Below are 57,671 nucleotides of genomic sequence, written 5' to 3' on the forward strand. Positions count from 1 at the left end.
GATCACAGACATTCATGCCTCCTTCCAAGAAGCCGTACAGATTTCCGCCTATGCGTTCTACGAAGGATATGGAAAGGTTTATGATGCGGATCAGATGGACGTGCCTCAGTCCCATTCACTCCCTAAATATACGCCGCCTAATGGCTGGGTAACCAGGTTTGTACATGCTGTGAAACTTAGCGATGATGCTGCGCTTCGTGCTTTGATTGATGAATTGTTCGGACATTTGCAAATGCATAAGCAGAAATGTTCGCCGTATGTGTTGAGAAAGGGCTTAACCTCACTCTTCACAGAAGTGGAGATGAAATTGGAAATCAATTATGCTTCAGATTTGAAAGAGGCAACTAAGAGCTTTGTCCTTCCCTACTTTGCTTTGTCAGATCTCAAGGATGTGCTCCTTACGATTCTGCTCCAGTTCCAGCCAGGCGATAACGCCTCGGGAAATCGAAAAAGATTTATCGAGCTTGCTGTCGACTATATGGAGAAGCACTATACAGAACCGCTTACGATGAACCGGGTTGCCGAGCATTTGTTTTTGAACCCCTCTTATTTTAGCAAAATATTTCATGAAAAAACGGGGGAGACGTTCAGTAAATACTTAATTCGTCTTCGGGTCAACAGAGCTAAGGAACTGCTCAAGGTTTCGACGCTTAAAATTTATGAGGTGGCGGAGCAGGTGGGTTACCAGGATTTCAGGCATTTTGTGAAACTGTTTAAAGAGCAGGAGGGCATGACACCAGCTCAGTATCGCGATATTGGCGTCTAATGCCTAATTTGGAGGGGACAATAGCTTGAAGCTTCTTGCGCATCTCAAATGGCGTTCCGTAGGCTATAAATTATTCATTTTATTTTTTGCAAGCATCACGATCTCCATCATGCTCATGGGGTATTTATCCTATCATAAAGCAAATGAAATTATCAGCTCCAAAGTCTCGCAAGTAGCTTGGCAAACGATTCAGCAAGCGAATAGACGGCTTGAGCTTATTATGAACGAATATGATAACAGGTCTTTATTGATATTTGGCAATAAGGAAATTCAGAAAGGCATTCTGGGTGAATACCGGGACAGCTACGATCAAAGCTATAACAACCAACAGATCGGCAAATTTTTATCCAATTTGGTAAATGTCAAAAATGATACGTTGAACATTTATATTTTGGGTGAGCGCAGTGCTTCCTACCGGTTCACGAACACGGGTTTCACAGAACTACCGATGGTAAGCAAGGTAGAGAAAGAGCAGGATTGGTACAAGCAGATTAAAGCGGCTAACGGTCAGGTGGTTTGGTATGGCATCCGATCCCCCCTTGTTAAATCAACGATTGATCAAGACAATAAACCGGTTTTTGTGATGGGGCGCTCGCTCAAGAACTTCGATAATCTGGATCAAACGCTTGGCGTGCTCATCATGGAATTTAATCCGGAGTTGATCCAGCAATTTTTGTCAGAGGTTGATTTCCAAGCGCAAGGTACGACGTATATTGTGAATCAGGACGATACGGTTGTTGCCGATTCGGACGGCTCATTAAGCATGCGTCCAGCAGGCTTGAACCTTCCCCCGAATCCAAGCGGGTATTTAACCGACAGGGTCGATGGCAAAGATCTCATGGTCGTTTATGATCAATTGAAAATTAATGATTGGAAGCTTGTCGGCATGGCTCCGATTCAAAATTTGGTCAGCGATTCAAGAAAAATCGCCTACTACACAGTCTATCTCGTCATTGGTTTTAGCGTCGTGGCAATCGCTTTAGCGTTTTTATTTGCCAAGCAAATGCATAAGCCGGTCAGAATGCTGCTGTGGTCCATGCGCAGGGCAAGAGAAGGCGATTTCGATGTGCAAATTATGGATGAACGCAAGGATGAATTCGGCATGCTGTATCACGGTTTTAACACGATGGTGACGCGCATTAAGGATTTAATAGATGAAGTGTACATTCAAAAACTGCTTAAAAAAGAAACGCAATTGAAAATGATGGCCTCGCAGATTAACGCCCACTTTTTATACAACACATTGGATTCCATTCATTGGATTTCCCGCATTTATAAGGTCGATGAGATCAGTACAATGATTTTCGGTTTATCGAAATATCTCCGGATCAGCTTAAGTGAAGGAAATGATTTTGTAACCGTCAAAGAAAGCGTTGAGCTGCTAGAGAGTTATTTATCGATTCAAAAAGTAAGATATCAGGACAAATTTACGGTGAATATGAACATAGATTCCGCCATGCTGAACCATAAAGTGCTGAAATTCGTTTTTCAGCCTCTTGTTGAGAATGCGATTTATCATGGTCTTGAGAATAAGCGTGGCAAAGGCCGGCTGGATATCCGTTGGAAAATGGACGGTCAGATTTTACACTTCGAGGTAGAGGACGACGGAATTGGAATTCAACCGAATAAAATGGCGGAGCTTACGGCTATGATGGCCAGTGATGAGTGGGAGGGAGAGCATAATTTTGCTTTAAGAAACATTCATTCACAAATTCAGCTAACTTATGGCAAAGAATATGGTCTATCGATTGAAAGTACGCCGGGGTCAGGAACAACAGTGAAGCTCGTACTACCACTTCGATTATGACGAAATCCGTGAATGAACAAAAATAATACACTAAAAACAAAAATACCCACGTTTAAAGGAGACCTTGAAAGCGCCTACAATAAAGGTGAGCTCATCAGCGAGTGAGAAACTTAAAGGAGGATCAATATGAATAATAGAAAAAAACGTATCGATTGGCAAAGTAAAAAGTTGATTGCACTCCCCCTCTCAGCAGCACTGGCAATTACTCTGACAGCGGCCGGCTGCAGTTCCACGAACACCGCATCGAGCAGTCCAAGTACCAAAGGAACAGACACAAAGAGCACAGACGCTAGCACACCTAAAGCAGCTACAAGTTCAGGAGATCCAGTTACCATTGATTTTTGGTTTCCGTGGGGCGGAGACTATCAGAAGGATTTTAAAGCTACGGTAGTAGACGTATTTGAGAAGCAGCATCCTAACATAAAAGTGAAAATGACCTTCGTGGAGACAACAGGCCAAACACAAGCCTCCGATAAATTGCTGACGGCTATTGCCGGCGGAAATCCGCCAGATGTCGCTTTGTTCGACCGATTCTTGATCGGTTCTTGGGCGGCGAAAGGTTCACTGACAGATTTATCGGGTTATGTGAAGAGCAGTGGAATATCTCCAGATGACTATTATAAAGGGCTATGGGCCGAAACGGTGTATAAAGACAAAGTTTATGCGTTACCATGGGGTACTGATAATCGCGGGATGTTCTACAACAAAACGCTGATGAAAGAAGCGGGACTTGATCCGAATAAGCCACCTACAACGATCGCAGAGTTAGATCAAATGGCGGAGAAAATTTTCAAAAAGGGCAGTAACGGCAAATATTCGCAAATCGGATTTATCCCCTGGATGAATCAAGGCTACTTATTCACGCATGCATGGAACTTTGGCGGGAAGTGGGAAGATAGCAGCCATAATTTGACGCCAAACGATCCGCAGAACGTTAAAGCGCTTGCATGGATGGCTGACTATGCGAAAAAGTATGACATCGGGAACTTGACCAGTTTTTCCGATGCCATGGGGCAAACCGGTATGAATCCATTCTGGACAGGTAAGGTTGGTTTCGAATTTGATGGCAACTGGATTTTGAATGATTTGGCGAAATACAAATTAAACTTCGATTGGGGCGTTGCTCCAATGCCTGTAGCAGATGGCGCCAAACCGACGACTTGGGCAGGTGGTTGGTCCTACGTTATTCCGAAGGGCTCCAAGCATGAGAAGGAAGCATGGGAATTCGTCAAGTTCGTCGCGCACAAGGAAGGTACGCTGCTCTACGCCAAACGTCCGAAAGCCGGAAATGATATTACGGCAATGCCGCAAGTGAATGAAGAGTTGAAGCTGTCTGATAACCCGAACTTAAAGGTATTTCTGGACTTAATGCCAAATGCATACACAAGACCGGTATCCCCTGTAGGCGCCTTCTTGTGGAATGAATCCATCAGGGTGCAAGATTTGGCGATTCATGGCAAAGGCGATGCCAAAACGCTGCTTGATGAAGTGAAAAAGAATGTGGACACGGAATTAGCTAAAGTTGGTAATTAGATTCTAGAAAATAGGAGGCAGGGCATTCTGCATGGCCCTGCCTCTGATACTTGAAAAGGAGGGGAACGGATTGAAATTGGCTGAGACTGAAACTTCCATCAATAAACTGTCAGCTTCCGCAAGTGTTGTAAAGACGAAGAAAACGCGCTTCGAAAGAAAGATTTCCTTATTCGGATTGATCTTCGCAATGCCTTGGATTATCGGTTTGCTTCTCTTTCACGCCTATCCGCTTATTATGTCAGCTTACTACAGCCTAACCACCTACAGCATTCTTGAACCCGGAGAATTCGTAGGTTTCGATAATTATGCAAATCTTTTCAAAGACCAGGTATTCTGGATCAGTATTTATAATACCTTGTACTATACGGTGATTTTCGTTCCGCTCAGTATTGCGTTTGGGGTATGTCTGGCGCTGCTGCTGAATTTGAAAATACGCGGTCAAGGTTTTTACCGAACGTTGTTTTTCATTCCTAGCTTAGTCCCTCCAGTCGCGACTACAATCATCTGGTTGTGGCTGCTCAACCCGCAATTCGGTCTCGTGAATTTTTGGTTGGAAAAAATCGGGATTTCCGGCCCGCCGTGGATCGGAAGTGAGGCCTGGTCGAAGCCGTCCTTAATTCTTATGAGCTTGTGGGGCACGGGGCAAGCGGTTGTAATTTACTTGGCAGGCTTGCAGGATATTCCCCAAGATTATTACGATGCCGCCAGCGTGGATGGAGCCAGTGCTTGGCAGCGAACGAAAACGATTACGTTACCGCTTTTGACACCTGTTATCTTTTTCAATCTAATTATGGGCACCATCGGCGCTTTACAGAATTTTGTTCTCCCCTATACCCTCACAAATGGTCAGGGAACGCCGGCTAATTCCATGATGTTCTATGTCATGTATTTGTACACGAACGGTTTCGGTTACTTGAAAATGGGTTATGCTTCCGCGATGGCCTGGATTCTGTTCTTGATTGTGGTCGGTTTAACGGCGTTGATCTTCGCGTCACAGAAGCGCTGGGTCCATTATCAAGGAAAAGAATAGGGAGGAGAGATTATTATGGGAAGCACAGAACTTGGAACTGTTCGAAAAATCTTTTCACATCTCTTGTTAATTCTCGTTGGCGCCTTTTTCCTTTCGCCATTTCTATGGATGGTGTCTACTTCACTCAAAGCAAATGACGAATTGTTCATATGGCCTCCAGTATGGATTCCACATGTCATGGAGTGGAGCAACTATCCTGCAGCGTTAGATTATATTCCATTTTTCAAATATTTGAAGAACACGCTTACAATTGCTGGCCTGGCAACATTCGCGGTGCTGTTATCCTGCCCGCTTGTTGCGTATAGCTTGGCTAGAATTCCTTGGAGGGGGGCGAAGCCGCTTTTTGCCGTGACGCTCATCGTGATGATGCTGCCTTATCAGGTCACGATGATTCCCATTTTTATCGCCTTCAAAAATTTCGGCTGGGTCGGGACCAGCATCCCGCTTTGGCTTCCTGCTTTTTTCGGAGCACCGTTCTTCATTTTCTTGCTGCGCCAATTCTTTATGGGTTTGCCCAAAGAACTGGAAGATGCTGCGCGCATTGACGGCGCTTCAGAGCTTCGCATTTATTGGCAAATCATTCTTCCATTGTGCCGTCCTGCTTTGCTGACAATTGCATTGTTCCAGTTCATGGGCAGCTGGACGGATTATCAGGGGCCGCTCATTTATTTGTCCGACGATAGCCAATACACGTTGATGCTTGGCATGCAGTCGTTCAAATCGCAGCACGGCGCCGAGTGGCAGATGATGATGGCTACGCTGGTTATGATTACGCTGCCTATTATTTTGCTTTACTTTTTTGTACAAAGAGCATTTATTCGAGGAATTACTTTCTCAGGTATTAAATAGGAGGCTGCAACCCAATGAGCAAAATTCGTATTGGTATGATTGGAACGGGAGGAATCTCCCAAGTACATGGCCGTCAACTGCTGGAATTAGAGGAAGCGGACATTATAGCGCTTTGTGATACGAGCACGGAGAACCGAGAAAAGTTTGCAGCCAAGTTTGCGCTTGAAGGTGTAAAGCATTATACAGACTATAAAGTGATGCTGGATGAGATCGAATTGGATGCTGTCGTGATCTGCTCACCGCATACGCTGCACTTCCAGCAAGCGACCGATGCGCTGAGCAGAGGGCTGCATGTCCTCATTGAGAAGCCTATGACTTGTTCATCAGAGGAAGCGGAGCTTTTGATTGCAACAGCAGAGAAGGCTGGGAAAGTCATGCAGGTCTCCTACCAACGGCATTTCCAGCCGGAATTCCTGTTCATTCGCGATGCGATTGCAAACGGTGAGATTGGGAAGCTGACGTCGATTACGGCATCTTTGTATCAGGAATGGAAACAGTTCACGACCGGCTTGTGGAGACAAGTTCCTGAGCTGTCTGGCGGCGGTATGCTGATGGATTCCGGCAGTCACATCGTCGATGTGCTCCTATGGACGACGGGGCTTACACCGGCTGAAGTGAAGACGAACCTGCACACCCAAGGAGCACCAGTGGAGATCGATTCTTTTACCTCCATCCGGTTCGAGGAAGGCGCTGTGGCTGGGCTAAACATTATCGGATTTGCGCCATGCTGGCATGAAACTTATGTGTTTTGCGGGGAAGATGGAGGTATTTTTTACGATAATGGTAAAATTACGATCCAGCGCTTTGGAGAAAAGCCGGTTGTTCCTGAACTGCCTAAACAAACGACGAATCAGGATAAAAGCTTTATCGACGCCATTCTAGGACGGCATGAGGTTAAGGTGCCAGGCACATTTGCGCTGAAAGTCGTTAAGTTTACCGAGATGATCTATCAAGCTGGGGGCTATAAACCTTATTAAGGCTAAGTTGGCATAAGGAGAGTAATGCTATGAAATTACAAATAGGAATGCGCATCCCGCCTAAAATCGGTGCTGAAGGTTTGGAGTTAACGGCAGCATGGGCCGTTCAAGCAGGTTTGGATGTCCTCGATGTCCCTCATTTGAATCCTGAAGTCAAACAAATATGTGACGTAGCGGGAATCGGAATTGGTTCCGTCGATGCGGTGCAAATGGGTGGCACACTTCTAAGCGAAGAGGATGCTCGCAGAGAAAATGCGGCCGAAGCCGTCAAGAAGCAGATAACGGAAGTGGCTGCGCTAGGTGCGAAGGTCATGTTCATGTGTCTCGTGCCGGAAGATCATACGCAATCGCGTCAGGAGAGCTTCGCGATATGGAAGGATACATTCCCGGAGATTGTCGGCCATGCGGAACGCGAAGGCGTCTACATCGCCATTGAGGGTTGGCCAGGGCCTGCTCCTCATTATCCGACGATTGGCTGTACTCCGGAAATGTGGCGCGCCATGTTTGAAGCCCTCCCGTCCAAGCATTTTGGCTTGAATTATGATCCGTCTCATATGGTGCGGCTGGGTATCGATTATTTGCGCACATTGACAGAGTTCGGCGAAAGAATCAATCATTGCCATGGCAAAGATACCGAAATTCTGCATGATGAGTTGTATGAATGCGGCATCTTGCCGGCAACTTTTGGTGCGAAATATGGCTTCTCGGAAGGCTCTTGGCGTTACACGATACCAGGTCAAGGGGATGTTGAGTGGAGTAAGGTCGCTGTGCGATTAGACCGCCTTGGCTACAAGGGCGCGATTTCCATTGAGCTGGAGGATCACCGGTTCTGGGGCACACTGGAGAAGGAACGGGAAGGTATCGTGAAAGCGGCGGCGCATTTAAGGAATTATTTTTAATGTAGGCTTCAAAAACCTTATCTATTCAGCATGCTGCTGTTTAGGTGAGGTTTTTTTGACTCAGGAAAATATATCCAAGGTGTGGCGAATATGATAAGATAATGTCGAATTCATATCCTGCGAAATTAGATGTATTTTTGCAAGGGGGAGCCCAATGCACGCACGTAGCTCGAGTCAAGCAGTCAAACAACCAGCACAAGGAGGGAATTCAAGAAGGGCAAGTACACAGCAGAATCTGTCGAATCATCCTTATTCATATCTCTTACAATTACAACGAACTATTGGAAATAAAGCTGTCCAGCAGATGATGGTCGGGACGCCTCTGATACAAGCCATGAGATGGCCTGCTGCCAAGCAGCAAACCAAACTAATTAGCCAAATCGATGAATATTGGAGCGACTTGGATAATTCGGATGTTAAGGAATTCTATGAGTGGTGCACTTCGGATAAACAATTTGAGATTATTCCCAAGGAACTTAGCCACTCGGAATGGAAAACGTTAAGGAGTAAATGCACAGGGGCTCAAATGGATGAACAAGGTTTTTCGGGCGATCCTAGTGAGGGGAATGTAAGGGCTATTTTTACCTTCCTTACAGCGAAGAAAGTGGTTCCCTTCAAAAGTTTCGATATGGGAACTTATGTGGAATCCAATGATCTGTTAGCTGCTGATATCGCAAGCAAGCAAACCCAAGGGACGTTCAACCTCGATCGAATTATTGAATTGGATAAATCATTCGCTTTTGATCTCGTAGAGGCGGACAAAGAACGGCACGCAGCGCTATGGGAAAAGGAGAACAATGCGGATCTCGAAAGAGAAAAAATATTGACGCTTAATCAAAGAATTAAAGCGGCAAAAGAAAAAATACAGCTTGCCCTAACATCATTGGTTCATGTCCATGAGATCAGGATCGCTGAGGAGAAAGAAGCGGCCAAAAAGAAAGCGAAGATCGACGGTGCTATCTTAGCGGCAGAGCAGTCGTATGCAATTACTGGCAGTAGTCAATTGACACAAGCGATATGGGCCAGCACGAAAGCAAATGCCGGGGCAACAGGTTATTTGGAGATTGGCGGATCATATTCGGCCCAGGAATTGCAGACCGCACATGATGAATGGCGTGCTTTTGGTATCGCCTATGACAGTTCGGTCGGCAAAGTCGATTTTCTGGATAATATACACAGCCCAGGGAATGGAACTGCGCAGGATAAAACAGGCCATGCTAACTTTGAGAGCCGCTCCTGCTCGAGACAAGTCGATTTCATTTCCACGTGGGGTGGAAGCCGTACGGTTATGCATGTGGGTTTACAGGGAACGGAGAAGTAAGATTGATGCTGAAAAAAAGCAATTGCGAACCGCGCTTAGCGCGGTTTTTTCGATAAAAGGTTACTTCCCTATTACTTGTATGATACAATGAGTTTAGAATTTGACAGAAGATGGCATGCTACATACAACAAACATGTGTTGAGGTGAAAGGATTTGAATGACAAAGTTGTGCTGCCGGTTTGGACGGTCGGCTTATTTATCGTTATCATGAATACAACGATGTTTAATGTTTCTATCCCCAGTATTATTGGTGATCTCCAAATATCTGCGGATCTCGGGGCGTGGGTCATCTCCAGCTATTCCATCGGATATGCGTTATCCACGGTTATTTACAGCAGGTTAACGGATATTGTGCCGTTAAGAAAGTTGCTGACAATAGGGCTGCTTGTGCTTGGCCTTTCTTCCGTTTACGGGATCTTTGCACACAGTTTTGGTGCTTTACTAACCGCTCGCATCCTTCAATCCGCAGGTGCCGGCGTCATGGCTGGACTAGGTTTGGTGCTGGCGAGCCGATACGTGCCCATAGAAAGACGCGGTTCTGCCATTGCCATGATCTCAGCTGGAAGTGCGATGGCATTTGGATTAGGCCCGATTGTAGGAGGGCTTATCAGTGAATATTTTGGCTGGAACGGGCTGTTTGCGATCACTTGCCTCGTCTTGGTCATCCTGCCAGTACTGTTTCGTTTGCTTCCGAAGGAGGACCCTCAGCCTTTCCGCTTCGATCTCATCGGAGCCATCTTAACGGTTATCAATGCTGCTACCATCCTATTAGCAGTAACGCAATTATCTATGATTTGGATTTTGGTCAGCGTTGTATCCTTCTTGCTGCATGCGTGGCATTTGAGGCGGGGGAAAGAAACGTTCATCAACCCGGATTTATTGAGGAATCATGATTTTCGCAAATTGGTCGTCATAGGGTTTTGTGTGTTGGTTTTAAATCTCGGAAATCTGTTTCTGATGCCGCTAGTCCTGGCAAACCTGTTTCATCGCTCGGCGATGGAAATCGGCTTGACGATTGCGCCAGGCGCCATTTTATCGGCATTCTTGACTCGCTTCGTCGGTCGTTGGATTGACACCTATGGGAATCTGCGTTTTCTGCTGATCGGGCACATCGTGCTTTCTATGGTTATGCTGCTTTTTTACGCTGTCGTAGGGACTTCTTCCATCGTTGTGCTTGTCGGGTATATTTGCTTTTCGCCCGCATTCTCAGCAACGCTGTCCTCTTTAAACAACGAGACTTCGCGCATTCTACCGAAAACGCTCATCGGTTCAGGCATGGGACTGATGCAGTTGATTCAGTTCTGCGGCGGATCGATCTCCGTTGCTGTGTGCGGCATTTTGCTTGAGGTTCAAACTCATACGAGTCTTGCTCTGTCCTATCAGCATGTGTATGGTTTATTGCTGCTAATTGGTTTGGTCTCAATCGGGATGTTATTGTGGTACCAGTCTTCGGGAAAAAGAGTACGACAGGCTGAAACTTGATGTTTGCAAAAATCAATGACTTGTAAAAAAAGTGAAGGTCAGCTATTATGGATATTGCAGGTCCATAAAGATGCTGACCAAATTTTATTCGCTGGAAGGTGTTACTCATGCAATTCTCCAAAAGCACTGGCCACGCTCTGCACGCCATCCTTCATTTAGCTCGCGCTGAAAGAGGCCAGCATGTAGGCATTAAGGAATTAGCTGCGCTTCTGGGAGTCTCCGAGAGCTATCTGTCCAAGATCATGTCGAAGCTGCGGCAAGATGGCATCGTGCGTGCAATGACAGGTGCAAGTGGGGGCTACGAGCTGGCTAAATCAGCCGAACTGATTACATTTCTTGATGTCATTCAGGTTGTGGAAGGGCGCCAGAAGATGTATGAATGCTTCAATCTGGATTCACAGCAGCATCAATTATTTTTTGAATCAGAAGCTCAGGATTCACAGCAACATTCCGGTCATCATGAAGGCAACGGTTGTTTGGTTAAAAAAGTGATGGACGGCGCTGAACAGCAAATGGTTCATTATTTACAGCAGCACACGATTCAAGGTGTACTTGATTCAGCGGCAACTACAAGTACAAAGTAAGCAGTAAACAAGGAGCTATTAGCTTCTTCTAGTTATATTATGGACATTAGAGATCCAGGAGGATGGTAAAGATGCAACAGTTTATGGATGTAGGGATTATTGGCGGCGGACCGGCTGGATTGAACGCAGCGCTTGTGCTTGGGAGGGCCAGAAAACATGTCGTGATCATCGACGAAGGAAGGCCTCGAAATCGAGTAACACGGCACACGCATGGTTTTCTCACGAGGGATGGCATTACCCCGGCGGAATTTCGGCGGATTGCGAGAGAAGAGATTCAAGCGTATCCAACCGTTCAGTTTGCTGATGAGACTGTGGCAACGATAACAGGCGCGGATGGTGACTTTCAGATCACGACCGCACAAGGCAGCACGTATCGGGTGAAAAAACTGCTGTTCGCCGTAGGGATGAAAGACCTGCCGGTCAATATTGAGGGTTTGGCTGAAGTGTATGGCAAAAGCGCATTCGTTTGTCCCTACTGCGACGGATGGGAGCTGCGAGACCAACCGCTTGTCGTTATTACAAAAGGCGCGAAAGCGATGCATATGGCCAAATTGCTGGCAGGCTGGACCTCGGACTATGTTATTTGCACAAATGGGCCCGATGAGTTAACGGATGAACAACGTGCAGAACTCAAGCAGCATCAAGTATCTGTGTACGAATCAGCGATCCTGCGTATTGAATCAGACAATGGCATGGTGCAGCAGGTGCTACTGGAAGAAGGCAGGATTCTTCCCTGCACGGGTATATTCTTCGCACCGAAGCTGGCTGCCGGATCTGATCTCCCGCCAACCCTGGGTTGCCAGATGACGGAAGCTGGGGCTATTGTCGTAGATGCTTTCGGGAAAACGAACGTTCCGGGTATTTATGGTGCTGGTGACGCCTCTTCAGAAATGTATCAAGCGATTGCAGCCGCCTCATCAGGTGCTTTAACGGGCGCTGGAATTAATAATGAGCTGCTTATAGAAGCATGGGATCGCCAGGGCTAGATGAAAGCTGAGAGCTTAATGTTAAAGTAACATGTGGCAAATTCGTCTTCTTATTATCATGCAACAAATTATAATCCAGTATCGGTTGTAAAAAAAACCAGCTTCCCGTCAATTTCACGAGGAGCTGGTTTTGATTTTTGCAAGACATAAATCAGAAAGTTAATGCAAGTGTGCGAGCTTCTTGAACGGCCTTTTCTTTAATTGTTTGAGCTTGATCCGCAGCAGCGGCCATGCCTTCTACAAAAATTGCGTCAAAGCTTGGCACGCCTAAGAATTTCATGATGGTGTCCAAGTGGCGATGACTCATTTCGAAATCAGCGTAAGCCGATCCAGGAGAGAGGACGCTGCCGCTAGCTTGAATATGAAGGGCTTTTTTATCAGTTAATTGCCCAACAGGACCTACACCAGCTACGTACTTGAAGGTTTTGCCTGCGACACAGATCGCGTCGATATAATCTTTGAGCACTGGTGGATAGGAGAAATTCCACACCGGATTGACGAATACGAACTTGTCAGCTGCAACGAATTGATCAACAAGCTCGGATAGACGGCTAACTTTCTTTTGCTCGGAAGCAGTTAATTGATCAAATGCAGTGCCAGTACCTAATTTTCCCCAAGCAGTGAGTACTTCGGCGTCGATACGAGGGATGTCCAATTGAAAGAGGTCAAGATAAATAACCTCATCATGCGGGTTAGCCTCGCGGTAAGCTTGAATAAATTGGTTCCCGACAGTTGTGCTATAGGATGCTTCACCTTGCACAGGGTGAGCAGAGATATAAAGTACAGTTGACATTATAAATTCCTTCTTTCTATGACTATTAAAATAGTAACTTATTCTCAATGACTAACATTTAGTATGTTACTACGAAAATGTAGTCTATGTCCATTGACATATAGTGGTAGAACATGCAAACACAAAAAAGGCTGCCCAGCAGGGCTAGCCTTTTTGTGTTAAGCAAAGATCCTGTTAAATTTACTCAGGAGCTCACCGAACTTTTGCTGATCATCCGCAGGCCAATCTCGCAGCAGTTCCGCAACGCGTTCATAGCGAGCTTGCTTATTGGAGGCCAGCTCCGCGGCGCCGCTTTCCGTGATTTGCAGCGAGTAGGCGCGTCCATCTTGAGGATCGGGAATTCGGTAGACGTAGCCTTTTTGCTCCAGTGAAGCGGTCTGTCGGCTGATTGTCGAGATATCCAGCTGGAACTCCTCCGCCAAAGCTTTCACGCCGGACGAGCCGTTCGAAGAGATCTGATGGAGCAATAGATAAGCGGAACGGTCTAACGTGCCGATTTTTTTATTAGTCGTTGCAGCAAGGAATCGACGCATGAGGATGGCGAGTTCGAGCTCAATCGTTTCAGCGGGATGATCGATCTTTTCGGACATGGAGTACCTCGTTTATAATTTAGTAGATATGACTATGAATTCATCGTAACATACAAGGTTCATTTTGAATATGTTTCAGAATAGGGTACGAATTACAATTGAAGTTCCATGTATATAGTTGTATAATACAAATATATAGTTGCATTATACATCTAGATACATCAGAAGGCAAATGATATGGGGGGGATCGTCATGAAAGCAAAAGAGATCATGGTTCGCCAAGTTTACAAAGTCAAAGAAAACGACCCTGTTAGCGATGTGATTGAGAAGTTTATCAAATACAGAATCAGCGGGCTTCCTGTTGTCAACGAACGGAATGAAGTGGTTGCGTATATTAGTGATGGAGATATTATGCGCTACATCGGCAAGCATGATGATCATGTATTCGGATCTTATATGTACACAGCTGTGGTCAAAGGGGATGACGAAGAGTTTGATGAAAGAGTTCGCAGCTTGCTTCCAATGTGTGTCATGAGAATTGCTCAAAAGAAAGTGATTGCCGTAGATGCGGAAGAAGATATCGAGCAAATCGCAGCCATTTTGGGTAAAAAACGAATTAAAAAACTGCCGGTGGTTCATCGCGGCGTATTAGTAGGCATCATTAGCAGGGGAGACGTTATCCGGCATTCATTTCAAACCTTATTGTAAGCGTATACGTAAATTGGAAAAAAGAAAAAAGGATGTCCTGGCAGCCTCGAGAGGTTGGGGGCATCCTTTTTTTACGATATTAATAAGCTAGAGCGGACAGACCATTGATATGGGACAAGTAACGGATATTACTTGCTTCTTTCATCAAGGAAGCCGGTAAGCCTTTCAGCTGTGTGTTGTTTCCGCCGATTGTTCCGATCCCGTCTTTGCGGCCTAAGCTGCCAAGTGTTCCGGAGAATACTGGAACGAATTTGTCCATTGCTCCACCTTTGACTTGAACGGAAAGGTTGTAACCAACCGTTTCGCCCATCTGCCATGCAAGCTGTGCAGTAGGAGGGTATGGTCTTTCGCCACCTTCAGGGAATACAACCGCGCAGTCGCCTGCAAGGAAGACATCCGAGTGGGAAGTGGATTGAAGTGTGGAAGTGACAGTCGCACGACCGCGGTCTTCTGCGATTCCGCAGCTGCCGACAACCGGGTTACCTTTCACACCACCGGTCCAAATAATCGTGTTCGACTCAATGGTTTGTCCACTTTTCAGTGATACCGTGTTTTTGGTAGCTTCAGTAATTGCAACGCCAGTCAAGAATGTGACGCCACGTTTCTCAAGGCTTGCCACCGCGCGCTCGATCAGCACTTTAGGGAATACTGGCAGAATAGCAGGACCTGCTTCTACGCAATAGATGGAGACATCGCTGAAATCGATGCCTTTGCTGCGGCAAACTTCAGGCAGTTTATCCGCGAATTCGCCAACAAGCTCAACGCCTGTCAAACCGCCGCCGCCAACAACGATGGTTGCGTCAGCTTTGTTGCCGGATGCTTTGTAAGCATCCAGACGCGCTTCAACGTGCTCGCGAATACGGTTAGCATCGGAAGCTGATTTGAGAACCATGCTGTTCTCTTCCAGTCCAGGAATGCCGAAGTAGTTCGTTTCGCTTCCAAGAGCAACGACCAGCGCATCGTAAGTATGTACTGCGCCACTAGTTGTAATGACTTTTTTATCATCTGGTTTAATTTCTTTAATCGTATCAACCACGATGTTTACTTGTTTGTTGCCGAGTAGTCTTTGCAAAGGAAGGGCAACGGCTTGCTCTTTAATCGTTCCGCCAGCAAGACGGTGTAATTCCGTAATAATTTGATGCGTAGGAAAACGGTTGATGATTGTTATGTTTGCTTCTGAAGCTGTCAGATGTTTGCGCGCTGTTAATGCGGTCAAAAGGCCGCCATAACCGCCGCCAAGAATAAGTATTTGTTTAGCCATCGTTATCATCCCTAGTCCGTATTAGTTTTTACGTTCAGCAAGTACGTTCAAGAATGCTTGTGCAAAACGAAGTGTTTTTTGCACTTCTGGGTCTTTCAGCATTTTTAGTATTCCAAATAGACCGATTGTTGCTCCTGCATCAGCTTGTGAGCGTTCGCCAGCTTCAATAGCCGCAGATGCAATGTCTTTTGCCTTTTCTTGTACCGGTTTAACAAACTCGCCAATACCATGGGCAAAATCGTTGATTAATACTTTGTCTGTAGCTACACTTTGCGCAAAATCATAAGCTTTGGTTAACACAGTCACCATTTCTGCCAATTTAGGCAGATTATCGACCAGAACAGTCAGAGATTGTTGCACCTCAGGCTTAAGCAATTGGTCGAGTACGTCTAACGATTTTGGTTCCGCAGCAGCCGTTGCTGCTACTTCTTGAACAGCAGATGTCTGTGACATATGAAAATCCTCCTTTGCGATGAAAAAAAATCGGGTACTGTCACAATGTGTACGGGTGAAACAATCGTTTCCCACATGGTTGTAACATTTTTCACATAAGAAAATGTCAAGCAACATCGCACAATTGGATATAAACCGTATTTAGGTATTGTACACCTAATGGACACAAAATTATAATTGAAAATATTTCAAATTTGTGAACATTGGATGAAAATGAGGCACAAAACTACTGGACGTAATTGATGAGAATGATTATCATTGAGATTAGAATGAGAAGGACGAAAGGGAAGTTCAAATCACGATGATTAATGAGAATTTATGGAACCAAATGGGAGATGTCAGCTTCAATTTGCACCAACTACTGCGTAAGCGATATCCAGCGGGTAAACGTGTTAGACGCAGGTTCACTACACACTATAACCTCTTGCAGATTGAGGAGGGCCGCGGCACTTTATGGATAAATGGCACGGAATATGAGTTGGTTCCCGGCTCGTTATTTTTGCTGCATCCCAAGAGTCTGGTGGAAGCCGTTGTAGGTGAGAAGCAGTCCCTTCGATTTATGATGCAATCTTTTACATACAAATGGAAAAACGCTGCGGGTACCGAGATTTTCACGGAGGAAGGTTTAATCGCCTTCAACGACTCAGCTATGGTATCGCGCGGTTTTGAACAGCTCCACGAGCTAAGTGAAGGGCCAAATCCATTGCTGCCTTGGAAGCGGCAAATCGTTTTTCAAGAGCTGTTATACACGATCGTTGCCGATCAACAAAGGGACAAGCAGCAGGGTGGTACCCGGTTTGCCATTGAGAAGGCGAAAGACTTCCTGGATGCCTACTATCACGAGGACATTTCACTTAGCCTATTGGCCCAGCGTCATGCCATCAGTCCGAGCAATTTTGCCGGCATTTTCAAAAAGCATATCGGTGTACGCCCGATCGAATATTTGACACGTCTGCGCATGGAACACGCCAAAGTCTGGTTGAGATCACAGCAAAGCGTCAAAACGGTAGCCTCTAAAGTAGGATTTCATGATGAGCTCTATTTTAGCCGGACATTTAAAAAAGTTATAGGCGTTTCACCGACCATCTATATGAAGAATCATGTCAATGCAAGAATTATGACGGTGTTTCCGCTGTTAAATGATTACTTGCTAGCGATCGAGCTTAAGCCCTTCGCAACGCTCTCGTATGCAGGCAACGATCAAATCCGCGGGCTGCTGCCGCATATCGCAGATGAGCTGGTGGAGACCAAGATTGTCGGCCGCTGGGATCGCCCCGATCGGGAGTCTGTGCTTCGTGCAGATCCAGAGCTGATTCTTGGCGTCAATTGGGCAAGCTTGACCATAGACAGCTACCGGAATGTCGCTCCGACGATCACGCTCTTTAATAAGGATAATTGGCGTGATACCTTGCTTGAATTGGCCAACCTATTCGGGAAAAAAGAGCAATATGCGGCATGGTTGAAACAATATGACCTTAAAGCGGCGCAAGCCAGGTCACATTTAAGAGCCTCTTTTGGCCAAGAACAAACGGTCATGGTGCTAGTTGATGCAGGCAAGGAATGGCGCGTGTATGGGGGGAAACGGCAGCTTGGAGATATTTTGTACAAAGATTTGAAGCTGAATCCGCCTACAGGCATCAAGCCGCTCAGTCACTACACGGTGATCTCAGAGGCCGACTTGGAACGAATGAATCCCGATCATATTTTCCTTACCACTTGTAACTCGAATTCCGATGCTCGATTAACGGAGCAGTTAAAGAGCAGCTCAACATGGAAAGCCCTGCATGCTGTCCAAAATGGCCGATTGCTTGAGCTGCCAAGCTGGTTCAACAGTCATGCTCCGATCCAGCATAGTTTAGCAATTGATATGGCGGTTAATTCTTTGCTGTCGTCCTAGCGAAGTGGTGGAGAATGAAATTTGTCCATACGTTTAAAAGATTTTGTCCATTGAACGGGATAGTGGTTTCGCTTACGATTACCTTAATGATAATGATTATCAATTACATGATTTAGAGGTGGTCAGTAATGAAACAGCCGTATATAAGAGAAGAGGCAGGTCCAGGCACTGTTGCATGGACGGTTCGTTCGCGAAGGACGATACGGGCTTTTACGGATGAACCCGTCACTGAAGAGTTGGTTATGGCTCTTTTGAACGATGCCGTTTGGGCTCCAAATCACGGTCTCCGGGAACCGTGGCGATTTCTTTTTGTCCCATCGGAGCAGAAGGAAGCCTTCATCGAGCATTTGATGCCTGGGTTTGCCGTAGACCAGCATGAGAAAATGCGGAAGTATCTCCATGCGCAAGGGTCAGCTTTCTTAATCGTCATCATGCCGGAAGATCCGCGTCCGAAACAATGGGAAGAAGATCTGATGGCGTCAGCGGCACTCATTCAAAATTTCCAGCTGCTTGCTTGGGAACGCAATCTTGGTGTCGTTTGGAAAACGAATGACCATAACTGGAATCCAGCCGTTAGGAACCTGTTAGGCGTGCAGCCGGGTGAGAAAATAACGGGCATGCTGCACCTTGGATTTTTTGAGGAAGATCAAATCCCTGAACCGAAGAAACCGCGTACGCTTGCCGAACAGAAAACGCAAATATTTGGAAAGACAACTAGAGAGGGAAGCGTGAAATGATGAAACAACTGGTGCGCAAATCCACGCCTATATTAGCTTTGATGCTTACTGCTACTTTACTTATGACCGCTTGCGGCAAGCCGCAATCACCAACAACCGGCAGTCCTGCTGCCACACCGGCACAAGAATCTGTAAAATCACGTACGATCAAACATTTTGCTGGCGAGACCGTGATTACTGGAAAGCCTCAAAAAATAGCTGCACTTAACCCATGGTTGATCGATCTCATGTTGGCTCTTGGTGTGAAGCCGAGTTCCGCCGTTCCTGCTGGGCCGGATACGAAAGATTTCTCGTGGTATTTGAAAGATAAGATGGCGGGCGTAACGAATATCGGCTGGCAATCGGAAACGAATTTTGAGTCGATTTTATCAGCTGCTCCTGATCTTATTCTTGCGAATGACGGGATGGGAAAAGGATTCGATCAATTAAGCAAAATTGCGCCTACCGTTGTTTTGAAACCGGAGGAAACAGACGGAGCCAAGGATTGGCGTAAAACGTTTACCGTCTTAGCCGGGGTGCTCGAAAAAGACGAAGAAGCGAAAAAGGCCATAGCCGCTTATGATGAAAAAGCGAAGCAAGCCAAAGAGAAGATTGCCTCCGTTATAGGAAACGAGTCCGTTATGTTTCTCCGTGTAACTTCAAAGGAACTTCGTTATTATGGGGCAAAAAATTATGATATCCTTTACAAGGATCTCGGTCTGAAAGCGCCGCCGTTGTTCCCGGATAACAAGGCGACTTTCGCCCCTCTTTCCATGGAAAAGCTGCCTGAAATTAATCCAGACCACATTCTGATCCTCAACGAGAGCAATGAAAAACTCGATGAACTGAAGAAAACAGCGATATGGAGCCAGTTAAAAGCCGTAAAGAAAAACCAAGTGCATCCCGTCGATTACGACTTATGGTTCCAGGGCTTTGGACCGACGGCCTATTCCCTTATGATTGATGAAACTGTGAAAATGCTGACAACGAAACAATAAAGGCATACCTGTATAAAAACGGCATTCGGTCCTTTGGATCGGATGTCGTTTTTTGCTCATCTTGGGAAGGATTCTTTAAGAAAAATATTGAAATACTACACAAGTACACCACAAAAGTAGCAGCAGTGGTATTCGTATATACATAGCACTTAGCGGGGAAGGAGACATAAACTTGCATGTTTTTATTATCATTCTGAGCTTATTGGTTCTAATTGGCGTATCCAATGTCGTGAACCGCTTTGTTCCATTTATTCCGGTGCCCTTGATTCAAATTGCTTTGGGAGCCGTTCTGGTGATCTTACCGATAGGTATTCACCTGGAGCTGGAACCGGAATTGTTTTTTCTGTTGTTCATTGCTCCGTTGTTGTATCACGATGGCAAGCATACGCCAAGAGACGAGCTGTGGAAATTGCGCGCGCCGATCCTGCTTCTCGCGGTGGGCCTTGTTTTCATAACGGTATGTGTCGTAGGCTATGTTGTACATTGGCTAATTCCTTCCATTCCTCTGGCAGCGGCATTCGGATTAGCGGCGATTCTCTCGCCTACGGATGCTGTAGCCGTCAGTGCTTTAGCCGGCCGCATTCATTTGCCAAGAAGCTTAATGCGGCTCCTTGAAGGAGAAGCCTTGATGAACGATGCATCCGGCCTCGTCGCCTTCAAGTTCGCTATCGCCGCGGCGGTTACCGGTGTGTTTTCGTTCCCCAAAGCAAGTCTTAGTTTTATCGTTATCTCCATTGGAGGCCTGGTGGTTGGAGCGCTAGTCGCCTTTTTAATTATCGGACTTCGCAAGCTGCTGCGCCGTGCAGGTCTTGAAGATGAGACGATGCATATGCTGCTGCAAATATTGACGCCTTTTATGCTCTATTTAATTGCCGAGGAGTTAGGTGTATCGGGCATTCTGGCAGCAGTAGCAGGCGGTTTGGTGCATGCAATCGAGAATGAGCGATTGGCATTTACGATGCCGAATCTTCGAACGGTTTCTAACTCAACATGGTCTGTTATTTTGTTTGTACTGAACGGCTTGGTGTTTGTTCTTCTGGGCTTGCAAATCCCAGGTGTATCCAGGACGATTCTCAAAGATCCTCATTTCGATAATTTCAAAGTGATTGGTTATGCCTTACTCATCTTTGTTTTACTGTTGGTCCTGCGTTTTGTTTGGACGTTTATTTTTGCAAGAGGAGGGCGCTGGTTCGGGAATAAGAATCAAGAGGTGCCAAGCTTGCGGATGCTGACGTTAACGGCGATTTCGGGTGTACGTGGGGCGATCACATTGGCAGGTGCTTTCTCCATACCGCTTATTCTGCAAAATGGCGATCCGTTTCCGGAAAGGGACCTTATCATCTTCCTTGCCTCTTCGATCATTTTGTTCTCTCTCCTGACCGCAAGCATTGTGTTGCCGCTGATCGCGAAGAAGAAAAATACGGACGGCAATGCGGAACAGGAAAGATTGGAGCGTGAGTGGCAGCTGGAGGTTATGGCTGCGGCCATTCGAGCACTGCAGAATACTAGCAACGAGAAAAATGAGGTTGCTGTAGGTACCGTGATTGGCGATTATAAATTAATGATGCAGCAGATTGGTCAAAAAGACGGAAATTTGAAACGTCTGCCGCGTTTCCAACAGGAAGAAGCCGAGATGCGGCTGCTTGCGCTGGATATTGAACGCAAGGTTGTGAATGAGCGTCTCGAAAGCGGACAAGTGAGCCGTGAACAGGCTAATTATTATTTGAACATGCTGGAACAAATAGAAATGATTTTAGCCAATAAACTCGATTTAGGCAAAGTGCTGGTTAAGAACATCTGGCGCCGCTTCAAACTTCTATTTACGTTCATCGCGCGGCCGCGCCTTGCTTCTAATATCGTAGAGCCTGATATGGCAGAGATTCGGACATTGAAAATGCAATGCAGCCAAGCTGTCGTCGAGGAATTCTCCAAACGCTGCGCCTATCAAAGCGATGATGCAACAGAGGGCGTGCTGGATTATTATCAGCAGATGGTGGACAGACTCCGCAGGTTTGCATTCGGCTCAAGGCGCAAAGATTCTTCTTTCATCGATAGCCGTCGTGAGCTGCATTGGATCGCTATACAGGCGGAGCGCGATGCCGTGCAATGGTACTATGAGCGGGGAGATATCACACGCGATATGGCCTCCTTGCTGCGACGAATCATTCGGAACAGAGAAGCATCGCTGTATGAGCTTGAAGGAATTGGCTAAATTCAGCGATTTTATTTTTACTTTTTGAATGAAAATAGGTTATTATGTTAAATGAGATAAAAACAGAAAGTGGGAACAAACGTGGGCCGTAAGTGGAATAACATTAAAGAAAAGAAAGCCTCAAAAGACGCTAACACAAGTAGAATTTATGCGAAATTCGGACTTGAAATTTATGTAGCTGCACGCAAGGGAGAACCCGATCCTGAAGCGAATCGCGCATTGAAAGTTGTCCTCGAGCGGGCCAAAACGTACAATGTACCGAAAGCGATTATCGATCGTGCTATTGATAAAGCAAAAGGCAGCTCGGATGAAATTTATGAAGAGCTTCGCTATGAAGGTTTTGGGCCAAATGGGTCGATGATCATTGTGGACGCGCTCACGAATAACGTGAACCGCACGGCGCCAGCGGTTCGTTCGGCTTTTAATAAAAATGGCGGGAATATGGGCGTAAGCGGTTCTGTCGCTTACATGTTTGACGCAACAGCGGTTATCGGTCTGGAAGGCAAAAGCATGGATGAAGTCATGGAAGTTTTGCTTGAGGCGGATGTTGATGTTCGCGACATCGTGGAAGAAGATGAAATGGTCATGGTCTATGCAGACCCTGAGCAGTTCCACGCTGTTCAAGAAGCGTTCAAACAAGCTGGCATCAGCGAGTTTGCTATTGCTGAGTTGACGATGCTGGCTCAAAACAATGTCACGTTGTCGGATGAAGGACAAGTCCAATTCGATAAATTGATCGAAGCTTTAGAAGATCTAGAAGATGTTCAGCAAGTTTATCATAACGTGGAATAATTCATATAGGATTAGACTTAAGGATCCGCGCGATTAGCGCGGGTCTTTTTTTGCACGCCATTTTCATAATATTAAGGATTTGGGAAATTATAGTGGTAGAACGTTGGAAAGGATTGCATCCAGATGAGCACCCAGTCGAACTTGGCCACTCCGAAGTCCGAGCAGCAGCCCGGCATGAGTACAAATCTTCAAATGAACTTATCCCGATTGACCGAGGAGCTGGGGCATACAGACGATCTGAACATTCGGATGATTGAAATGGATGATCCCGTTCTATTGAGCGCTGCTATTGTCTATTTCACGGGGATGACGGAAATTCAGCATGTGAACAACATTATTCTGCGAGCGCTGGATTACAAATCCATGCTGCCAGGGAAACCGGATGTGTTGAGCTTCCTTGAGGAGATTGTCACAACTACATGTAGTTCCAGCATTCAAGACCAATGGGATCCAATGATGAGTGCCTTATTGATGGGCAGTGCCATCCTGTTCATAGATGATTGCCATAAAGCCATTATTTGTTCCATTCAATCGTTGGAAGGGCGTCCGGTATCGGAGCCGACGACACAGGCCGTCATTCGGGGGCCAAAGGATTCGTTTGTCGAAGTGATGGAGACTAACATTTCACTTGTGCGGCGTCGTATTACGCATACAGGGTTACGTGTTCATAATTTGCATGTTGGTAAAATATCCGGGACAAAAATAGCGCTTATCTATATGGACCGCGTAGCAAAACCTGAACATGTAGCTGACATACAGAGCAAACTTGCTTCGATTGCGATTGATTCCGTACTGGATTCCGGTTATATAGAAGAGTTTTTTCAAAAAAACAAGTATTCCTTATTCCCAACTGTGTTTAATACAGAGCGGCCCGACACGGTGACAGCGGGCATTCTGGAAGGGAAAATAGCCGTTTTTGTGGATGGAAGCCCCTTTGCCTTACTATTACCAACGACCTTTTCCCAATTTATGATTTCCCCAGAGGACTATTATCAAAGATTTCAATTCGGCTCGTTCACACGGGTGCTGCGTTACATTGCCTTTCTTATTTCAATCTTCAGTTCCTCTTTATATATTGCTTTCACTACGTTTCATAAGGAGATGATCCCGACACCGCTCTTAATCAGCTTGGCAGCACAGCGCGAAGGAATCCCTTTTCCCGCTTTTTTTGAAGCGTTAGTCATGGAAATTATTTTTGAATTCTTACGGGAAGCTGGAGTACGCATGCCACGCGTGATGGGGCAAGCCGTATCCATTGTGGGTGCGCTTGTTTTGGGTGAGGCGGCAGTAGCAGCAGGTTTGGTTTCATCCGCTATGGTCATTATTGTTTCAATTACGGCTATTTGTAATTTCACAACTCCTTCCAATACGCTTTCAGTATCGACCCGACTTATTCGATTTATATTTATGATCATTGCTGCTACGTTTGGTTTATACGGCATTGTTTTAGGTTTTATCATCATGATTGCTCATCTAGTCAGTCTGGAATCCCTGGGAATGCCCTATATGTCGCCATTCGCCCCTGCTAACTTACAAAAATTGAAGGATGCTATTATCCGCTTCCCGCTAAGCATGTTTCAAAGAAATCAACAAGTGAAGAATGGACCAGGTGAGAGGAATTGACACGGATTATAGCGATCTGTTTGCAAATGTGTCTTGTTGTGCTTCTGGTCGGTTGTTGGAATCGGGAAGAGCTGAACGAGGTAGCGATCGTGACGGGCATCGGGGTTGACAAAAGCAAGCCGGAAGAAGGGTTTGTTCTAACCTATCAGGTGGTCGAGCCGAAAAGAGCAGCGACTACGAAAGAAGGTTCCAGCGGCAAAGATCCTGTTGTCTTATATAGAGGGACTGGGAAAACGTTATTTGAAGCAACTCGCCGAACCGCCCCCAAACTGCCGAGGAGACTCTTTTTCTCACATTCTCGGCTATTCGTCGTCTCGGAGAAGGTGGCGAAAGAAGGGATCGGAGAACTATTGGATTTCATCGAACGAAACGATGAGTTCCGACCTACGATGCAATTGTTTATTGCAAGAAATACAGAAGCTTATAAGCTCATGCAGGGTTCAACCCCTCTTGATAAAATCTCATCCAATTCCATTGTAGATGAAACGAGAATAAGTGAAAAAATTTGGGGTAATAATTTGAAAGTTACTTTAGGCGAATATTTAAGAGATCCGAAATCTCCAGCTGTCATTCCCGGGTTGCAGTTAGTTGATTCGGATGTTCAAGTTTCCGGCATGGCGGTGTTCAATGAACAAAAACTGGCTGACTGGATCGAAGAACCGGAGGCGAGAGGCTTACTGTGGATCAAAAATAAGATTCAGAGCTCCGTCATTTCATTGAGCTGTAAACCGAAACAGAATGGCGTCGGATTGGTCATCTCAGGGGCGGACACGAAGGTGAAAGCCAAAGTTGTAAACAAGCAGCCGACCATCCTGATCCAGGTAACGGCAGAGGCTTCCATCGGAGAAGACGATTGCTCCATTGACTTAACGAAGCCCGGAGAATTTACGAAGCTTGAGAAGAAGTTATCGGATCAAATTAAAAGCGAGATCGATGGCGTCATTCAGCAGGAGCAGCGTAAAAACCTTGACGTATTCGGCTTTGGAGGATATGTCATGCGAACGGATAAGCGATATTGGCATGAGATCAAGAACGAATGGAAGGACATGTTTTCACAGGTTGAGGTTCATGTAGAAGTGGCTTCGGCGATTCGTCGAACAGGCATGAGGAGCAAATCGTTCAGCAGCTCATAAGGGGAGGAAGAATGATCAGGATGGAAAATTTAAAGTTAAAAACATCACAATTGTTCTTGATTATGCTGCTCTTCGAACTTGGAACTCCCGTTGTATTTAATCCCGGTTTGTCTGCGAAGAAGGACGCCTGGATGGTTCCATTATTGTCGTTGCTCATTGCCTCGGTCTTGTATTACATCTATATCCGCATGTTCAAACAAAAAATGGATGCTACACTAATCGGGTACATGAAACTCGTACTTGGCAAGCAGGCTGGCTCGTTCCTTGGATTTGTTTATGTCGTGTACTTTCTATACTTGGCGTCAAGAAATATTAGGGATTACTCCGAGCTTCTGGAAGATACGATCCTGGACAATACACCGCTTTTTATCATCAGTTCGTTAATGTTAATGACGATCAGCTATGTGATGTGGCTCGGCGGATTAACACTGGCTAGAATGGCACAAATATTTATCGTGCTTAATTTATTTATGCTTGCATTAATGGCGCTTTTTATCGTTTTTTCGGGTATTATTCAAATGGAAAATATATTTCCCGTTCTTGAAGATGGTTGGGGGCCGGTGCTTTCCGCCATCCCTTCCGCATACAACTTTCCATTCGCTGAAATGATCGTATTTACGATGTTTTTTCCTTATTTGACGAATCCTCAAAGCGCTCTGAAGATTGGCCTGATTGCGATTTGGACCACGGGCATCATTCTCAGCATTATTTTATTATTCGATATATGGGTGCTTGGGGCAAATATGGCCGGAAGAACCAACTTTCCACTATTAACGGTTGTGAGGATGATCAACATTGCCAATTTTATTCAACGATTGGATCCTTTGCTGATCTTGACCTTAATCATTGGAGTTTTCTTCAAAGTTTCCATCTATTTCTACGCTGGAATGAGAGGAGCTGCTGAATTGTTTCAAGTCAGTAATCACCGGCAACTAGTCGTACCGATTGCTGTAGTCATTTTATATTCCTCATTAATTGTTTCGGAGAACATGGCGGATCATTTGAAAGAAGGCCTAAAAATACTGCCCGTTGATGTTCATCCTGTCCTGCGTATCGTCATTCCGCTCTTGCTTTTGGCTGTTGGTTTTTTCCGTCATCTATCGCTTCAACGTAAAGGCGAGCGTAATAATGAGCAGTAAGTAGGTGGCAGCTAGCATCGTTTCTACTGGCTTAAAGAGGACATACGTTTGTTTCATAGAGGTAAAAAAGGATGCGACACCGATCCCTGCCAGAAGATCAATACCTATGGCACTTAAAGTAATTGAAATGACTAGAAGTATAAAAATGAAAATGATTTTCATAAATGAGTAGACCCCTTCTTGATAATTCATTTACATTGTTTGCCAAACATGAATGACGTATGCATGACTCGCAAACTAGACATATGCTTAGCCAAATAGAATACGTTTAGATTATGGATTTCTATATCAACGGTTCTACTAGGAGGGGAAAAAGTGTCTCAACATCCGGAAAGATGGCGTTTGCTAGATGATGGTATCCAATGGAACATTCCGCAAGACCATGCAGATGCTCACGAAGATCATCTTGAAATGAGCGGCAAGAAAGTGTCCGTTATTGTCAGCTACGGTGTGAACCAAGAAGGAAAACTGATGCTGTCCCGCAAAGTAGTCTGGCCTAACCTTAGGACAATTCCAAATGATACGCACGGCAGCTTGATCCATGATTTTGAGCTGGAATCGATGCCGGCTATATGGATAAATGGGAATCCGAACGTGAATGAACGGCCTATTTGCTTTCAATTCAATGGATTGCTGTATATCCGAAGTAAAGCGGATGGGGGGATATGGATAGAGAGAACCCTTTTTCCTTCAACGAGTTCGAAAAGTGTTTATGAGAAATTCGTGATGACGAATACATCTGATCAAGCTGTTTCTATTAAAATAAGTTCCTCTTTGTCGCGGAAATCCGTAAAAGGCGTATCCGGCATTTATTTGATTGAAGTTTCGCACGATGCTGCCAGTGAGTACCGGCTCGGTCCGCAGGAATCTTGTCAATTCAGTTTTCGTATAAGCGCAAGGCATTTGCAAGAAAAGGAGATAAGGAAGGATGTTCGTCAGGAACAGGAACTGAGATCCAATTTGATCAGGCAAATGAATCAAAATTTACGCTTAGAAACGCCGGATCCGGTTCTCAATCAAATGTTTGCATTTGCGAAATTAAGAGCCGCGGAAAGCATTTTTGAGACGAAAAATGGACCCATGCATGGACCTGGCGGCGGACGTTATTATGCGGCGATCTGGACCAATGACCAAGTGGAATATGCCGGGCCCTTTTTCCCTTATTTGGGATATGTGCTTGGAAATGAAGCAACACGTAATGCGCTGCGGTTATATACGGCTTTCATGGGACCGGACTATCAACCGATTCCAAGCTCCATCATTGCGGAAGGCAGTGATATTTGGGAAGGAGCGGGAGACCGGGGCGATGCGGCGATGTATGCTTACGGAGCGGCGCTTTTTGCGCTTAGCTCAGGAGATCGGGCTGTCGCAGCTGAACTATGGCCAGCTATTATTTGGTGTTTAACCTATTGTGAAAAGCAAAGAAATAAGGATGGCGTTATTGCATCGGACTCCGACGAGTTGGAGGGGCGCTTTCCAAGTGGTTCTGCGAATCTATCGACCTCTTGTTTGGTGTATGCCGCGTATGTTTACGCTTCGCGTTTAGCTCTAGAACTTGGCAATGGGATAATTGCCAAACAATATGTTTCCTCCGCTCAAGCACTGTATGAGGCTATTGAACGATATTTCGGTGCTGTAGTGGAAGGTTATGACACGTACCGATATTACGACGGGAATGATCTCTTACGTTCATGGATTTGTTCGCCGTTAGTTATGGGCATAGAGGAGCGGAAATCCGGAACGATTCAGGCTTTGTTATCCCCACGGCTATGGTCAGAAGACGGTTTAGTCACGCAAGCGGGAGACACCACATTTTGGGACCGATCCACGCTATATGCCTTACGGGGGTTATTTGTCGTAGGGGCAACGGAAGAGGTGATCTCCTATTTGCTTTCCTATTCGCGGCGGAGACTATTAGGAAATCATGTCCCTTATGCGGTTGAGGCTTATCCGGAAGGCAATCAGAGGCATCTATCCGCGGAAAGCGCGTTATATGGCCGCATTATTACCGAGGGCATGTTTGGGCTTCAGCCTACAGGGTTAAGCAGCTTTATTTGTAAGCCCAGATTGCCCGATGTTTGGGACCATATGGCGCTTCGGTCTGTTCATCTATGTGGGCGAGAGATGGATTTGATTGTGACTCGACAGGGTGGAGGAATAGAGCTGATTGTCTCGGATCAGGATGGTTTCGTTAAATTTGAAGGGGCGGTAGGGACAGCATTTGAAGTTAAAAAATAGGATGTATGTGAAGGATGATCACAGTTTCGCTCCTTTCGTTCAAGGATTAAAAAGCCGTCTCCAAAGTCGCACGGACGACTTTGGAGACGGCTTTTTAGTGTCTTAAAGGATGGAATCGGCGGCGCCGAACGAACAATTTTGTTAAAGCTTTTAAGAATAAAAGGGATATTGACTTTTTCTTTGGTGAGGGGTGCCGCATGGAACGCGGCGTTAAATCCGTGGAGGAGAGCACCAAGCTAAGCTCATGCTTGACTTCCGTTGTTCGTACGGGTTCGATGAGAACGGTCATCTCCGTGCTGCTTGCGATTTGGGCTTTGCTTTCCATTAGGATATCCAATCTGCGCTCATATTCAGCAATCCGATTCGTGAGGATCACATTTTCTTGTTTTAACTTTTTAATAAGTTCATAGAGTAGTTTCATGGATAGTTTCGGCTTCTCAGACACGTTCGTTTCTTGATTATCGCAAATAGGAGACAGCAGCAACAATAGTTCTTCATCACTGATCACTTTATGTGCCACGAGTGGTCCTCCTTATTATTCATAGTATTAATTATAGATTAATAGAGTGCATATAAAATGTCGCTCGAAACTCGTTGTCGGATTGTAGGCATTAATGATGAACAATGTTTCCAAAAGAATGAGTCTAAAATACTGGAAATTTATCTAAATAAACGGAATTTCATCTAAATACAAATCCGCTGTCGGACGGCATAATGTAGGAAAACTACTTGGAGGACCTACATCAAGATGACAAAATTTAGTGGAACGATCCTTGATCCAGAAGAGCGAGATCGATTGGCGGTTGAACAGGCGGTTGCGAGTTGGTGGCCTGCTTCGTTAATTAACAAGGAAGAGCGGATTTCCTGGTGGCGCGAAGCTCGGTACGGCTGTTTCATCCATTGGGGGGCATATTCGGTAACCGGGGGAAGATGGAAAGGCCAGCCGTCGCGAGGTTATGCGGAACACCTCATGAGAGCTCAGAAGATCAGTCTTGAAGAATACAAGAAGGAGTGTATCGAGAAGTTTATTCCGCAACAATTTGATGCGGAAGCTTGGGTACAGCTGTTTAAAGCGGCAGGCATGCGGTATGTCGTCATAACGGCTAAGCATCATGACGGCTTTGCGATCTATCCGTCGGATGCCTATCCGTTCGATATACGGCTGACCCCATTCCAGCGAGATCCGCTGCAAGAGCTGAAGGATGCTTGCAAACGGCATGGCCTGCGGTTTGGATTTTATTATTCGCATGCCTTCGATTGGGAGCACCCGGACGCTCCGGGCAACGACTGGGAATATGCGAATCCGGGAGGCGACCTCCGCCTATACGAAGGAGAGGGCAAGCTGTGGTTCAACGAACATCCGGAGCTTGTGCCCAGAGTAGCGGACCATTATGTGACCCAGAAATCGATCCCGCAAATTGTTGAGTTAATTAACAACTATGAGCCGGATATTTTGTGGTTTGATACACCTCATAAATTGCCTCTTTCGGAAAATTTAAGAATTCTCAAGGCGATTCGTGAGGCCGACGACCGCATTGTCGTTAATGGGCGTCTTGCTCATGGATACGGTTTTGACACTTTCTCTGATTATGTGAATACAGCAGATCGCGCATTGGAGATTTTTCCGTGTGAAGGTGACTGGGAAACGATTCCAACGACCAATGAATCTTATGGCTATTCAGCTGATGATCATTCGCACAAGACGGCAGATGTCTTCCTTCAATTGTTGGCGAAGTCAGCTGCGCGAGGGGGCAATGTTCTCATGAATCTGGGGCCAATGGGCGACGGTCTCATCGATGAGAAGGATCGTTCGATTCTGCAAGGAATCGGAGCTTGGTTGGCAGTGAACGGGGCGAGCATCTACGGTACCCAAAAAACGCCGCTTGCTGTCCAGAGTTGGGGAGAGTCTACGAGGAGAGGCAATCAGCTATATCTTCACGTTTTTGATTGGCCACAAGACGGGAAATTGGTGCTAGGCGGCCTGAAAAACCATATCAAGAAAGCTTGGTTGCTGGATGATGAAACGGCTAATCTGGCTGCCCGCAGGCTGAATTACTACGATTGGGAAATCCATGTGCCAGAGCAGGCGGACAGCAAGTATCAACGAGTTGTGGTCATTGAAGTGGATGGGGAACCTGCTGTCCATCCCGGACGGTTGATAAGCAGCAGTCAGACAACGACGCTAAGAGCTTTTGATGCGGAAGTAAGCAAAGGTATTGGTTACGGGGATGGCAAGAAGGGCAACGATTATGTCTGCAAATGGACAAGTACCCACCAATTCGTCAAGTGGCGTGTGAGATTCAATCATCCAGGTGTTTATAAACTGGTGATCCGTATGAGCGCACCTGGACCTGCGTACGGGGGGAGCTATGTGTTATGCCTTGGTGAGCAGCGGATTCCCGGTCAGATTGCACCTTCTGAAACAACGGCTCCACTACAGATTGAGCATGAAGTGACGCTTACTGCAGGAGAGCATGACATCTTGATGATGCCAGTCTCCATCGAAGGGAATGAGCTCATGAGGCTTCATGCCATTACATTCATTCCGTTGTCGACGAAGCAAGAACAGAAAGAATCCTATGTTGAGGTTGATACAACGGATGTTGGGAATTAGCGCTGCCCCTACTAAAAGTCAGGATTCTTTCTTCGAATAGGACACCGTTGCAACCTTCGTCTGCTTCCTTAATTCGGACGGAGGAAGGCCGAAGTATTTGGAAAACTGCAGCGAAAAATAATGAACCGAGGAGAATCCCAGATCTTCCGCAATCGAAGTGATCGAGCGTTTACTTTCATGGATCGTCGCATAGGCTCGCTGCATTTTAATTCGAAAGAAGCACTCTTTTGGCGTTAATCCGGTCATTTTCTTAAACATGCTGTAGAATTGGGATTTCTTTAATTGGCACAGCTCAAGCCACTGCTCATAGGGCGGATTCATCCCGGGATATTGTTCCATGAGATCAATGATCTTTTGAATGCGGTAATCAGGGATGTTGTCCGACAGATTTAAATTGACGAGCTGCAAAATCCAACTGTAAAGCAGGCTGTTTACGATCTCAGCTTTAAATTGAATGTCCAAGCGATTCATGCGAACGATCTGAATAAAGGTTTGAACAAGTTCTGGATACCGGGTTAGCTGTGTAATCCCTGTTAATTGCTCCAACTCTTGGCATGGTCTGCTTTCTGTCATAAGACCGGGTTCGAAATCGAGCTGAGGATCGAAATACAGATGCTGAATCGTCTTTTTTATCGTGAAAAAATCGCAATACATATCGTAGGAAGAAATCGGCTGAGATTCATTCATGTGGAAAGTATGCTTAAGGCCGGGAGGAATGAACACGAGCGTGCCTTTCTTTAAAGGATAACTTTTGCCGTTCATCTGCACGGAGCCAGATCCTTTATAGATCAAATGAAAAGCAAAGCAGTAGCCAAATCTGTTTTTCTCTTTCACTCTGCCGGAATAGGCATGATAATGAGCTGCTCGAATGGATGGCTCGATGGAGACAATAGAAGTTAATTCCGTCATTGGTTAACACCTCTAGTCTGCGAAAACGCAAGAATGCTGTTATTTTACGCATTTTTCTTAGGATAAACCGCTTACTATCGGCTGTCAATTGAGACTATCACTTTTAAATATAAAGGAGGATTTATATGTCTATTCAAACTAAAAGCTTGTACGACAGATTGCAACCAGCACCGAAGAACGGAGGATTTCGGATGGAAGGATATTGGGTGTGGTGCGGTTCGGTGATAAAAGGCGAGGATGGACGCTTTCATATGTTTGCATCCCGATGGCCCAAACATCTGCCGATGCATCCAGGCTGGCTTGTTCACTCGGAGGTTGTTCGAGCGGTCTCCGACACGCCGGAAGGGCCTTATGCGTTCGAGGAGATTGTGCTTCCCGCACGCGGAGCCGAATATTGGGACGGCCGAAGCACGCATAACCCGCATATAACGAAACACGGGGATACCTACGTGCTGTATTATATGGGCTCAACAAACCCACTGCCTGATGTACTGCCGGGTGAAGAATTCGGGCTTACAGACCCACGATGTATTGTTGCTCGTGCAAATAAGCGTATAGGCATAGCCACTTCTAAGAGTGTGTTCGGTCCTTGGGAGCGGAGGGACACGCCGATTTTACCGACAAGACCGGGGCATTTTGACTCCTTCCTGACTTCCAATCCTGCTCCTTGTATTCATGAGGACGGTTCCGTCATGCTTATTTATAAAGCACGTCAATACGAAGGAAATGTACATGGGAACATGATGATCGGTGCGGCGCGCGCTGACCATTTCGAGGGTCCCTATCGCGTAGTCAGTGAAGATCCCGTATTTCCGCCCGCTAAATTTCATCTGGAAGATCCATTTATTTGGCATACGGGTGAGCGATATGAGCTTATCGCCAAAGATATGGACGGTCGCATATGTGGGGAGGTGCATGCCGGTATTCAGGCTCACTCCATAGATGGACTAACCTGGCATTTGGCTGACAATCCTAAAGCCTACTCCAGGAAGGTTCGATGGGATGACGGTACGGAGGCGGTCATGGGCAGTTTTGAGCGACCTTTCATTCTTTTCCAAGATGGAAAACCAACGCATTTGTTTGCAGCAACAGCCGATGGAACAGGCGGATTCACCAAAGCTTCTCATACATGGAACATGGTGGTGCCGATTGCTTCGGAATAACGATCAAGCTATCATGAATGAACTAGCCGGTCTCTGATAATCAGAGGCTGGCTTCTTTATTTTCATAAACGGCTAAGACATATCTATTGAATTAAGACAATATAGTTGAATATAACAAATTTGGGGAGGCCGTGAGATATGGGGGCAGCTGCAATAAAAGGATGGACAACTATGCTAGCCGGAGTCATGTTATTGGGGGGCTTAGCGGGGTGCAGCGGAAGCGGAAATACGAGCACTACGCCTGCGCCTGGCGGCAATACGCCGGCTTCTTCTGACGCTCCGAAAAGTACGGAGCCTGCTGCAAAACAAGTGACGCTCCAGATGATCGAAAGTCTAACAAGCCCGGAGCGCACGAAGCTGCTTCAAGATGCGATTGGACGGTTTCAGAAGGACAATCCGAACATCAAGGTTGAGCTTATTTCGCCGCCTTTCGACCAAGCAGACAATAAGATCAGGACGATGCTGGCCGCTAAGCAAGATCTCGATATTCTAGAGGTCAGGGACTTGAACATAGCCGAATATGTCAATAATGGCTACCTTGAGCCCTTGGATTCCTATGCATCAAGCTGGGCGGATAGTAAAACACTTTCCGGTACGTCCAAGGTCGTAGGCTCCACAAGCGGCAAACTTTACCTTATCGCCAATGCGCTGTATCAGAGACAAATGTTTTATCGCAAAGACTGGTTTGAAGCCAAAGGTTTAGCGGTGCCGAAAACGTGGGATGAGCTGGTGGATGCAGCCAAAAAATTGACTGATCCGAAGCAAAATCGGTACGGCTTCTCCTTCCGGGGTGGACCGGGAGCGAATGGTAATTTTGACCATATGATTTATGATTACAATGACAAAGTCATGAATCTTGACGATGCGCCATTTACGAAGGATGGCAAGTCGATCTATGGGACTCCCGAAGCCAAACAAGCGCTAGAATTGTATAAAAAGCTTTACAAAGAGGCATCGCCGCCGGACTCCATCAACTGGGGCTTCCAAGACCAGGTTCAAGCCTTTACGTCAGGCGTAACCGGTATTTTGCTGCAGGATCCTGACGTTATTAAAGTTCTTCAGGACAAAATGGACCCCAAAACCTTAGAGACGGCAGCTATGCCTCTGGGACCTAACGGCAAATCATTGGTTAGCACAGGAGCAGCAGGATGGGGGATAACCGCAAATTCCAAAAATAAGAATGAAGCATGGAAACTGATCTCCTACCTCTCAAGTCCGAAAGAAAATACGGAATTCTCCAAACAAATTGGAACAATTCCGATTCATACGTCGGCTACGGCGGATACGTTCTTCCAAACAGGGCCGTATAAAACGCTCCTGGATATGACTGCAAAAGCGGATACTTTTATTAGCTATACTCCGCCTTTCAAATATCCGGGCAATGGCAGCTGGGGAGAGCTGAGTATGAAAGGGCAGCAATCCTATTTGCTGGATAAAAAATCCGCTGACGATCTTTTGAAGGAATGGGATAAATTTTGGCTGGATCAGCAGGCAGGTATGAAAAAATAAGAAATGAAGCAGCAAGCGGCGGGCGCTCATCGCCTGCCGCTGCTGTCTTACCGGGGAGGTGTTCGACGTGAGTGCTCGGCAAAAATTCATACTCTCCAGCTTGGTGCCCGCACTGCTGCTAGTCGCTATTTTTACCTATTACCCCTTTCTCAAGGGGGTTGTTATGGCCTTTCAGGATTACAAACTATTCAATCTGAAGCAGGTGCATTTCGTCGGCATGCAAAACTTTGTTGATGCGTTCCGCGATCATCAATTTCTTGCAGCGCTGAAAAATAGCTTGTACTGGGTGTTCTTTTCGTTAATTTTTCAATTTCTTCTGGGGTTCATCCTGGCGCTGTTTTTAAATAAGAAATTTTGGGGACGAGGCGTATATCAGGGGTTTATTTTTTATCCATGGGCATTATCCGGCTTTCTCATTGGTCTTATTTGGAAATGGTTATTTAACTCACAAATCGGCGTCGTTAATGACCTCTTGCTGCGGCTAGGCCTCATTGAAGACCGAATTGGTTTCTTGTCGGATCCTAAGTGGGCGATGTCCTCTGTGATTATTGCCAATGTATGGTACGGCATCGCCTTCTTTACGATCATGCTGCTAGCTGCGCTGCAATCTATTCCTTCGGAGCTCTACGAGGCGGCGAGTATTGACGGTGCCAACAGCTACCGCAAGCTGCTTGATGTGACGATTCCGTATATTATGCCAACCATAATCGCTACGACGTTGCTGCGGGTTATCTGGATATTCAACGATCCAACGCTTATATATGGCATGACGAATGGGGGGCCGGGAGGCGCCACACACATTCTGTCTTCCTTAATGCTTAACAAAATCATCTATGACGGAGATTATGGCGCAGCTTCGGCTGTTGGCGTCATCATGATTGTGATGCTGTTTTTGTACACCGTATTTTACCTGATGGTCACGAAGTCTGAGAAGGTAGGTGACTTTTGATGAAACGTAAATTCTGGTATCGGCTCATGAAGGTTGTCTTTCTCTCTTTTTACTTCGTCCTGATGGTGTTTCCCTTATATTGGATCGTCATTACTTCCTTGAAACCACAGAAGGAAATCTTCAGTTATCCGATCCATTATTGGCCTGAGCAATTCACCTTCCAAAATTACATTAACATTTTCAAAGTGTCCAAGTTCAACGTGTATATCGCCAATAGCTTGCTTGTCTCCATTACTTCTGCACTTATTGTTATCGTGATTGCGATATGCAGCGCTTATGTGTTGGCCCGATTCCGGTTTCGGGGGCATAGGCAAATTATGCTCGGTTTCTTCATTACGCAGATGCTGCCAGGTTTCATTTCATTGGCTCCACTTTATATGATGATGTCAAATATGCATTTGCTGAATCAACGCATCTCATTAGTTTTAATGTACACGGTCATTCTCATTCCTTTTTCCACGATTATGCTGCGGGGGTTCTTTCAACGGATTCCTTCCAATTTGGAGGAAGCGGCGATGATTGACGGTTGTTCCCAGCTGTCTGCGTTAATGCGAGTCATTATTCCGATTATGATGCCGGGAATCTCCTCCATGTTCATCTTCGCTTTCGTGCAGAACTGGAATGAGCTTTTCTTGGCCGTTATGTTTATTGATAATGAATCGCTGAAAACCCTGCCGGTAGCGATGAATTCGTTTATTCTCAAATTTAATGTCGATTGGGGTTCCATGTCCGCTGGAACCGTGTTATCTGTACTTCCGACTATTCTGTTGTTCGCTCTCGCACAGCGATTTATCGTAGAGGGACTAACCCAAGGGGCGGTGAAAGGCTGATGACGATTAATGAAAAAAAATTCTCGATCGTGGCGCATGATGAACATGATGACCACCATCACGGCTCCATCAATGTTCCGATTTACCAGACAAGTTTATTTTCGTTCGATACGTATGAACAATTTAATTTAGCAAGAGTGAATGAGCAAGAAAATTTCGTGTATTCAAGAGGGAATAATCCAACTGTGCGATTCCTGGAAGACAAGCTTGCCCAGTTGGAGCAAGGGGAAAGGGCAAAATGCTTTGCATCCGGAATGGCGGCCATTTCGGCAGCGATTATGTCGATCGTAAGGTCGGGCGATCATGTGATTTGTTCCAATCAAGCCTATGGTCCGACAAGAGAATTTCTAGGGAATTATCTGCAAAAATTTGGCGTTGAAACTACTTTTGTCGATGGCAGCGACCTGGATCATTGGAAAAAAGCCGTACGGTCAAATACAAAGTTGCTGTATTTGGAGAGTCCGACGAGTATGTTTTTTCAGCTGCAGGACATCCGTGGTTGTACGGATTTGGCGGCCTCCATTGGAGCGGAAACGATTCTCGACAATTCCTGGGCGACGCCTTGTTTCCAAAATCCACTTACACTTGGGGTAGGTCTCGTCGTCCATTCCATAACGAAGTATATTTCCGGCCATAGCGATTGCTTAGGGGGCGTCGTCGTTGGTTCCAAGCGGTTGATGGACCCGCTAATGTCTACCGAATACATGTTATTCGGCGGCGTCATGACCCCACAAACAGCGGGATTGGTAATACGTGGACTCCGAACGCTGCCATTACGGATGCAGCGTCATGAATCAAGCGGGCTTAAAGTTGCGGAATACGTAAGCAGACAACGTTATGTCGCGAAAATCAATCATCCTGGATTGCCGAATCATCCTCAGTACGAACTGGCAAAAACACAGATGACTGGCACCGGCAGTTTATTTTCTTTTGAATCTCGGGAATCCGTCGACAAGCTCAGAGCCTGGGCGGATCGCATGCACTTTTTCCGGATTGGAGCCAGCTGGGGTGGATTTGAAAGTTTAATCAATGTGAATGCCTTTCATGCATTGAATGCTAAGGATCCGCAAATAGGTACACTCGTTCGACTGTACATCGGTGCAGAAGACCCTGAAGATTTAATTCAAGATTTGGATCAAGCCTGGCGATGTGTCGAGCAGAGCCCTTCTGAGGAGGAGCTATATGAGCAGAATCCGGGAATCAACCAAAAGGGATGAGCGACAGCCGCTTTATTTGCAAATTCAAGCGCATTTTAAACAGGTAATCCTCTCTGGAGAACTGGAAGTAAATAGCAAATTCCCGACGGAAAAGGAGCTGATGGAGCAATTCAAGGTTAGCCGAATGACGGTGTCCAATGCGCTAACGCAGCTCGCGAAAGATGGATGGATCTACCGCATACCGGGGAGAGGCAGCTTTGTCAGCTCGGAGTATGAAGGGAATTCGTTGGGTAAAAATTTGGACGACAACTCCAAGGACCATCCATCAGCTAATGGCAAGCATTCAGAGTTAGGCCGACATGCTTCTACGCGCAAAATGATCGGGTTAGTTCTTCCCTTTTTGGAAGATTTCTTCGCTATTCGACTTATTAGGGGAATTCAGACCGCTCTGGAAGACACCGGTTACTACTTATCCATCGTCCTTTCGCACAATCGTCAGGAGCGGGAGAAGGAAGCGATTCAGGAGTTGATTCAAAACGGGGCGGCGGGGCTTATCATTTTTCCAATTGATGCAGAAACGTACAATGAAGAAATTTTGATTTTGAAAATGAACAAATTCCCGTTCGTGCTCGTGGATCGTTTCCTGCCAGGCTTTGAAACGCATTGTGTCTGCTCGGATAATATGGTGAGCGCACAGTTGGCCGTCAATCATCTATGGGAGCTGGGGCATCGAGATATTGCCATATGCTCTGATATTTCGCTTGGCACTATGACAGTTGACGAACGGATACGGGGGTATATGGAAGCGTTGAAACAAAAAGGCTCGATGATTAATCCAGCGCTGATTGTTACTGATTTTCAGGTAAATGATACAAATTCGATTGAAAAGCATCCGCTATATCTGTTCATGAAAAATCGCACGGCAACCGCATACATTACATTGAACATGAAGTTGGGCTTATTTATGGCTGGACTTGTCAAACATTTCGGAATGAAAGTCCCGAATGATTTATCTCTTATTACCTATGACAATCCATATTCTGAGCTAACGGATGACCGTATGTTCACTCATATTGACCAGCACGAGCAGGAAATCGGTTTGAAATCGGTTGAATTACTGCTTCAACAGCTAGGTAACAAAGAAAAGATGAATGAGCCTATGAAATGGATCGTAAAATCAGCTTTAGTAAAAGGGGAATCCACAGGCCGGTTAACAGCGAAAGTCTAAGTGCGGAGAATGATAAGGAGGAGTTATCTCATGAATCCCATTTCTAGTCCAGGAGAGTTTACGGAGTTAGATCGGTTCACATTTGAATCTTGGGGCTATCTCTTGATTCCAAATGTCCTCTCACAAGAAGAAGTTAATGAATGTCTGGAGGCTTCCATTCGCTTACACCAATCAGCCGGTACCACCGGCTGGGCACAAGTGGGCAGAGGATATGAAACGGAGATATCCTTAGAGCGACTGATCGATCATCCGGCTATCCTGCCCAAAGTCAGGGCGCTTTATGGTGATCGGTTTATTATGCAGTCCGGCTGGTGTACGAAACAGCCGGCTTTCGGTGGGGTAGGCGGATGGCATCAAGACGGATCGGGTGCTTACGACTTCCGTAAGCTTGGCTATCCGATTCCCCTGCTTCAGCTGCGCGCTTCTTTTTTACTGACGGATCAGACGATCCCGCGAACCGGAAATATGGAGCTTATCCCAGGAAGCCATCGAAGCCAGGTTCAGCTGCCGGATTCGATTCGAGCGAACAGGGAAGACGTGCCAATCGGCCATGTCATCTGTGCGCCGGCAGGGTCAGTCTTATTTTTTCACAATGCAGTTTGGCACCGCACATATGCGCATGACGGTGATTATGACCGTTACACGATGCATTATATTTATAGTCCGCCGTGGGTACGTTGCTCCGACCGCTTCGCGAACAATCCAGAGTTTCTAGCGCGCACAACACCGACACGGCGTTATCTCATGGGAGAATTCGAAAGGCCGGACGCGCCTTTTGGCGCCGGCTATCCCGTGCAATTTGAGAATGAATGATGTCTGCATGATACATAATGAGAAGAGCCCAAGATGAAGTTCATCTTGGGCTTTTTACGATGAAGAAACGCATTTCATTCGTCTCGATTTACTTTCCCAATATTGCGAGAGCGCAAGCGGTAAGCTAATCTGTAGATGGTTCGAACATTCAAACCAATGTGTAAGGAGAATGGAGAATTACCCCATGGATGATTTTGAGCAATTAAATGTTATTAAAGCTGATTTCAAAGCAAGTGGCAAAGTTTTGGCTGCGATCGGTGATGAGACACGACAGCACATAATTATGGTACTGATTGCGGCGGGCTGCGAGGGTGTGCGTGTTGGTGAAATTACGGCGCAAACACATTTATCAAGACCTGCTGTGTCACATCATCTCAAAATATTGAAGGATGCAGGCATTGTCCTCGTCTACAAGGTGGCAGCCATGAACTACTACTATCTTGACTTATCCAGTTGGATTAAAAATCTTAAAATGCTTACCGTTAACATAGAAAATATGCTTCTGAAACAAAGCAGCAAAGGAGGACAATAAACGATGAGTATTGGACAAATACAAACTGTGCAAGCTGCGATTTCAGCGGAGCTTTCACCCCAATCAACGGCAAAGCAAGTACTAGGCAAGCGAGACTTAACAAATAAGGTAGCCATTGTGACCGGTGGCTATTCGGGGATTGGACTCGAAACCGTTCGAGCATTAGCTAACGCAGGTGCAACCGTCATTGTGCCTGCTCGTAAATTGGATAAGGCGCGTTCCGCGGTGAGAGGCATTCCTAATGTGGAGTTAGAGGTTCTGGACCTTATGGATCCACTCTCTATCAATGCCTTTGCAGAACGTTTTTTATCAACCGGAAGGCCGCTCCACATGTTAATCAATAGTGCTGGAATCATGGCAGCACCGCTCATGCGAGATGCAAGAGGTTATGAATCACAATTTGCCACCAATCATTTGGGCCATTTTCAATTGACTGCAAAGCTTTGGCCAGCCTTGAAAAAAGCGAACGGAGCACGGGTTGTTTCGGTTTCTTCCCGAGCACAGCGTTTAGGAGGCGTGAATTTCGAAGATCCTAACTTTGAGAAATCTGAGTATGACAAATGGAAGGCGTATGCCCAGTCCAAATCAGCGAATGTTCTTTTTGCTGTTGAGTTGGATCGCTTGGCTAAGAATTCAGGAGTCCGCGCCTTTTCGGTGCACCCTGGTTTAATTCCGACCACTGGGATAAGTAGATTTAGCGTTGATGATAAAGCACCTAAACATATGAGAGCATTGAATTCCATGGTGATAAAATTTGTTAATAAGTTTCAACTGATTAAGCTTGTCAATCTAACGAGAAAAGTAGATAAATATAAAACGATTGAACAAGGCGCGGCAACCTCCGTTTGGTGTGCCACTAGCGATACGTTAGCTGGTATGGGAGGCGTGTATTGTGAAGATTTGAATATCGCTGTTACCGTTCCAGGCGACAGTACGAAAGGTTATGGCGTACGACCATGGGCCATTGACCCTGAATATGCAACTAAGCTTTGGCAGCTCAGCGAGAAGTTAACGGGTACCAAATTTGAATGCCTCTGATTGTAGAATGAAGTAGGGAGATCGCTCACAGTTAGTTTTCCCTACTTTTGATATGAAATGTAAGAGGCAGGTTCCTCATAAAATACAAAACCATAAAGTTTTTTGTTCGGCAAATCATTCGTTTTGGTCTTGACGATCGGTTCTGTCACGTTAGTATTTTCAATTAAACCCAATCCAACAATAGCTCCTGCAAAGAAAAGACATGTGATTGCGATGACAAAATGATTCTTTTTCATGAGAGCTCTCCCTGGTACATTCTACATCGGCTGCAGGATTTGCTTGATGGTGGTTGTTTTATTGTAAACCATTTTGTATGTGAAAGTTGTAGAAACGTGTCCCGATTAAGAGAAACTACCTCGTTTATTTTCAGTTTAAAAAGCAGTCGTATACTTTGGTCAGTTGATAAACAAAATCTAACGACGAGGGGTCGATTCGTATGAACACAACAAAACAACAGCAACGTATTGCTATCGTAGGTGCAGGTCCTGGAGGACTGACGTTTGCCCGGATTTTACAACAGCATGGAATCAAAACTACCGTTTATGAACGGGAAGCATCACCTTCAAGCCGCAAACAAGGCGGTTCGTTAGATATCCATTCCGATTCTGGTCAGAAAGCACTCAGAGAAGCTGGCTTAATTGAACAATTTGAGGCACTTGCCCGATATGAAGGAGAAGATTTCAAGCTACTCGATAAATTCGGTAACCTGTATATGGATGAAGAGGCGGAGGGCGGTGAAGGGGATAGACCTGAAATCGATCGCGGGACGCTGCGGGATCTGTTGTTAGATGCTATCGACCCAGGCACCATTCAGTGGGGGCATGATTTAGTTAAGGCCATTCCTACGGATGATGGGATGCACGAACTTCATTTTCAGAATGGGCATGTGGACACCGTTCACCTTGTCGTAGCCGCAGACGGCGCATTTTCGCGTATTCGTCCGCTGCTTACAGAATCAGTTCCTGCCTACAGCGGACTAAGTATGGTTGAGCTCTATGTTGACAATGCCGCTGTCGCACATCCAGAACTGGCTGCTTTTAATCGACGCGGCAAAATGTTTGCCCTTGCGGATCATAAAGGCATATTGGGCCAGTTGAATGGAGATGGCCGAATCTGTGTATATGCGGCATTTGAAGCTGAACGCGAATGGCTGGATACATGCGGTATCCCGTTCGATCAGCCTGAAGAAGCGAAAAAGCAGCTGCTGGAGTATTTTAGCGATTGGGATGCTTCACTGACCGATTATATCCGCTCAGCAGATGGGCCAATTGTACCGAGACGTATCTATAGTCTGCCGGTTGGACTCCAATGGACGCACAAACCAGGTGTCACCCTGATTGGAGATGCCGCGCATCTGATGTCCCCTTTTGCTGGTGAAGGCGTAAATTTAGCGATGTTAGATGCCGCTGAGCTGGCGTTGTCCATCGTTCAACATGATGACTTGAACACGGCTGTTCAAGCTTACGAGGAGAAGATGTATGCTTACTCGTCCGTTTCAGCAGAGATATCCGATGCGAATCTCAAGCTTTGCTTTTCCGATGATGCTGCGCGCAAGCTGGCGGACCTGATGAACCAATACCATGAGAGGGAGAATGGGCAAATGCGCTGAATTCGGATAGAATAAGAATGAAGCATTTTAAATAGAAGAGGGATATCGATGAAACGTATTACGATTTTGGTCGCGGATGACGAGGCGGAGATTGCCGATCTGATTGCGCTGCATTTAGAAAGAGAAGGGTACCAAATCATCAAAGCGGAGGATGGCAAAGAAGCTGTCCAGGCAATTCAAACGCATTCAATAGATTTGGCTATTCTGGATATCATGATGCCGAAGTTGGATGGGCATGAGGTGACGCGGCAAATTCGTGAAAAGCATCAAATGCCGATTATTTTTCTTAGCGCCAAATCATCGGACTTGGATAAGATAACGGGATTGGTAATTGGAGCCGACGATTACATGACCAAGCCTTTCAATCCAATGGAGCTGGTCGCTCGCGTGAACGCTCATCTGCGTCGGTCCATGCAGTTAAGTCAACCCAAAGTCGATCACAACCTGCTGGAAGCAGGCGGACTGACGATTGATCCTGACAAACGGACAGTGAATCTATATGGTGAAATGATTGAATTAACACCGAAAGAATTTGACATCCTCTACCTTTTGGCGGCTCATTCCAAAAAAGTGTTTAGTGTGGAAAATATTTTCCAACACGTATGGGGCGAAGCCTTTTATGAAAGTGGCAACACCGTCATGGTGCACATCCGTACCCTGCGCAAAAAACTGGGTGAAGAAGAGAACAATAAAAACAAATGGATCAAAACCGTTTGGGGTGTGGGATATACTTTCAATGGGTAAAATGATACGAAGTTTCCGCTTCCAAATGATCGTTCTATTAGGAATGAGCATGCTTTTGTCGGGTGCTTTCACCTTCATCCTTTATAAAGTCCTTCAACTGTACTACAGCGGTGTTCGGGCTGAAGATCCTTTGGCGAAACTACGCCATTTTATCTCGAATATTGGGGATTTTAATTTCTTTCTCATCTTTTTCATCCCGCTTGCGATTGTTTGTTTCTTTTTCCTTACCAAACCTTATGCCACCTATTTTCATGAGATTTCCACAGGAATTCATCGCCTCGCTAACGGGGATTTCCAAAGTCGAGTGCATATTTCATCGAACGATGAGTTCAGAGATATTGCAGAAGATATCAATATGGCAAGTGAGAAGCTGCAAAAAGCCGTGGAGCGGGGCGATTTCGCGGAAAGCAGCAAAGATCAGCTGGTTTTGAATTTAGCGCATGATTTGCGGACACCACTAACCTCGGTCTTAGGCTATTTAGATTTTCTGCTTCAGGACAATCAATTGACGGCGGAACAAATCAGGCATTATACAACGATTGCTTTTACGAAGTCCAAACGGCTGGAGAAGCTTATTGACGAACTGTTTGAACTCACAAGAATGAATTACGGCATGCTTTCCATTGAGAAAAAGCAGATCGATCTGAGTGATCTTCTCATTCAGCTTAATGAGGAATTGTATCCTGTTTTCGAGAAAAGTCACCTGTTGGTTAGACTAAATATTGAACCGCATTTGCAAATTCGGGGTGATGGCGAGCTGTTGGCACGCGTTTTTGAAAATTTATTAACGAATGCCAATCGGTACGGAAAAGACGGCCAGTTTGTGGATATCAACTGCCATCTTGATGAAGGCGAAGCTGTCGTCCAAGTTGTGAATTATGGAGATAGTATTCCACCAGAAGAGCTGCCTCATATTTTTGACATGTTTTACACCGGTGACCGGGCTCGCACGCATCAAGGTGGAAGTACCGGACTCGGGCTTTTCATTGCCAAAAATATTGTGGAGCAGCATCAAGGAACGATATCTGCCCAAAGCAGCTTGGTTCGCACGCTCTTTGAGGTGCGTTTACCGTTTTAATGAAAGAAATTTAAGAAAAACTTTAATTTTAACCCACTTCTTTCTTAAAAAGTTTGCCCTATTCTTATGTCTAGTAAGAAGAAGGAGGAAACGAAGAATGAAGAAGTGGGTTTTTTGGCTTGTCATACTTGGACTGCTTGGATATGAAGCCATTCACCAGAAAACGGAACGTGTAATTGAAGAACAAGGGGGAGCAAAAGTTGACATGCAAGAGTCGATTCCCCAAAAGGGCGAACAAACGATTAAGATTATGAAAGATCAAATATACCAAGGGAATTTAGTCTTAATCAATAAGGATTACCCGATCCACCAAGTAGGGATTCTCACGGATGTCGTTAATCTTTTTCAACATAAAGAATTGGTCAATGGCTATGGTTTACTGGATAACACGATTCGCTTGTCACAAAGCATCGTGAAAAATTTTACCACCATGATCCAAGCGGCTGATAAAGAGGGAATTCATCATTTTATCATTAACAGCGGCTATCGGGATAACAAAGAACAAAGTAAGCTCTATAAAGATATGGGTCCGGATTATGCTTTGCCGGCGGGGAATAGCGAACACAACTTAGGTATAGCTCTTGATATTGGTTCGACGCAATCGGAGATGAGTCAAGCTCCTGAAGGGAATTGGCTGAAGAAGAATGCTGCGACCTACGGGTTTATATTGCGTTATCCCAAAGATAAAACGGCGATAACCGGCATCCAATACGAACCTTGGCATTTCCGATATGTTGGAGTGCCCCATAGCTTGATTATGCAGCAAAAGAATTTAACGTTGGAGCAGTATTTAGATTTCCTGAAACAACAACAAACAGTAACAACGACTGTTCTCGGTGTCAAATATGAAATTTCTTATCATCCGATTACAAAAAATACAACCATCCAAGTGCCAAACAAGCTTAAATACGAGCTGTCAGGGAACAACATGGATGGCGTGATTGTCACTGTATTTCTATAAATAACATTAAAACTCAGGAAAGGTGAGGATGTAAGTGAAACAGATGAAATTCTTGTATGACACTGTGCTGTCCGGGCTATTTGCCCTTTATATCTACGTGGTGTTTAAAGTGATCTTATTTAAGTTCTCTGCGGTTGACATCCCTTTCCTCTGGCATCAACTTCAGAGAAATCTCGGGAATCCGATCTATATCCGGCATCGCTTGCAAACAGCTAACTTCCGTCCATTCGAGTCCATCTCACACAATATTCAAAGTTTATCCAGCCATGACGTGATCAATTTGTACGGAAATATTTTGATATTTGTCCCTTTTGGCATTTTTCTAATGCTTCTGTTCAAAAAATCAAAGATGTCAGTGATCGGAGTAGTTTTTCGATCCTTTGCCTTAAGTTTGAGCTTGGAAAGCTCACAAGTTTTATTTGCTATCGGCAGCTTCGATGTGGACGATCTCATTTTAAATACGTTCGGCGGGTTATTGGGCTTCTGCGTATTCAAATTCATGTCAGCTGCTAGCGGCTTGATCCGGATCGGTTCCTTTCGTTTCTTTGCCGAAGAACAGAAGAACCAGTGCTCCGAATACGATGGCAATGAAGAAAATAGTAAATATCGAGGTAATGCTGTGATGTCGAGACACCAATAACCCTACAAGATAAGGACCTATGATGCCTCCGACACGTCCAAAGGATGCGGCAAAACCAACGCCTGTCGAGCGCACGCGAGTAGGGTACAGCTCAGGGGTATACGCATACATGGCTCCCCAAGCGCCAAGATTGAAAAAGGATAAGCTAATCCCTGCAGCAATCAGCATGGCTTCTGTACTGGCCGTACTGAACCAAATCGCGCTAAAAGCCGTTAACAGCAAGTAAGTGACGAGAACGAACTTACGACCGAATTTCTCAATAAAATAAGCCGCTGTGAAATAGCCGGGAAGCTGCGCTAGCGTCATGATCAGCACATATTGAAAACTTTTTACAAGACTAAAGCCCTTCAGCACCATGACAGATGGAAGCCACAGAAATATGCCGTAATAGGAGAAAACGACGACAAACCAGAGAATCCAGAGTGTAATCGTTGATTTCCGGAAATTTGCCGACCAGACGGAGGAGGCACGTTCTTTGAGCGTTAAACGGCGATTTCGTTGCTCATTAAAGCGCGGCGAATCTTGAATCGCTCTTCTTAGGTATAAGGCATATAAGGCTGGCAGTGCGCCAATGAGAAATGCCGCTCTCCAACCATATGCAGGAATAACAAAATAGGAAATTAAAGCCGCGATAATCCATCCGCATGCCCAAAAGCTTTCGAGCAGCACCACAGCCCGTCCTCTTTCTCTAGCGGAAAACGATTCAGAAACAAGTGTAGAAGCTACGGGCAGCTCACCGCCAAGACCGAATCCAGTGATGAAACGCAAGATACATAACATGATGAAACCAGTTGCGATTGCAGAAAGTCCGCTTGCGATAGAAAAAATCAGCAGTGTTACCAAAAGCACGGATCTACGGCCATAACGATCTGCACTTGCTCCGGCAACGGCTGCACCAACAGCCATTCCTATTGAATTGATGGCTGCCAACAGGCCGATTTGCTGTGCTCCCAATTTCCAATCAACAGCCAAAGCGGCGACGATAAAGGAAATAATCCCTACATCCATGGCATCGAATAACCAGCTTATCCCCGCGCTGAAAAGTAATTTGCGTTTTGCCGGGTCCTGCAGCATTGTTGATTTATTCATGTGCGTATATGGCTCCCATCCTCAGACTGTTACCTCTATCTTCCACCTATATTCCGTTTTCATACATGTGAAAGGCTAAAGGAACAATATGAATTGTTATGGGTAATTCTACCTATTACTTTTCTACTCTACAAGTCTATCAATTTCTCATTTGTTGGGATATAATGGGACACGTTCCGTATTATTGATGTCGCATGTATTTTACAGGAGGATGGTCAGGATGGTCTCATTTCGTAAAGGGGTAGCTTCCCTGTTAGCGGCAGTATGGATAGCGGCGATTTCGCTGCCAGTCGGGGCACAGGCAAGCAGCGATGCAGTCGCGTTTCCGGATGTGCCGGCAGATTATTATGCAAGTCAAGAGATTGCTCAGCTCAAAGACAAAGGTATCGTGGATGCCGAAGAAGACGGAGGCTTTCATCCGGACGATGCCGTTACACGCGGAGATGCCGCTAAATGGTTGAGCAAAGCGCTTAAGCTCAAAAAGCCGACATCGTTGAATGGCTTTACGGACGTTGCAGTAAACAGCCCCTACGCTGAAGCAGTCAATGCATTGAAAGAACAAAACATTGTGCAAGGCAGCGATGGCATGTACCAACCGGATGCGCTCCTGACACGCGAACAGATGGCAAGCTTGCTGGTGCGTGCTTTCCTATTGAAGGATAACGGCATCCAAGCATGGCTTAAGGATGAAGCAACGATCGGCAAAGCACATCATGACGATGTCTTGAAGTTAAAGCAAAATTTTATTACTGAGCAATTAACGTTTATGCCTCAGGATCAGGTAACTCGCGCTCAGCTAGTCTTATTTTTATTCCGAACGATTTCTCAAAAAGAAGAAACAGGGCAAGGTCCTGTTTCACTGGATGACTTTTTGCAACTTCCGAATAAAGCCCAGATGCGGTTATCGCCGGATAGTAAATCCCTGGCTTACTTGCAGCCATGGGAAAACCGCATGAACCTATATATCCAAAAGGTTGGTGACTCGGAAGGTACGAGAATCACTACTTCCAAAGATGAGAATATTAATGGCATATATTGGATAACCGATAAAGTACTGATTTACAAGATGGATAAAGGAGGTACGGAAAACACACATATTCATGTTGTGAACGTTGACGGTTCGGGTGATAAAGACTTAACGCCATATGCGAATGTAAAAGCTGAACTCCTGGATGTGCTGCCTTCCAAAAGCGAAAGTGACATTGAGTTGTTGCTAACCATGAATAAGCGAGATCCCAAAGTGATGGACGTTTATCGGGTTAATCTCCGTTCAGGTGATACGAATATGCAAGTTCAGAATCCTGGAAACGTCAAATTTTGGGTAACGGATAACTGGGGGAAGGTTCGTGCCGCAATTGCTGTAGACGGTGAAGCCACAAGCCTTCTATACCGTGATAATGAAAACAAAGATTTTGATAAAATTGATACGTTTGACCGCAAAGATACCTTTATTCCAGCTATGTTTACGTTCAATGACACGCAAATCTACGCTGTTTCCAATGTAGGGCGTGATAAGCAGGCTCTCGTGAAATATGATCCGCTTACCAAGAAAGAGACGGAAGTCATTTATGTCAATGATGAGGTAGATCTCTCTAATTTTATCGTTTCCTATAAGAACAAATCGATTGCAGCTGTTATGTATGAGACGGAAGACATGAAATTGCATGCCTTGGATCATGAATTTGAAGATTTGTTCCAAAAAATCGGGGATAGACTGCAAACTCCCCATTGGGGCTTAATCGGATCGCCGGACAGGGATATATTACTGTTATATACATATAGCGATAAATCTTATGGCAGCTATTATCTCTATGACCGAAAAGCGCTTAAGATGGAGAAGATTGCAGACATCCAACCAACGTTTGATGAGAAAAAGATGGCGGATATGCAGCCAATTTCTTTTAAAAGTAGAGATGGACTTACGATCCATGGGTATTTAACGCTTCCCAAAGGTGGAGCATCGACCCAATTGCCCGTTGTCGTCAATCCGCATGGTGGACCTTGGGCCCGCGATTCCTGGGATTTCAATATGGAAGCTCAACTACTGGCGAGTCAAGGGTATGCGGTGCTGCAGCTAAATTTCCGCGGGTCTTCAGGCTACGGGAAAGCGTTCATGAACGCGGGAGATAAGCAGTGGGGCAAAAATATGCAAAACGACATCACGGACGGTGTGAATTGGCTGATTAAAAGGGGAACTGCTGATCCTGAGCGCATTGCCATTTATGGAGCATCCTATGGGGGATACGCGACATTGGCAGGGGTGACGTTAACGCCCGATTTGTATGCCGCGGGTGTGGATTTTGTAGGACCTTCCAATCTAATTACTTTCTTGAACACGATTCCGCCATACTGGTCCTTGGACCGTTCCATAATGTATCAGCAGGTTGGTGACCCTGTCAAGGATAAGAAGCTGCTTGAAGCGGCATCGCCAGTCCTGCATGTCGACCAAATAAAAGCGCCGTTAATGATCGCACAAGGTGTCAATGATCCTAGAGTGAATAAAGCAGAATCGGATCAAATGGTCGCCGCGCTGCGTAAATTGGATGTAGATGTCCCTTACATGCTCAAGAAAAATGAGGGTCATGGGTATCAAAAACAGGAAAACGTACACGACTTTTATGAAGCACTTATTCATTTCTTAAATAAAAACGTGAAAAACAAGAAAAAATCTGCGTAATCATATATACATTTCTAAGTGCCAAGCACCTTGACTTTATGGGTTGCTTGGCACTTTTTTTCTTTACTAAGACCTGATTTGCTGGAGAAGTAGGCGGATGATATGATTAGTGGATCAGAATAATTTGTTTTTTTGATATAGGAGGCTACCGTGGACAAAATATCAATCCCTGAATTATTTAAAAAACTAGAAACAGAAGAAGTCCTGTTGCTCGATGTCCGTAGCAAGGAAACCGCTTCTGAATATACACCAGAGCATAATAACCTTCATCGCATTCACATTGAAAAAGGTGAAATTAACAACTGGTCGGAAAGTACCGCTGCTGAACTTCAAAAAATCGCCGACGGTAAGACGCTGTACGTCACTTGTTCAGGAGGCAACTCAGGGACGAATTGTGCCATTTTGCTGCGCGAGAAGGGATTTGACGCGGTCACCGTCGATGGCGGAATGCGTGCTTGGCAGGCTGAATTGTCAAAACACGAGGGCGAAAATGAGCGCGGCTGGAATTTTGACAACAGTTATGCTCGTCTGCCGAAACTATTTTATAGCCGGATCAACCCGACGCCTGTTCCTTCACCAGAAATCGTTATTTTCAACGATAAGTTGGCTGCATCGCTAGGTCTAGATATCCAGGAGCTTCAAGGAGCTGATGGCGCGGAGATTTTCGGGGGCAACCAACTCCCTGAAGGTGCTTCGCCACTTGCTCAAGCTTATGCGGGGCATCAATTTGGATATTTTAATATGTTAGGAGACGGCCGGACTAATCTGCTCGGTGAACATATTACTCCTCAAGGCGTCCGAGTTGATATTCAGCTAAAAGGAGCAGGACCTACCATTTACTCCCGCGGTGGAGATGGTCGAGCGGCACTTGGTCCTATGCTGCGTGAATATATCATAAGTGAAGCCATGAGCGCATTAGGTATCCCAACAACCCGCAGTTTAGCGGTGGTTACGACGGGGGAAACCGTGTATCGTGAAACCGAGCAGCAAGGAGCAATTGTTACTCGTATAGCTGCTAGTCATATACGTGTTGGTACTTTTCAATTTGCCGCAAAATTCGGCACTCCTCAGGATCTTCGTGCTATGGCTGACTACACGTTGCAGAGGCATTTTGCAGAAGTTGCAGCAGATGAGAACCGCTACCTATCGCTGCTTAATGAAGTGATAAAACGCCAGGCTGATCTTATCGCCAAATGGCAGCTTGTTGGGTTTATTCATGGCGTGATGAACACAGATAACATGGCGCTTAGCGGTGAAACGATCGATTATGGTCCTTGCGCTTTTATGGATGTGTATGACCCAGCTACTGTGTTCAGTTCCATTGACTCGCAAGGGCGCTATGCATATGGCAACCAGCCGCGCATTGCGGCTTGGAATCTTGCAAGATTTGCTGAAACTTTATTGCCATTATTAAGTGAGAATGAGGAAGAAGCCATAAAAATTGCTGAAAATGCGCTTGCTAATTTTTCAGAACGGTATCATCGGAATTGGCTGTCTGGAATGAGAGCGAAATTGGGGATTTTTAACGAAGAGGTTCAAGACGTTACCTTAATCGAAGAACTGCTCAGTATGATGCACAAATACGGGGAAGATTTCACGAACACGTTCCGTGCGTTAACCTTGGATAAACCTGAGGAGACATTCCTGTTCGGGACCGCGGAATTCGCTCAGTGGTATGAGCAATGGCAGGCAAGATTAGGCAGGCAGCAGGAAACGAAAGACTTGTCACAGAAGTTAATGCTCACCAGCAATCCTGCCATTATTCCACGCAATCATCGCGTAGAAGAAGCACTGGAAGCAGCTGTGAAACAAGGAGATTATAGTGTCATGGAACGGCTTCTTCATGTGCTCTCCAATCCATTCGCGCATACAACCGAGCATTCGGAATATTCCGCACTGCCGGCTCAAACTGCTCGTCCTTACCGGACTTATTGCGGAACCTAGAATCGAATTGGATAACGTGAGGATAACAGCATGGATAATCAAATAACAATTCAAGCCTTGAAATACGGAAATGTTCCTCATTACCAATGGAACACAACGTTATTGGAAAAGACGGATTCTCATATTTTTGTCTTGGGCCAAAAGGGAAGACAGTTACATCATTATACGAAGCAAAAAGTGTTTACGATGGAGACATGGACGATTGAATTTTTTTCATTTGATTCGTGGTTTACGGTAAGTGCTGACATCGTCGGCGGCAAGGTCCGCCAGTATTATTGCAATATTAACCAACCTGCCAAATTGGATGGGAATAAAGTTTCCTTTGTAGATTTAGATCTGGACTATATTCAGATAGGCGGCGAATGGATGGTTGTTGATGAAGACGAATTTGCGAGCAATGCCGTCAAGTTTGCTTATCCAACCGATTTGATTCAGCAAGCTCGTCAGGAATTAGAGGGGTTAAAGGAGCGGGTTCGTCGTAACCTGTTCCCTTTTGATGGCTCGCTAGCCAAGCATATAGCGCTTGTTCCGAGCGAATAGCGAAGAGGCTCTCCCGGAGGTCATGTCATGACCTCCGGGAGAGCCTCTTTTTGCATAATGTCAAGCTTAATGCACGCTGACTTCACTAATTTCGACTTGAGGAGACTGTATTTCTTTACGCGCGTGTTTCTTCTGAATGAGCACAATAATGGCTATAAGCGACAGCGCCATAAAGACGACAGAACCTGTGATGGAAGCTGCGGAGGCGTGAGCGAGTACATACCGAGCTTGGTCTTGTTGCGCTGCTTCTGCAAGCGGATGAGTAACGGCTTCGCGGCTCGCTGAACCAAACACGGTAATCAAGATAGCAAGCCCCAAGGAAGCGCCTGTTTGATGAGCGACATTCACAAGACCGGAAGCTGCACCTGCGTCGCTGCGTTCAACACCGGCGATTCCGGATGATGTAAGAGGGATAAAGACGACCCCAGCCCCAATACCCAAAATCACTAACGGAATCGCGATATTTGGAAAATAGGAAGTATCTACGGTGATGCGGCTTAACCAGAACATCCCGATAAGAGCAAGGAATACGCCGCCGATCATCAATCTTGTGCCTCCAAAGCGTGATAGCAACCGAGGAACGGCATAGACCATGCTAAACATGACGCCAGTCATTGGTAGAAAAGCAATCCCAGCAACGAGTGCATTAAAGTTCGTTACACCTTGCAGGAATTGCGTTAGAAAAAAGAACATGGCAGACATGCCGCCTACAAACAGAAGTCGCGCTAAGTAAGCGCCAGTGCGTTCACGGCTTGCGAACAAGCGGAGCGGTGTAATCGGCTGTTCGGCTTTCTTTTCGATACGGATAAAGAGGGCTAACAGTACGATCCCGATAAGGAAGGATGCGATCGTCCCAACATTGCTCCAGCCGTTAGAGGCTGCGCGGACAAAGCCGTATACAATGGAAGTCATTCCGACTGTTGAAGTGGCGGCGCCTGAGAAATCGAAGCGGCCGTTTAACCGCGGCGTTTCTTTGAGATAACGTGGAGCTAAAAGAATAAGTGCGATACCAATAGGTACATTGATGAACATGCCTAAGCGCCAAGATATCAAATCTGTCAGAACGCCTCCGAGCACAAGTCCGACGCTCCCGCCGGCACCGGACACGGCGCTATAGAGGGAGATTGCGCGCGTCCGCTCTTTGCCTTCCGGAAAGCTAACCATAAGCAGCGCAAGCGTTGATGGTGCGGCAAAAGCGGCAGCTAAGCCTTGAATCGATCGAGCGATTAGCAAGCTCTCAGCGGAGTTGGCGAAGCCAGCGATTAACGATGCCAGCGTGAATACGGCGATGCCGGCCATAAAGACGCGTCTGCGTCCTAAGAGATCGCCCGCTCTTGCTCCGAGCAGCAGAAGTCCGCCGAAGGTTAATGAGTAAGCATTTTGCACCCAGGATAAATCTGTTGCAGACAGGTGCAAGTTGCGTCCGATCTCCGGCAGCGAAGTAATAACAATCGAGCCGTCTAAAATAATCATAAGTTGGCATGCAAGTATAATGGCCAGAACGATCGGTGACGTGCTTGATCGTCCATTTAAAGCAGAAGCGGATGAAGACATGTGTGTGATCTCCCTTTCGTATTTGGAGTGTTTGTTCCAACACATCATAAGGCCTGAGAAAGAAGAAGTCAACACATTTTTGGAGTGAACATTCCAAATGTATGAAGGATTCATCAGAAATAGCGTCACTTCGCCGCATTTTTATTGAAAAAACCATGAAATTACAGAATATACATTCCGAATACTTGACGTTCCAAGTTGTACATACTAAAGTTGAGGTTAACGAGGTGTGTATAATGAGTAAACGAGAAGATATCTTGAATGCTACGTTGGATTTAATAGATGAAGAAGGGCTGCAGGCCGTTACTTTCGCCAAAATTATGAAAAGAGCGAATGTAGGCTCGGGTACAGTTTTTAACTATTTCAGCAATAAGGAAGAGCTTATCAATGAGCTGTATCGGGAATGTCGAATTCTTCTCGGTGATCACCTGATGATGGGCTACGATGCGGAGTTAAGCTTGTATGAGCGCTTTAAATGTCTTCATACGAACAGGATTCGTTTCGCAGTGGAATTTCCCAAGCATTTCCGATTCATCGATGCTTATTCGTATTCGCCTTGCATCAAACCTGAATTACGCAAACTGGAAGATGATAGTGTTTCTCGCGAAGCGATCCTGGCTCTGATTAGAGAAGGGCAGAGAAACGGCGTCATTCGGGAATTGGATGTGAATTTTTGCAATTCCATCACATATGGGATTGTTTCGTCCATTGTCAAAGGCTACTATGTGAAGAAATTTGAGCTATCGGATATCAAAATCCAACAGACGATAGAGGCTTCTTGGAAAGCTATTTTAGTTTAAATTGGATCGTATATTCCAATAAAGCAAGGAAAAAGAAAGCTTTCATCACCCGCGCATTGCGCGGTTTTCTTTTTTTGAGTTGATTTTGATGAAGAGGCGGTAGAGGCAATTGGGAGGTTCGAATCTTTGGGATGCGGAGTGGGAGGTTTCAGAGGATTTAGCTCAGAAGTTAATCACAAGCCAGTTTCCCCAGCTAGCGCATTTAACGATACATAAACTTGGATATGGCTGGGATAATACCGTATACCGCGTAGGTGATGATTTCGTTTTCCGCTTTCCAAGAAGAAAAGTGGCGATTGCTCCATTACAAATGGAGGGCAAAATTTTACCGATGCTTGAGGCGTATATACCCATTCCCTATGCTAAACCGCTATATTTTGGTGAAGGCGACTATGAATATCCGGCACCTTTTCTTGGATATGCTTATTTAACAGGCAATTTCCCTATTGGATTGACGGATGAGCAACGAACGTTATCAGCACCTATTCTTGCCCAATTTTTAAAAAGGCTTCATTCATTTCCTGTTCAATTTGCTGTAGAGAGCGGAATCCAGTTTGACCATAGGAATCTAACCGATATTGCATTACGAAAAGAGAAAATGCTAGGTTTTCTAGCTGATCTCAGAGCTCATATCAGTGATGAAGATTATCAGGCAATGGCCGATTATTTGCATGAACTAAACACAGAACCAGTAGAACCAAGACATATCTTTCTGCATGGTGATTTGCATTTTAAAAATATGCTGGTAGACGAGCACGGAGCCATTTCCGGTATCATAGACTGGGGGGATATGAATATCGGCCACCCTGCCTGTGACTTGAATGTTGTTTATAGCTTTTTACCACCAGGTGCTCGTGCGAGTTTTTTGCCGAGTATGGAGAAGTGGATGAAGAGACGAATCGTTTAGCTCGTTTAATCGCCGTGTACATACCTATGTTGATCTGGATGCAGGCCATTGATGACCAAGAGGCTGCAGTTGCCGAAGAGGCAAAAACAATTATTGCGCGTGCGCTCGCTGATGCTTAGCGCGTTTCAAAGGAGACATAAGAACATGAGCCTTCAACTTACAACGGATATTTGCCGCATTTTTAAAATCAAATACCCCCTATTTTTGGCCGGAATGGCAGGGGTTCCAGGCACTGTGAATCTAGCGGCAGCCGTTTCCAATGCCGGTGGATTCGGCACGATAGGTGCCGCTTATATGACACCGGACGCGATTCGAGTGGCTATCCGGGAGTTAAGGGAGTTGACGGATGCTCCCTTCGGAGTCAATCTATTTGCGATTCGGGTGCCTGACAACAACACGAGAACACAAATCGTGCAACAGGAACTTAACAAGGTGCGCGGCCAACTGGGGATAGCGGAAGCTACTGGGGAAAACGTCGGCACTCCTGATTATTTCGATGAGCAAATCGCTGTTTTACTGGAAGAGAAGGTGCCAGTCATTAGCACGGCTTTCGGTGTTGTTTCGGAATCTGATAGGCAGAAGGCAAAAGCAGCTGGCTTACGAATTGTTACGATGGTCACGACTGTGCAAGAAGCTATCTTGGCTGAACAGGCCGGTTGCGATGCGATAGTGGCACAAGGCAGCGAAGCAGGAGGGCATCGTGGAACCTTTGACATTTCGAGCCATCCGATGGGAGCCAATATTGGCACCATGGCCTTGGTACCGCAAATCGTGGATCAAGTTCGCATTCCTGTTATTGCCGCTGGAGGGATCATGGACGGACGTGGTCTCGTTGCAGCGCTTGCCCTTGGCGCCCAAGGCGTACAAATGGGAACCCGGTTCTTGACCGCTTTTGAATCAGGTGCGAATGTGGCGTACAAAGAAGCGCTTTTGAGAAGTACGGAGGAAAGCACCGTTATCACGAAGGCATTCTCAGGCCGCCCGGCGAGAGGCATTGTGAACTCGTTTATTCGGCAATGGGACGAGCGAGGCGTTGAACCGCTGCCGTTCCCGACCCAGAATACGATTACAAGAGATATTCGAAATGCTTCGGCTGAGCAGCGTAATGCGGAATATATGTCTTTATGGGCCGGGCAAGGGACCAGAATGCTAACGGACGGAGAGAAAGCCGGGAATCTGATCGAGGAGATCATGCAGCAGGCGAGTTCGATTCTCAAGTAAAAGAAAAGAAGCAATTGGCGGGGAAGCTGCCAATTGCTTCTTTTTACTTTTAAATCGATGAACTTCCGAGCCGGTATTGTCCGGGCGTTGTGTTTTCAAATTTTTTAAACACTTTGAAAAAATGCCGCGGATTTTCATAACCGACGAGTTCAGCAATGGTATTGATCGGCCAGTCAGGATGATCCTGCATGAACTGCTTGGCTTTGGCGAGCCGAAACGTATGCAAGTAATGAAGGAAGGTGAGGTCCATCTCTTTGCGAAACAGCATGCTGATGTAATTCGGATGCATTTGCACATGGTCGGCAACCACATCGAGAGATAAATCCAACTTATAGTTTTGTTCGACAAAGGAAACGATTTTATCGATAGCTTGCGTGTGTGGCTGACTGTGCTCAGGACGCCGCTCAAAGGGGAGGAGCTGTCCTGTGGTTTTAGAAT

At 45.8% G+C, this 57,671-nt stretch carries 51 protein-coding genes and 2 pseudogenes (2 of these 53 running past the window's edge); 42 read left to right on the forward strand and 11 right to left on the reverse strand.

What is annotated here, in order from left to right; genetic code table 11:
• The 11 genes from ACKTT9_RS17450 to ACKTT9_RS17500 all read left to right on the forward strand — a co-directional run.
• A protein-coding gene (locus ACKTT9_RS17450) for a response regulator (protein ID WP_407872562.1) crosses the window boundary here: on the forward strand, positions 1-766 show its 3' end. It extends 839 nt beyond the left edge of the window; the window shows 766 of its 1,605 coding nt (coding positions 840-1,605); its start codon lies off the left edge, out of view; its stop codon occupies positions 764-766.
• A 25-nt stretch (positions 767-791) separates the two neighbouring features.
• Positions 792-2,573: a sensor histidine kinase gene (locus tag ACKTT9_RS17455; RefSeq protein ID WP_407872563.1), complete on the forward strand. Its 1,782-nt coding sequence runs from the start codon at positions 792-794 to the stop codon at positions 2,571-2,573.
• A 126-nt stretch (positions 2,574-2,699) separates the two neighbouring features.
• Positions 2,700-4,106, forward strand: a complete 1,407-nt coding sequence (locus ACKTT9_RS17460) for an ABC transporter substrate-binding protein (RefSeq protein ID WP_127454135.1) — start codon at positions 2,700-2,702, stop codon at positions 4,104-4,106.
• A gap of 70 nt (positions 4,107-4,176) precedes the next feature.
• Positions 4,177-5,136 (forward strand): carbohydrate ABC transporter permease, encoded by a 960-nt coding sequence (locus tag ACKTT9_RS17465; protein ID WP_407872564.1) that lies wholly within the window; start codon positions 4,177-4,179, stop codon positions 5,134-5,136.
• A 15-nt stretch (positions 5,137-5,151) separates the two neighbouring features.
• Complete coding sequence (locus tag ACKTT9_RS17470) at positions 5,152-5,985, forward strand: carbohydrate ABC transporter permease (protein ID WP_127454137.1); 834 nt, start codon at positions 5,152-5,154, stop codon at positions 5,983-5,985.
• Positions 5,986-5,999: 14 nt separating this feature from the next.
• Entirely contained in the window at positions 6,000-6,962 is a 963-nt protein-coding gene (locus ACKTT9_RS17475) for a Gfo/Idh/MocA family protein (RefSeq protein WP_407872565.1), read from the forward strand.
• A 29-nt stretch (positions 6,963-6,991) separates the two neighbouring features.
• On the forward strand, positions 6,992-7,861 hold the full coding sequence (locus ACKTT9_RS17480) for a sugar phosphate isomerase/epimerase family protein (protein WP_407872566.1): 870 nt from the start codon (positions 6,992-6,994) through the stop codon (positions 7,859-7,861).
• 154 nt (positions 7,862-8,015) lie between these two features.
• Complete coding sequence (locus ACKTT9_RS17485; protein ID WP_407872567.1) at positions 8,016-9,182, forward strand: hypothetical protein; 1,167 nt, start codon at positions 8,016-8,018, stop codon at positions 9,180-9,182.
• 153 nt (positions 9,183-9,335) lie between these two features.
• Positions 9,336-10,664, forward strand: coding sequence for an MFS transporter (locus tag ACKTT9_RS17490; protein ID WP_407872568.1), 1,329 nt, complete (start codon positions 9,336-9,338; stop codon positions 10,662-10,664).
• Between the two features lie 107 nt (positions 10,665-10,771).
• A complete protein-coding gene (locus ACKTT9_RS17495) occupies positions 10,772-11,248 on the forward strand; it encodes an RrF2 family transcriptional regulator (protein ID WP_407872569.1) in 477 nt (158 codons plus the stop codon).
• Between the two features lie 71 nt (positions 11,249-11,319).
• Positions 11,320-12,234 carry an NAD(P)/FAD-dependent oxidoreductase gene (locus ACKTT9_RS17500; protein ID WP_407872570.1) on the forward strand — a complete coding sequence of 305 codons (915 nt, stop codon included), beginning with the start codon at positions 11,320-11,322 and terminating at the stop codon, positions 12,232-12,234.
• A 151-nt stretch (positions 12,235-12,385) separates the two neighbouring features.
• Here ACKTT9_RS17500 and ACKTT9_RS17505 read toward each other — a convergent pair whose 3' ends face one another.
• Complete coding sequence (locus tag ACKTT9_RS17505; RefSeq protein WP_407872571.1) at positions 12,386-13,027, reverse strand: FMN-dependent NADH-azoreductase; 642 nt, start codon at positions 13,025-13,027, stop codon at positions 12,386-12,388.
• A 158-nt stretch (positions 13,028-13,185) separates the two neighbouring features.
• Positions 13,186-13,617: a MarR family winged helix-turn-helix transcriptional regulator gene (locus tag ACKTT9_RS17510; protein ID WP_407872572.1), complete on the reverse strand. Its 432-nt coding sequence runs from the start codon at positions 13,615-13,617 to the stop codon at positions 13,186-13,188.
• A gap of 192 nt (positions 13,618-13,809) precedes the next feature.
• Here ACKTT9_RS17510 and ACKTT9_RS17515 point away from each other — a divergent pair, with 192 nt between their 5' ends.
• A complete protein-coding gene (locus ACKTT9_RS17515) occupies positions 13,810-14,265 on the forward strand; it encodes a CBS domain-containing protein (protein ID WP_127454153.1) in 456 nt (151 codons plus the stop codon).
• Between the two features lie 79 nt (positions 14,266-14,344).
• Here ACKTT9_RS17515 and ACKTT9_RS17520 read toward each other — a convergent pair whose 3' ends face one another.
• Positions 14,345-15,526 (reverse strand): NAD(P)/FAD-dependent oxidoreductase, encoded by a 1,182-nt coding sequence (locus ACKTT9_RS17520; RefSeq protein ID WP_407872573.1) that lies wholly within the window; start codon positions 15,524-15,526, stop codon positions 14,345-14,347.
• A gap of 21 nt (positions 15,527-15,547) precedes the next feature.
• Positions 15,548-15,979, reverse strand: a complete 432-nt coding sequence (locus ACKTT9_RS17525; protein WP_127454156.1) for a DUF1641 domain-containing protein — start codon at positions 15,977-15,979, stop codon at positions 15,548-15,550.
• A gap of 301 nt (positions 15,980-16,280) precedes the next feature.
• On the opposite strand from ACKTT9_RS17525, the gene ACKTT9_RS17530 reads away from it, so the two are divergent.
• The 8 genes from ACKTT9_RS17530 to ACKTT9_RS17565 all read left to right on the forward strand — a co-directional run bounded on the left by ACKTT9_RS17530 (position 16,281) and on the right by ACKTT9_RS17565 (position 26,489).
• Positions 16,281-17,876 carry an AraC family transcriptional regulator gene (locus tag ACKTT9_RS17530; protein WP_407872574.1) on the forward strand — a complete coding sequence of 532 codons (1,596 nt, stop codon included), beginning with the start codon at positions 16,281-16,283 and terminating at the stop codon, positions 17,874-17,876.
• Between the two features lie 128 nt (positions 17,877-18,004).
• Complete coding sequence (locus tag ACKTT9_RS17535) at positions 18,005-18,613, forward strand: nitroreductase (RefSeq protein ID WP_407872575.1); 609 nt, start codon at positions 18,005-18,007, stop codon at positions 18,611-18,613.
• A complete protein-coding gene (locus ACKTT9_RS17540; RefSeq protein WP_407872576.1) occupies positions 18,610-19,590 on the forward strand; it encodes an ABC transporter substrate-binding protein in 981 nt (326 codons plus the stop codon). Before ACKTT9_RS17535 ends, ACKTT9_RS17540 begins: the two co-directional genes overlap by 4 nt.
• 172 nt (positions 19,591-19,762) lie before the next feature.
• The gene (locus ACKTT9_RS17545) at positions 19,763-21,802 is read left to right on the forward strand and encodes a Na+/H+ antiporter (RefSeq protein WP_407872577.1); all 2,040 of its coding nucleotides are present in this window, start codon (positions 19,763-19,765) and stop codon (positions 21,800-21,802) included.
• 81 nt (positions 21,803-21,883) lie between these two features.
• Positions 21,884-22,594, forward strand: coding sequence for a YebC/PmpR family DNA-binding transcriptional regulator (locus ACKTT9_RS17550; RefSeq protein WP_315949964.1), 711 nt, complete (start codon positions 21,884-21,886; stop codon positions 22,592-22,594).
• Positions 22,595-22,717: 123 nt separating this feature from the next.
• Positions 22,718-24,217 (forward strand): spore germination protein, encoded by a 1,500-nt coding sequence (locus ACKTT9_RS17555; RefSeq protein ID WP_407872578.1) that lies wholly within the window; start codon positions 22,718-22,720, stop codon positions 24,215-24,217.
• Entirely contained in the window at positions 24,214-25,350 is a 1,137-nt protein-coding gene (locus tag ACKTT9_RS17560; RefSeq protein WP_407872579.1) for a Ger(x)C family spore germination protein, read from the forward strand. Before ACKTT9_RS17555 ends, ACKTT9_RS17560 begins: the two co-directional genes overlap by 4 nt.
• A 20-nt stretch (positions 25,351-25,370) precedes the next feature.
• The gene (locus ACKTT9_RS17565) at positions 25,371-26,489 is read left to right on the forward strand and encodes a GerAB/ArcD/ProY family transporter (protein WP_407872580.1); all 1,119 of its coding nucleotides are present in this window, start codon (positions 25,371-25,373) and stop codon (positions 26,487-26,489) included.
• Here the strand turns inward: ACKTT9_RS17565 and ACKTT9_RS17570 are convergent.
• Positions 26,448-26,651: a hypothetical protein gene (locus ACKTT9_RS17570; protein WP_407872581.1), complete on the reverse strand. Its 204-nt coding sequence runs from the start codon at positions 26,649-26,651 to the stop codon at positions 26,448-26,450. The two genes, ACKTT9_RS17565 and ACKTT9_RS17570, sit on opposite strands and share 42 nt — an antisense overlap.
• Before the next feature lie 153 nt (positions 26,652-26,804).
• On the opposite strand from ACKTT9_RS17570, the gene ACKTT9_RS17575 reads away from it, so the two are divergent.
• A complete protein-coding gene (locus ACKTT9_RS17575) occupies positions 26,805-28,727 on the forward strand; it encodes a hypothetical protein (protein WP_407872582.1) in 1,923 nt (640 codons plus the stop codon).
• A gap of 94 nt (positions 28,728-28,821) precedes the next feature.
• On the opposite strand, the gene ACKTT9_RS17580 is transcribed toward ACKTT9_RS17575, so the two are convergent.
• Entirely contained in the window at positions 28,822-29,247 is a 426-nt protein-coding gene (locus ACKTT9_RS17580) for a hypothetical protein (protein WP_407872583.1), read from the reverse strand.
• Positions 29,248-29,475: 228 nt separating this feature from the next.
• Here ACKTT9_RS17580 and ACKTT9_RS17585 point away from each other — a divergent pair, with 228 nt between their 5' ends.
• Positions 29,476-31,341: an alpha-L-fucosidase gene (locus tag ACKTT9_RS17585; RefSeq protein WP_407872584.1), complete on the forward strand. Its 1,866-nt coding sequence runs from the start codon at positions 29,476-29,478 to the stop codon at positions 31,339-31,341.
• A gap of 18 nt (positions 31,342-31,359) precedes the next feature.
• Here ACKTT9_RS17585 and ACKTT9_RS17590 read toward each other — a convergent pair whose 3' ends face one another.
• Positions 31,360-32,250, reverse strand: coding sequence for an AraC family transcriptional regulator (locus tag ACKTT9_RS17590; RefSeq protein WP_407872585.1), 891 nt, complete (start codon positions 32,248-32,250; stop codon positions 31,360-31,362).
• 125 nt (positions 32,251-32,375) lie between these two features.
• Here ACKTT9_RS17590 and ACKTT9_RS17595 point away from each other — a divergent pair, with 125 nt between their 5' ends.
• The 9 genes from ACKTT9_RS17595 to ACKTT9_RS17635 all read left to right on the forward strand — a co-directional run bounded on the left by ACKTT9_RS17595 (position 32,376) and on the right by ACKTT9_RS17635 (position 41,469).
• The gene (locus ACKTT9_RS17595) at positions 32,376-33,413 is read left to right on the forward strand and encodes a glycoside hydrolase family protein (RefSeq protein WP_407872586.1); all 1,038 of its coding nucleotides are present in this window, start codon (positions 32,376-32,378) and stop codon (positions 33,411-33,413) included.
• Positions 33,414-33,551: 138 nt separating this feature from the next.
• Complete coding sequence (locus ACKTT9_RS17600) at positions 33,552-34,922, forward strand: ABC transporter substrate-binding protein (protein ID WP_407872587.1); 1,371 nt, start codon at positions 33,552-33,554, stop codon at positions 34,920-34,922.
• Positions 34,923-34,989: 67 nt separating this feature from the next.
• On the forward strand, positions 34,990-35,871 hold the full coding sequence (locus ACKTT9_RS17605) for a carbohydrate ABC transporter permease (protein ID WP_407872588.1): 882 nt from the start codon (positions 34,990-34,992) through the stop codon (positions 35,869-35,871).
• Complete coding sequence (locus ACKTT9_RS17610; protein ID WP_407872589.1) at positions 35,871-36,701, forward strand: carbohydrate ABC transporter permease; 831 nt, start codon at positions 35,871-35,873, stop codon at positions 36,699-36,701. The genes ACKTT9_RS17605 and ACKTT9_RS17610 overlap by 1 nt, the downstream gene beginning before the upstream one ends.
• A complete protein-coding gene (locus tag ACKTT9_RS17615) occupies positions 36,701-37,918 on the forward strand; it encodes a trans-sulfuration enzyme family protein (RefSeq protein WP_407872590.1) in 1,218 nt (405 codons plus the stop codon). Before ACKTT9_RS17610 ends, ACKTT9_RS17615 begins: the two co-directional genes overlap by 1 nt.
• Positions 37,884-39,086, forward strand: a complete 1,203-nt coding sequence (locus ACKTT9_RS17620) for a GntR family transcriptional regulator (RefSeq protein WP_407872591.1) — start codon at positions 37,884-37,886, stop codon at positions 39,084-39,086. The genes ACKTT9_RS17615 and ACKTT9_RS17620 overlap by 35 nt, the downstream gene beginning before the upstream one ends.
• Before the next feature lie 30 nt (positions 39,087-39,116).
• Positions 39,117-39,899 (forward strand): phytanoyl-CoA dioxygenase family protein, encoded by a 783-nt coding sequence (locus ACKTT9_RS17625; protein ID WP_407872592.1) that lies wholly within the window; start codon positions 39,117-39,119, stop codon positions 39,897-39,899.
• Between the two features lie 184 nt (positions 39,900-40,083).
• Positions 40,084-40,431, forward strand: coding sequence for an ArsR/SmtB family transcription factor (locus tag ACKTT9_RS17630; protein ID WP_407872593.1), 348 nt, complete (start codon positions 40,084-40,086; stop codon positions 40,429-40,431).
• A 3-nt stretch (positions 40,432-40,434) separates the two neighbouring features.
• Positions 40,435-41,469: an SDR family NAD(P)-dependent oxidoreductase gene (locus tag ACKTT9_RS17635; protein WP_407872594.1), complete on the forward strand. Its 1,035-nt coding sequence runs from the start codon at positions 40,435-40,437 to the stop codon at positions 41,467-41,469.
• A 41-nt stretch (positions 41,470-41,510) separates the two neighbouring features.
• On the opposite strand, the gene ACKTT9_RS17640 is transcribed toward ACKTT9_RS17635, so the two are convergent.
• Positions 41,511-41,705, reverse strand: a complete 195-nt coding sequence (locus ACKTT9_RS17640; protein WP_407872595.1) for a hypothetical protein — start codon at positions 41,703-41,705, stop codon at positions 41,511-41,513.
• A gap of 200 nt (positions 41,706-41,905) precedes the next feature.
• Here ACKTT9_RS17640 and ACKTT9_RS17645 point away from each other — a divergent pair, with 200 nt between their 5' ends.
• The 5 genes and pseudogenes from ACKTT9_RS17645 to ACKTT9_RS17665 all read left to right on the forward strand — a co-directional run.
• Positions 41,906-43,078: an FAD-dependent oxidoreductase gene (locus ACKTT9_RS17645; protein WP_407872596.1), complete on the forward strand. Its 1,173-nt coding sequence runs from the start codon at positions 41,906-41,908 to the stop codon at positions 43,076-43,078.
• A 48-nt stretch (positions 43,079-43,126) separates the two neighbouring features.
• Positions 43,127-43,822 carry a response regulator transcription factor gene (locus ACKTT9_RS17650; RefSeq protein WP_407872597.1) on the forward strand — a complete coding sequence of 232 codons (696 nt, stop codon included), beginning with the start codon at positions 43,127-43,129 and terminating at the stop codon, positions 43,820-43,822.
• Positions 43,815-44,900: a sensor histidine kinase gene (locus tag ACKTT9_RS17655; protein WP_407872598.1), complete on the forward strand. Its 1,086-nt coding sequence runs from the start codon at positions 43,815-43,817 to the stop codon at positions 44,898-44,900. Before ACKTT9_RS17650 ends, ACKTT9_RS17655 begins: the two co-directional genes overlap by 8 nt.
• 97 nt (positions 44,901-44,997) lie before the next feature.
• Positions 44,998-45,861 carry a D-alanyl-D-alanine carboxypeptidase family protein gene (locus tag ACKTT9_RS17660; RefSeq protein WP_407872599.1) on the forward strand — a complete coding sequence of 288 codons (864 nt, stop codon included), beginning with the start codon at positions 44,998-45,000 and terminating at the stop codon, positions 45,859-45,861.
• A 43-nt stretch (positions 45,862-45,904) separates the two neighbouring features.
• A pseudogene (locus tag ACKTT9_RS17665) lies at positions 45,905-46,351 on the forward strand (VanZ family protein); the annotation flags it as partial.
• Positions 46,352-46,363: 12 nt separating this feature from the next.
• On the opposite strand, the gene ACKTT9_RS17670 reads toward ACKTT9_RS17665, so the two are convergent.
• Positions 46,364-47,590: an MFS transporter gene (locus ACKTT9_RS17670; RefSeq protein WP_407872600.1), complete on the reverse strand. Its 1,227-nt coding sequence runs from the start codon at positions 47,588-47,590 to the stop codon at positions 46,364-46,366.
• A gap of 220 nt (positions 47,591-47,810) precedes the next feature.
• On the opposite strand from ACKTT9_RS17670, the gene ACKTT9_RS17675 reads away from it, so the two are divergent.
• The 3 genes from ACKTT9_RS17675 (at position 47,811) to ACKTT9_RS17685 (ending at position 52,751) form a co-directional block, all read left to right on the forward strand.
• Positions 47,811-50,267: a prolyl oligopeptidase family serine peptidase gene (locus ACKTT9_RS17675; RefSeq protein WP_407872601.1), complete on the forward strand. Its 2,457-nt coding sequence runs from the start codon at positions 47,811-47,813 to the stop codon at positions 50,265-50,267.
• Between the two features lie 150 nt (positions 50,268-50,417).
• Entirely contained in the window at positions 50,418-52,211 is a 1,794-nt protein-coding gene (locus ACKTT9_RS17680) for a protein adenylyltransferase SelO family protein (RefSeq protein ID WP_407872602.1), read from the forward strand.
• A 30-nt stretch (positions 52,212-52,241) separates the two neighbouring features.
• Complete coding sequence (locus tag ACKTT9_RS17685) at positions 52,242-52,751, forward strand: DUF402 domain-containing protein (RefSeq protein WP_407872603.1); 510 nt, start codon at positions 52,242-52,244, stop codon at positions 52,749-52,751.
• 66 nt (positions 52,752-52,817) lie between these two features.
• Here ACKTT9_RS17685 and ACKTT9_RS17690 read toward each other — a convergent pair whose 3' ends face one another.
• Positions 52,818-54,305 carry an MFS transporter gene (locus ACKTT9_RS17690; protein ID WP_407872604.1) on the reverse strand — a complete coding sequence of 496 codons (1,488 nt, stop codon included), beginning with the start codon at positions 54,303-54,305 and terminating at the stop codon, positions 52,818-52,820.
• 236 nt (positions 54,306-54,541) lie between these two features.
• Here ACKTT9_RS17690 and ACKTT9_RS17695 point away from each other — a divergent pair, with 236 nt between their 5' ends.
• The 3 genes and pseudogenes from ACKTT9_RS17695 (at position 54,542) to ACKTT9_RS17705 (ending at position 57,233) form a co-directional block, all read left to right on the forward strand.
• Positions 54,542-55,105 (forward strand): TetR/AcrR family transcriptional regulator, encoded by a 564-nt coding sequence (locus ACKTT9_RS17695; protein WP_407872605.1) that lies wholly within the window; start codon positions 54,542-54,544, stop codon positions 55,103-55,105.
• Between the two features lie 109 nt (positions 55,106-55,214).
• Positions 55,215-56,131, forward strand: a pseudogene (locus tag ACKTT9_RS17700) (phosphotransferase).
• 25 nt (positions 56,132-56,156) lie between these two features.
• The gene (locus tag ACKTT9_RS17705) at positions 56,157-57,233 is read left to right on the forward strand and encodes an NAD(P)H-dependent flavin oxidoreductase (RefSeq protein WP_407872606.1); all 1,077 of its coding nucleotides are present in this window, start codon (positions 56,157-56,159) and stop codon (positions 57,231-57,233) included.
• A 49-nt stretch (positions 57,234-57,282) separates the two neighbouring features.
• Here ACKTT9_RS17705 and ACKTT9_RS17710 read toward each other — a convergent pair whose 3' ends face one another.
• On the reverse strand, positions 57,283-57,671 hold the end of the coding sequence (locus ACKTT9_RS17710) for a response regulator (RefSeq protein ID WP_407872607.1). It continues 1,054 nt past the right edge of the window; 389 of the gene's 1,443 nt are visible here — the last part of the coding sequence; its start codon lies off the right edge, out of view; its stop codon occupies positions 57,283-57,285.

Origin of the sequence: Paenibacillus sp. P36, from assembly GCF_045866505.1 — a bacterium.
Taxonomy (GTDB): Bacteria; Bacillota; Bacilli; order Paenibacillales; family NBRC-103111; genus Paenibacillus_E; species Paenibacillus_E chondroitinus.

Coding starts and splice junctions, on each gene's coding strand:
- ACKTT9_RS17520 (WP_407872573.1), bottom strand. CDS start 15,526: ATGGCTAAACAAATACTTATTCTTGGCGGCGGTTATGGCGGCCTTTTG.
- ACKTT9_RS17690 (WP_407872604.1), bottom strand. CDS start 54,305: ATGTCTTCATCCGCTTCTGCTTTAAATGGACGATCAAGCACGTCACCG.
- ACKTT9_RS17655 (WP_407872598.1), top strand. CDS start 43,815: ATGGGTAAAATGATACGAAGTTTCCGCTTCCAAATGATCGTTCTATTA.
- ACKTT9_RS17610 (WP_407872589.1), top strand. CDS start 35,871: ATGAAACGTAAATTCTGGTATCGGCTCATGAAGGTTGTCTTTCTCTCT.
- ACKTT9_RS17565 (WP_407872580.1), top strand. CDS start 25,371: ATGGAAAATTTAAAGTTAAAAACATCACAATTGTTCTTGATTATGCTG.
- ACKTT9_RS17530 (WP_407872574.1), top strand. CDS start 16,281: ATGATTAATGAGAATTTATGGAACCAAATGGGAGATGTCAGCTTCAAT.
- ACKTT9_RS17475 (WP_407872565.1), top strand. CDS start 6,000: ATGAGCAAAATTCGTATTGGTATGATTGGAACGGGAGGAATCTCCCAA.
- ACKTT9_RS17630 (WP_407872593.1), top strand. CDS start 40,084: ATGGATGATTTTGAGCAATTAAATGTTATTAAAGCTGATTTCAAAGCA.
- ACKTT9_RS17650 (WP_407872597.1), top strand. CDS start 43,127: ATGAAACGTATTACGATTTTGGTCGCGGATGACGAGGCGGAGATTGCC.
- ACKTT9_RS17670 (WP_407872600.1), bottom strand. CDS start 47,590: ATGAATAAATCAACAATGCTGCAGGACCCGGCAAAACGCAAATTACTT.
- ACKTT9_RS17590 (WP_407872585.1), bottom strand. CDS start 32,250: ATGACGGAATTAACTTCTATTGTCTCCATCGAGCCATCCATTCGAGCA.
- ACKTT9_RS17480 (WP_407872566.1), top strand. CDS start 6,992: ATGAAATTACAAATAGGAATGCGCATCCCGCCTAAAATCGGTGCTGAA.
- ACKTT9_RS17635 (WP_407872594.1), top strand. CDS start 40,435: ATGAGTATTGGACAAATACAAACTGTGCAAGCTGCGATTTCAGCGGAG.
- ACKTT9_RS17620 (WP_407872591.1), top strand. CDS start 37,884: ATGAGCAGAATCCGGGAATCAACCAAAAGGGATGAGCGACAGCCGCTT.
- ACKTT9_RS17495 (WP_407872569.1), top strand. CDS start 10,772: ATGCAATTCTCCAAAAGCACTGGCCACGCTCTGCACGCCATCCTTCAT.
- ACKTT9_RS17500 (WP_407872570.1), top strand. CDS start 11,320: ATGCAACAGTTTATGGATGTAGGGATTATTGGCGGCGGACCGGCTGGA.
- ACKTT9_RS17570 (WP_407872581.1), bottom strand. CDS start 26,651: ATGAAAATCATTTTCATTTTTATACTTCTAGTCATTTCAATTACTTTA.
- ACKTT9_RS17510 (WP_407872572.1), bottom strand. CDS start 13,617: ATGTCCGAAAAGATCGATCATCCCGCTGAAACGATTGAGCTCGAACTC.
- ACKTT9_RS17640 (WP_407872595.1), bottom strand. CDS start 41,705: ATGAAAAAGAATCATTTTGTCATCGCAATCACATGTCTTTTCTTTGCA.
- ACKTT9_RS17600 (WP_407872587.1), top strand. CDS start 33,552: ATGGGGGCAGCTGCAATAAAAGGATGGACAACTATGCTAGCCGGAGTC.
- ACKTT9_RS17625 (WP_407872592.1), top strand. CDS start 39,117: ATGAATCCCATTTCTAGTCCAGGAGAGTTTACGGAGTTAGATCGGTTC.
- ACKTT9_RS17595 (WP_407872586.1), top strand. CDS start 32,376: ATGTCTATTCAAACTAAAAGCTTGTACGACAGATTGCAACCAGCACCG.
- ACKTT9_RS17460 (WP_127454135.1), top strand. CDS start 2,700: ATGAATAATAGAAAAAAACGTATCGATTGGCAAAGTAAAAAGTTGATT.
- ACKTT9_RS17515 (WP_127454153.1), top strand. CDS start 13,810: ATGAAAGCAAAAGAGATCATGGTTCGCCAAGTTTACAAAGTCAAAGAA.
- ACKTT9_RS17485 (WP_407872567.1), top strand. CDS start 8,016: ATGCACGCACGTAGCTCGAGTCAAGCAGTCAAACAACCAGCACAAGGA.
- ACKTT9_RS17470 (WP_127454137.1), top strand. CDS start 5,152: ATGGGAAGCACAGAACTTGGAACTGTTCGAAAAATCTTTTCACATCTC.
- ACKTT9_RS17695 (WP_407872605.1), top strand. CDS start 54,542: ATGAGTAAACGAGAAGATATCTTGAATGCTACGTTGGATTTAATAGAT.
- ACKTT9_RS17540 (WP_407872576.1), top strand. CDS start 18,610: ATGATGAAACAACTGGTGCGCAAATCCACGCCTATATTAGCTTTGATG.
- ACKTT9_RS17675 (WP_407872601.1), top strand. CDS start 47,811: ATGGTCTCATTTCGTAAAGGGGTAGCTTCCCTGTTAGCGGCAGTATGG.
- ACKTT9_RS17685 (WP_407872603.1), top strand. CDS start 52,242: ATGGATAATCAAATAACAATTCAAGCCTTGAAATACGGAAATGTTCCT.
- ACKTT9_RS17505 (WP_407872571.1), bottom strand. CDS start 13,027: ATGTCAACTGTACTTTATATCTCTGCTCACCCTGTGCAAGGTGAAGCA.
- ACKTT9_RS17705 (WP_407872606.1), top strand. CDS start 56,157: ATGAGCCTTCAACTTACAACGGATATTTGCCGCATTTTTAAAATCAAA.
- ACKTT9_RS17555 (WP_407872578.1), top strand. CDS start 22,718: ATGAGCACCCAGTCGAACTTGGCCACTCCGAAGTCCGAGCAGCAGCCC.
- ACKTT9_RS17525 (WP_127454156.1), bottom strand. CDS start 15,979: ATGTCACAGACATCTGCTGTTCAAGAAGTAGCAGCAACGGCTGCTGCG.
- ACKTT9_RS17585 (WP_407872584.1), top strand. CDS start 29,476: ATGACAAAATTTAGTGGAACGATCCTTGATCCAGAAGAGCGAGATCGA.
- ACKTT9_RS17660 (WP_407872599.1), top strand. CDS start 44,998: ATGAAGAAGTGGGTTTTTTGGCTTGTCATACTTGGACTGCTTGGATAT.
- ACKTT9_RS17615 (WP_407872590.1), top strand. CDS start 36,701: ATGACGATTAATGAAAAAAAATTCTCGATCGTGGCGCATGATGAACAT.
- ACKTT9_RS17645 (WP_407872596.1), top strand. CDS start 41,906: ATGAACACAACAAAACAACAGCAACGTATTGCTATCGTAGGTGCAGGT.
- ACKTT9_RS17535 (WP_407872575.1), top strand. CDS start 18,005: ATGAAACAGCCGTATATAAGAGAAGAGGCAGGTCCAGGCACTGTTGCA.